General features: G+C 66.6%; 42 protein-coding genes and 1 riboswitch (1 of these 43 running past the window's edge). Of the genes, 21 read left to right on the top strand and 21 right to left on the bottom strand.

All coding sequences use genetic code 11. From position 1 onward, the window contains the following. Positions 1–533, bottom strand: the 5' portion of a protein-coding gene (locus AC30PD_RS05865) for a LysR family transcriptional regulator (RefSeq protein WP_489534716.1). 478 nt of this gene lie to the left of the window's left edge; only the first 533 of its 1,011 coding nucleotides appear in the window; it begins with the start codon at positions 531–533; its stop codon lies beyond the left edge, outside the window. Between the two features lie 185 nt (positions 534–718). Between AC30PD_RS05865 and AC30PD_RS05860 the strand changes: the two genes are divergently transcribed. The 3 genes from AC30PD_RS05860 (at position 719) to AC30PD_RS05850 (ending at position 4,961) form a co-directional block, all read left to right on the top strand. Then, complete coding sequence (locus AC30PD_RS05860) at positions 719–1,210, top strand: DUF4148 domain-containing protein (RefSeq protein ID WP_489534715.1); 492 nt, start codon at positions 719–721, stop codon at positions 1,208–1,210. A 110-nt stretch (positions 1,211–1,320) separates the two neighbouring features. Then, complete coding sequence (locus AC30PD_RS05855) at positions 1,321–3,282, top strand: ABC transporter ATP-binding protein (protein ID WP_489534714.1); 1,962 nt, start codon at positions 1,321–1,323, stop codon at positions 3,280–3,282. 20 nt (positions 3,283–3,302) lie between these two features. Next, a complete protein-coding gene (locus AC30PD_RS05850; RefSeq protein ID WP_489534713.1) occupies positions 3,303–4,961 on the top strand; it encodes an NAD(P)/FAD-dependent oxidoreductase in 1,659 nt (552 codons plus the stop codon). Here the strand turns inward: AC30PD_RS05850 and ygiD are convergent, their stop codons facing one another. Both ygiD and AC30PD_RS05840 read right to left on the bottom strand, forming a co-directional pair. After that, complete coding sequence (ygiD, locus tag AC30PD_RS05845; RefSeq protein WP_489534712.1) at positions 4,962–5,825, bottom strand: 4,5-DOPA-extradiol-dioxygenase; 864 nt, start codon at positions 5,823–5,825, stop codon at positions 4,962–4,964. A gap of 16 nt (positions 5,826–5,841) precedes the next feature. Beyond that, positions 5,842–7,317 (bottom strand): M20 family metallopeptidase, encoded by a 1,476-nt coding sequence (locus AC30PD_RS05840; protein WP_489534711.1) that lies wholly within the window; start codon positions 7,315–7,317, stop codon positions 5,842–5,844. A 151-nt stretch (positions 7,318–7,468) separates the two neighbouring features. Between AC30PD_RS05840 and AC30PD_RS05835 the strand changes: the two genes are divergently transcribed. Continuing rightward, positions 7,469–8,623 carry an ABC transporter substrate-binding protein gene (locus AC30PD_RS05835; protein WP_489534710.1) on the top strand — a complete coding sequence of 385 codons (1,155 nt, stop codon included), beginning with the start codon at positions 7,469–7,471 and terminating at the stop codon, positions 8,621–8,623. 9 nt (positions 8,624–8,632) lie between these two features. Here AC30PD_RS05835 and AC30PD_RS05830 read toward each other — a convergent pair whose 3' ends face one another. Further along, entirely contained in the window at positions 8,633–9,478 is an 846-nt protein-coding gene (locus AC30PD_RS05830) for an alpha/beta hydrolase (protein ID WP_489534709.1), read from the bottom strand. 118 nt (positions 9,479–9,596) lie between these two features. Between AC30PD_RS05830 and AC30PD_RS05825 the strand changes: the two genes are divergently transcribed. Further along, positions 9,597–10,424 (top strand): enoyl-CoA hydratase-related protein, encoded by an 828-nt coding sequence (locus tag AC30PD_RS05825; RefSeq protein WP_489534708.1) that lies wholly within the window; start codon positions 9,597–9,599, stop codon positions 10,422–10,424. 21 nt (positions 10,425–10,445) lie between these two features. On the opposite strand, the gene AC30PD_RS05820 is transcribed toward AC30PD_RS05825, so the two are convergent. The 3 genes from AC30PD_RS05820 to AC30PD_RS05810 are packed head-to-tail and all read right to left on the bottom strand — an operon-like array spanning position 10,446 to position 16,285. Beyond that, positions 10,446–11,879 (bottom strand): efflux transporter outer membrane subunit, encoded by a 1,434-nt coding sequence (locus tag AC30PD_RS05820; RefSeq protein WP_489534707.1) that lies wholly within the window; start codon positions 11,877–11,879, stop codon positions 10,446–10,448. Beyond that, positions 11,879–15,040 carry an efflux RND transporter permease subunit gene (locus tag AC30PD_RS05815; protein WP_489534706.1) on the bottom strand — a complete coding sequence of 1,054 codons (3,162 nt, stop codon included), beginning with the start codon at positions 15,038–15,040 and terminating at the stop codon, positions 11,879–11,881. Before AC30PD_RS05815 ends, AC30PD_RS05820 begins: the two co-directional genes overlap by 1 nt. Before the next feature lie 15 nt (positions 15,041–15,055). Then, the gene (locus AC30PD_RS05810; protein ID WP_489534705.1) at positions 15,056–16,285 is read right to left on the bottom strand and encodes an efflux RND transporter periplasmic adaptor subunit; all 1,230 of its coding nucleotides are present in this window, start codon (positions 16,283–16,285) and stop codon (positions 15,056–15,058) included. A gap of 165 nt (positions 16,286–16,450) precedes the next feature. Between AC30PD_RS05810 and AC30PD_RS05805 the strand changes: the two genes are divergently transcribed. Next, the gene (locus AC30PD_RS05805) at positions 16,451–17,077 is read left to right on the top strand and encodes a TetR family transcriptional regulator (protein ID WP_489534704.1); all 627 of its coding nucleotides are present in this window, start codon (positions 16,451–16,453) and stop codon (positions 17,075–17,077) included. Between the two features lies 1 nt (position 17,078). On the opposite strand, the gene AC30PD_RS05800 is transcribed toward AC30PD_RS05805, so the two are convergent. Continuing rightward, positions 17,079–17,984 carry an MBL fold metallo-hydrolase gene (locus tag AC30PD_RS05800; RefSeq protein WP_489534963.1) on the bottom strand — a complete coding sequence of 302 codons (906 nt, stop codon included), beginning with the start codon at positions 17,982–17,984 and terminating at the stop codon, positions 17,079–17,081. 203 nt (positions 17,985–18,187) lie between these two features. Between AC30PD_RS05800 and AC30PD_RS05795 the strand changes: the two genes are divergently transcribed. Beyond that, positions 18,188–18,781 (top strand): chalcone isomerase family protein, encoded by a 594-nt coding sequence (locus tag AC30PD_RS05795; protein WP_489534703.1) that lies wholly within the window; start codon positions 18,188–18,190, stop codon positions 18,779–18,781. A 15-nt stretch (positions 18,782–18,796) separates the two neighbouring features. On the opposite strand, the gene metW is transcribed toward AC30PD_RS05795, so the two are convergent. Beyond that, positions 18,797–19,381 carry a methionine biosynthesis protein MetW gene (gene metW / locus AC30PD_RS05790; protein WP_489534702.1) on the bottom strand — a complete coding sequence of 195 codons (585 nt, stop codon included), beginning with the start codon at positions 19,379–19,381 and terminating at the stop codon, positions 18,797–18,799. Beyond that, the gene (metX, locus tag AC30PD_RS05785; RefSeq protein WP_489534701.1) at positions 19,378–20,523 is read right to left on the bottom strand and encodes a homoserine O-succinyltransferase MetX; all 1,146 of its coding nucleotides are present in this window, start codon (positions 20,521–20,523) and stop codon (positions 19,378–19,380) included. Before metX ends, metW begins: the two co-directional genes overlap by 4 nt. A 39-nt stretch (positions 20,524–20,562) precedes the next feature. Further along, positions 20,563–20,639: riboswitch (SAM riboswitch) on the bottom strand. Positions 20,640–20,756: 117 nt separating this feature from the next. Here metX and AC30PD_RS05780 point away from each other — a divergent pair. After that, the gene (locus AC30PD_RS05780) at positions 20,757–22,028 is read left to right on the top strand and encodes a glycerophosphodiester phosphodiesterase family protein (protein WP_489534700.1); all 1,272 of its coding nucleotides are present in this window, start codon (positions 20,757–20,759) and stop codon (positions 22,026–22,028) included. Between the two features lie 10 nt (positions 22,029–22,038). Here the strand turns inward: AC30PD_RS05780 and AC30PD_RS05775 are convergent, their stop codons facing one another. Next, a complete protein-coding gene (locus AC30PD_RS05775; RefSeq protein WP_489534699.1) occupies positions 22,039–22,236 on the bottom strand; it encodes a hypothetical protein in 198 nt (65 codons plus the stop codon). A 236-nt stretch (positions 22,237–22,472) separates the two neighbouring features. On the opposite strand from AC30PD_RS05775, the gene AC30PD_RS05770 reads away from it, so the two are divergent. After that, positions 22,473–22,634 carry a hypothetical protein gene (locus tag AC30PD_RS05770; RefSeq protein WP_489534698.1) on the top strand — a complete coding sequence of 54 codons (162 nt, stop codon included), beginning with the start codon at positions 22,473–22,475 and terminating at the stop codon, positions 22,632–22,634. 181 nt (positions 22,635–22,815) lie between these two features. Continuing rightward, the gene (locus tag AC30PD_RS05765) at positions 22,816–24,447 is read left to right on the top strand and encodes an FMN-binding glutamate synthase family protein (RefSeq protein WP_489534697.1); all 1,632 of its coding nucleotides are present in this window, start codon (positions 22,816–22,818) and stop codon (positions 24,445–24,447) included. 7 nt (positions 24,448–24,454) lie between these two features. Here the strand turns inward: AC30PD_RS05765 and AC30PD_RS05760 are convergent, their stop codons facing one another. After that, positions 24,455–25,072: a glutathione S-transferase family protein gene (locus AC30PD_RS05760; RefSeq protein ID WP_489534696.1), complete on the bottom strand. Its 618-nt coding sequence runs from the start codon at positions 25,070–25,072 to the stop codon at positions 24,455–24,457. Positions 25,073–25,156: 84 nt separating this feature from the next. Beyond that, positions 25,157–26,428 (bottom strand): amidohydrolase family protein, encoded by a 1,272-nt coding sequence (locus AC30PD_RS05755; RefSeq protein ID WP_489534695.1) that lies wholly within the window; start codon positions 26,426–26,428, stop codon positions 25,157–25,159. 114 nt (positions 26,429–26,542) lie between these two features. Here AC30PD_RS05755 and atpE point away from each other — a divergent pair, with 114 nt between their 5' ends. Beyond that, positions 26,543–26,782, top strand: a complete 240-nt coding sequence (atpE, locus tag AC30PD_RS05750; protein WP_489534694.1) for a F0F1 ATP synthase subunit C — start codon at positions 26,543–26,545, stop codon at positions 26,780–26,782. 16 nt (positions 26,783–26,798) lie between these two features. Here atpE and AC30PD_RS05745 read toward each other — a convergent pair whose 3' ends face one another. The 4 genes from AC30PD_RS05745 to AC30PD_RS05730 are packed head-to-tail and all read right to left on the bottom strand — an operon-like array spanning position 26,799 to position 31,386. Next, a complete protein-coding gene (locus AC30PD_RS05745) occupies positions 26,799–27,740 on the bottom strand; it encodes an ABC transporter permease (RefSeq protein ID WP_489534693.1) in 942 nt (313 codons plus the stop codon). After that, positions 27,730–28,809, bottom strand: coding sequence for an ABC transporter permease (locus AC30PD_RS05740; RefSeq protein WP_489534692.1), 1,080 nt, complete (start codon positions 28,807–28,809; stop codon positions 27,730–27,732). The genes AC30PD_RS05745 and AC30PD_RS05740 overlap by 11 nt, the downstream gene beginning before the upstream one ends. Beyond that, a complete protein-coding gene (locus tag AC30PD_RS05735) occupies positions 28,799–30,388 on the bottom strand; it encodes an ABC transporter ATP-binding protein (protein WP_489534691.1) in 1,590 nt (529 codons plus the stop codon). The genes AC30PD_RS05740 and AC30PD_RS05735 overlap by 11 nt, the downstream gene beginning before the upstream one ends. Further along, positions 30,388–31,386, bottom strand: coding sequence for a BMP family protein (locus AC30PD_RS05730; protein WP_489534690.1), 999 nt, complete (start codon positions 31,384–31,386; stop codon positions 30,388–30,390). Before AC30PD_RS05730 ends, AC30PD_RS05735 begins: the two co-directional genes overlap by 1 nt. Before the next feature lie 150 nt (positions 31,387–31,536). On the opposite strand from AC30PD_RS05730, the gene AC30PD_RS05725 reads away from it, so the two are divergent. The 10 genes from AC30PD_RS05725 (at position 31,537) to AC30PD_RS05680 (ending at position 53,676) form a co-directional block, all read left to right on the top strand. Next, positions 31,537–32,763, top strand: a complete 1,227-nt coding sequence (locus AC30PD_RS05725; protein WP_489534689.1) for a YjgN family protein — start codon at positions 31,537–31,539, stop codon at positions 32,761–32,763. Continuing rightward, a complete protein-coding gene (locus AC30PD_RS05720; protein WP_489534688.1) occupies positions 32,760–33,842 on the top strand; it encodes a M48 family metallopeptidase in 1,083 nt (360 codons plus the stop codon). Before AC30PD_RS05725 ends, AC30PD_RS05720 begins: the two co-directional genes overlap by 4 nt. A 69-nt stretch (positions 33,843–33,911) precedes the next feature. Next, positions 33,912–35,297, top strand: coding sequence for an adenylosuccinate lyase (gene purB / locus AC30PD_RS05715; protein WP_489534687.1), 1,386 nt, complete (start codon positions 33,912–33,914; stop codon positions 35,295–35,297). A 5-nt stretch (positions 35,298–35,302) separates the two neighbouring features. Continuing rightward, on the top strand, positions 35,303–36,154 hold the full coding sequence (pyrF, locus tag AC30PD_RS05710) for an orotidine-5'-phosphate decarboxylase (protein ID WP_489534686.1): 852 nt from the start codon (positions 35,303–35,305) through the stop codon (positions 36,152–36,154). A 20-nt stretch (positions 36,155–36,174) separates the two neighbouring features. Beyond that, a complete protein-coding gene (locus tag AC30PD_RS05705; RefSeq protein WP_489534685.1) occupies positions 36,175–39,417 on the top strand; it encodes a PAS domain S-box protein in 3,243 nt (1,080 codons plus the stop codon). 495 nt (positions 39,418–39,912) lie between these two features. Next, the gene (locus tag AC30PD_RS05700; protein WP_489534684.1) at positions 39,913–44,271 is read left to right on the top strand and encodes an NACHT domain-containing protein; all 4,359 of its coding nucleotides are present in this window, start codon (positions 39,913–39,915) and stop codon (positions 44,269–44,271) included. Continuing rightward, positions 44,268–45,701 carry a hypothetical protein gene (locus AC30PD_RS05695; protein WP_489534683.1) on the top strand — a complete coding sequence of 478 codons (1,434 nt, stop codon included), beginning with the start codon at positions 44,268–44,270 and terminating at the stop codon, positions 45,699–45,701. The genes AC30PD_RS05700 and AC30PD_RS05695 overlap by 4 nt, the downstream gene beginning before the upstream one ends. Before the next feature lie 479 nt (positions 45,702–46,180). Next, positions 46,181–50,539 carry an NACHT domain-containing antiphage protein HyoA gene (gene hyoA / locus AC30PD_RS05690; protein ID WP_489534682.1) on the top strand — a complete coding sequence of 1,453 codons (4,359 nt, stop codon included), beginning with the start codon at positions 46,181–46,183 and terminating at the stop codon, positions 50,537–50,539. A 390-nt stretch (positions 50,540–50,929) separates the two neighbouring features. Beyond that, positions 50,930–52,696 (top strand): hypothetical protein, encoded by a 1,767-nt coding sequence (locus AC30PD_RS05685; RefSeq protein WP_489534681.1) that lies wholly within the window; start codon positions 50,930–50,932, stop codon positions 52,694–52,696. Positions 52,697–52,806: 110 nt separating this feature from the next. Then, entirely contained in the window at positions 52,807–53,676 is an 870-nt protein-coding gene (locus AC30PD_RS05680; protein WP_489534680.1) for a hypothetical protein, read from the top strand. 107 nt (positions 53,677–53,783) lie between these two features. On the opposite strand, the gene AC30PD_RS05675 is transcribed toward AC30PD_RS05680, so the two are convergent. The 4 genes from AC30PD_RS05675 to AC30PD_RS05660 form a co-directional block, all read right to left on the bottom strand. Next, positions 53,784–54,758 carry a hypothetical protein gene (locus AC30PD_RS05675; RefSeq protein WP_489534679.1) on the bottom strand — a complete coding sequence of 325 codons (975 nt, stop codon included), beginning with the start codon at positions 54,756–54,758 and terminating at the stop codon, positions 53,784–53,786. Positions 54,759–54,986: 228 nt separating this feature from the next. Continuing rightward, positions 54,987–55,946 (bottom strand): galactofuranose ABC transporter, permease protein YjfF, encoded by a 960-nt coding sequence (yjfF, locus tag AC30PD_RS05670; protein ID WP_489534678.1) that lies wholly within the window; start codon positions 55,944–55,946, stop codon positions 54,987–54,989. Positions 55,947–55,954: 8 nt separating this feature from the next. After that, positions 55,955–57,001, bottom strand: a complete 1,047-nt coding sequence (locus tag AC30PD_RS05665; protein ID WP_489534677.1) for an ABC transporter permease — start codon at positions 56,999–57,001, stop codon at positions 55,955–55,957. Then, the coding region (locus AC30PD_RS05660) for an ATP-binding cassette domain-containing protein (protein WP_489534676.1) at positions 56,998–57,671 on the bottom strand (674 nt) is incomplete at its 5' end. The genes AC30PD_RS05665 and AC30PD_RS05660, both read right to left, overlap by 4 nt.

Genomic DNA, 57,671 nt, shown 5'->3' with positions numbered 1-57,671 from the left:
CGGCCGTGTTTTTCAAGGTATTCGGGCGAAGCGCAGGCGATCACTTCCGAACGCGCCAGGCGCCGCGCCACGAAGCTGCCGTCGAGCGGGCGCCGGCCTTCGGTGAGGATGCTCACGTCGAAGTTCTCGTCCACCGTTTCCACCGGGCCAGGCACCGACAGTTCGAGCGTCACGCGTGGGTAGAGCGCCCGGAACTTCGGCAGGATCTTGGCGATCTGGTGCACGGCGAACGCCGGTGAGCACAACACGCGCAAGTGACCGCGCGGCTCCGAGGTGGCGGCCGTGGCCAGGGCCTCGGCTTCGTCCACTTCGGTCAGGATGTGGCGCACCCGGTCGAGGTAGTTCTCGCCGACGTCGGTGAGCGAGAGCCGGCGCGTGGTGCGGTTGATCAGGCGCGCGCCGAGGTGCTCTTCCAGGTCGGCCACCAGGCGCGTCACGACGGCCGGCGACAGGTTCAGCTCGCGCGCCGCGCCGGCAAAGCTGCCCTGCTCGATCACCCGGGAAAACACGCGCATGGAGTGGAGACGGTCCATCTTCAAGCCCTCGTTTGTTTCTATTTCAGCAATACGCAATTGAAACACAGGTGGTTTATTGATGCATCGGCAATGTCTACAGTTCATCCCATCGATGAGGAAGTCCTCACCGAGGCTGGACAAGACGGTGTTTGAACGCCGCCGGGCCCGGACAAACCGAAACCCTTTCATCGAAAGAAATCACCATGAACGCCAAGCTCCTCTTCGCCGCCACCGTCGCGGTTTCCGCCCTCGCCACCTTTGCCAGCACCACCGTGCTGGCCGACGAGGTCAATGCCCCGCTGACCCGCGCGCAAGTGACTGCTCAGTTCGAGCAAGCTCGCGCCGCCGGCACGCTGCAAACCACGGACTACGACTTCGCCAACGCCAGCCGTGCCCAGGGCACCGCGCTGAGCCGCAGCGACGTGGTGGCCACGCTCGCCACGAAGCCGAGCGCCTTGCTGGCCAACAGCAGCGCCCGCAGCCGCAGCTACAACCCGTTCGGCACCGAACTGCTTCAGGCGTCGACCGTGACGCGCGCCGCGGTGAAGACCGAAACCCGCGAAGCGGTCGCCAACGGCACGCTGCCGCGCACCGACTACGAGTACGACCAGAACCTGGTCGCTCGCCGTGCGGTCGACAAGAACGCCAAGCCGATCCTGGCGCGCCTGTTCCGCAGCAACAACACCGGCTCCTGAGTCTTCGCTGCCGCTTCGAAAGCCGCCTTCGGGCGGCTTTTTTATTCCACCGACGGGTGGATGAGGGTGGATGACGCGGGGTTTGGCGCGGCCGGCGAGAATGCCCGGCTATGTTTGCATTCTTCGAAAGCCTGATCCGCCCGACCCAGTTGCCCACCGGCTCGCCACCGCCGGGTTTGATCGGCTTCTACTGGCACTTCGTGCGCCAGGCGCGCGGGCTGTACGCCGCGATGTTCGTGACCGGCCTGGCCGTGGCCGGCATCGACACGCTGATCCCGGTGTTCATCGGCAAGCTCGTCACGCTGATGGAAGCCACCGACCGCGCCGCCGCTTTCCATGCCGCACTGCCGCTTCTGATCGGCATGGCCGCCGTGGTGCTGATCGGCCGCCCGCTCACGCTCTTGGCCGACAGCCTGGTGCGCAACAACGCCGTGGTGCCGGGGGTGACGAGCCTGATCCGCTGGCAGAGCCACTGGCACGTGGTGCGGCAGAGCTGGCCGTTCTTCCAGAACGATTTCGCCGGCCGCATCGCCAACCGCGTGATGCAGACCAGCAACGCGCTGCGCGAATCGGTCGTGAGCACGATCCGCGCGATCTGGTACATCGGCATCTACGGCCTGAGTGCGCTGCTGCTGATGGCCGCGGCCGACTGGCGCCTGGCGGTGCCCACGCTGTTGTGGTTCTGCGGTTACTGGTTCTTTCTGCGTTACTTCGTGCCGCGCATGCGCGACCTGGCCAAGACCAGCTCGGAGCTGCGCTCGCTGGTGATGGGGCGCGTGGTCGACAGCTACACCAACATCCTGACCGTGAAGCTCTTCGCCCGCGCGCGCGACGAAGATGCCTACGTGCGCGAAGTGATCGACGACCACACCGTGGCCATCGCCGCGCACATGCGGCTGATCACACGCTTCATGGGCACGCTCGCGGTGATGAACGCGCTGCTGCTCGTGGCCACCGCCGGCATCGGCATCACGCTGTGGGGGCAGGGCCAGGTGAGCGCAGGGCTCGTTGCGACGGCGCTGCCGCTGGCCTGGCAGATCGCCAACATGGCCGGCTGGGTGAGCTGGGAAGTCACCGGCATCTTCGAGAACGTGGGCGTGGTGCAGGAAGGCATGGAGACCATCGCCGTGCCGCACACGCTGACCGACGCGCCCGGCGCGCGCGAACTCGAGGTGCCGCACGGCGAGATCCGCTTCGAGAAGCTGACCTTCACCTACGGCCGCAGCGACGGCAAGCGCGTGCTCGACGGGTTGAACCTCGTCATCAAACCCGGCGAGCGCGTCGGCCTGGTCGGCCGCTCGGGCGCCGGCAAGTCGACGCTCGTGAACCTGCTGCTGCGCTTTCACGAAGTCGAACAAGGCAGCATCCGCATCGACGGGCAAGACATCGGCCATGTCACGCAAGAAAGCCTGCGCGCCGCCATCGGCATGGTCACGCAGGACACCTCGCTCTTGCACCGCTCGATCGCCGCCAACATCGGCTACGGCCACCCCGACGCCACGCGCGCGCAGATCGAAGCGGCGGCGCGCAAGGCGCAGGCGCACGATTTCATTCTGGAGCTGCACGACTGGAAAGCGCGCACCGGCTACGAAGCGCACGTGGGTGAGCGTGGCGTCAAGCTCTCGGGCGGCCAGCGCCAGCGCATCGCGATCGCGCGCGTGGTGCTGAAAGACGCGCCGATCCTGGTGCTCGACGAAGCCACGTCGGCGCTCGACAGCGAAGTCGAACTCGCGATCCAGGACCAGCTGCTCGGCCTGATGGAAGGCAAGACGGTGATCGCGATCGCGCACCGGCTCTCGACCATCGCGCGCATGGACCGGCTGATCGTGCTCGAACAAGGCCGCATCATCGAGCAGGGCACGCACGATGAGTTGCTGCTTTTGCAAGGCCACTACGCGCTGCTGTGGAAGCACCAGTCGGGCGGTTTCCTGCCGCAGGACGCACCCAGTGTGGCGGCCTTGCGCGCGGCCGATGAAGAGGAGCCGGTGGGTGCCGAGCCCCTCGACGAGATGCTGCACACCGAAGCGCCCGAGACGCCCGACGACAAACTGCCGCCGCCGCTGCGGGCCTGACAACGTCGAAGCCTCTTGCCATGCTGCGCATCACCGAACTTCGACTCCCGCTGAACCACGCCGAGGGCGCGCTGCGTGCGGCCATCGTCACGCGCCTGGGCATCGCCGACGCCGCGCTGAAAAGTTTCGGCATCTTCAAGCGCAGCTACGACGCCCGCAAGAAGAGCGCGATCGTGTTGATCTACACCGTCGACTGCGAACTGGCCGACGAAGCCGGCGTGCTGAAGCGGCTCGAAGGCCAGCCGCACATTCGGGCCACGCCCGACACCGGCTACCACTTCGTCGGCCATGCGCCCGCGCACGGCCTGAACGGGCCGCGCCCGCTGGTCGTGGGTTTCGGGCCGTGCGGCATCTTCGCGGCGCTCGTCCTCGCCCAGATGGGCCTGCGGCCGATCGTGCTCGAGCGTGGCAAGGAGGTGCGCGAACGCACCAAGGACACCTGGGGCCTGTGGCGCAAGAACGTGCTGAACCCGGAATCGAACGTGCAGTTCGGCGAAGGCGGCGCCGGCACGTTTTCAGACGGCAAGCTCTGGAGCCAGATCAGCGACCCGCGGCACCTGACGCGCAAGGTGCTCTCTGAATTCGTGAAAGCCGGTGCGCCGGAAGAGATCCTCTTCGTCGCCAAGCCGCACATCGGCACCTTCCGGCTCGTGGGCGTGGTCGAGAAGATGCGCGCCGAGATCATCGCGCTCGGCGGCGAGGTGCGTTTCGAACAGCGCGTGACCGACGTGCTGATCGAAGCCGGGCATGTTCGCGGCGTGACCGTGAACGGCGGTGAGCAGATCGCCGCCGACCACGTGGTGCTGGCGCTCGGCCACAGCGCGCGCGACACCTTCGCGGTGCTGCACGAGCGCGGCGTGTTCATGGAGGCCAAGCCGTTCTCGGTCGGCTTTCGCATCGAGCACCCGCAGAGCCTCATCGACGCCGCGCGCTTCGGGCCGAACGCCGGCAACCCCATCCTCGGTGCGGCCGACTACAAGCTCGTGCACCACGCGAAGAACGGGCGCTCGGTCTACAGCTTCTGCATGTGCCCGGGTGGCACGGTGGTGGCGGCCACCTCCGAGCCCGGCCGTGTGGTCACGAACGGCATGAGCCAGTACTCGCGCAACGAGCGCAACGCGAACGCCGGCATCGTCGTCGGCATCACGCCACAAGACTACCGGCAGGACGGCCGGGCCGACGGCGCGGTGAACCCGCTCGACGGCATCGCGTTCCAGCGTCACTGGGAATCGCGCGCCTTCGAACTCGGTGGCGGGAACTACGAAGCGCCCGGGCAACTCGTCGGCGACTTCATCAAGGGGCAGACGTCGACGGCCTTCGGCAACGTGCTGCCGTCGTACAAGCCGGGCGTGAAGCTCACCCATCTGGGCGAGCCCGGCAACATGAGCCTGCCCGAGTACGCGATCACCGCCTTGCGCGAAGCGCTGCCCGCGTTCGAGCGCCAGATCAGGGGCTTCGCGATGCCCGACGCGGTACTCACCGGCGTGGAGACACGCACCTCCTCACCCTTGCGCATCACGCGCGGGCGCGACTTCCAGAGCCTGAACGTGAAAGGTCTGTACCCGGCCGGCGAAGGCGCGGGTTATGCGGGCGGGATCATGTCGGCCGGTGTCGACGGCATCGAAGTCGCCGAAGCCCTGGCGCGCTCGGTGCTCGGCCTCGAAGCCGAAGCACGCTGATCAGCCGAACTGCAGGCAGCGCATGCTCAGCGTGCCGGAGTGAAAAGCCTCGAAGGTCGTCTTCGCCACTTCGTTCGGCGCCGCGGCACCGAGCGCGTAGAGCACCGGGTAGTAGTGGTCGGGCGTGGCCACCGCCATTTCGGCGCCGGGCAGCCTGGCGTAGTTCATCAGCGCCTTGTCGTCGCGCTGACTCAGCGCGCTCTTGAATGCGTCGTCGAAAGCCTGCGCCCACGGGCGTGACGCGGTCAGGCCCACCGGCGCGTTGCGGTCGGTCGCGCGCAGGTTGTGCACCACGTTGCCGCTGCCCATGATCAGCACGCCCTTGTCGCGCAGCGCGCCGAGGTCACGCCCGACGGCATGGTGAAACGCCCCCGGCCGGTCGTAGTCGATCGAGAGCTGGAACACCGGGATGTCGGCCTTCGGGAACAGGTGGTGCAGCACGCTCCAGGTGCCGTGGTCGAGGCCCCACTGCTCGCTGCCCTGCGTGACGCTCTGCTTCACGCGCAGCGCGGCCTCGCGCGCGATCGCCGGTGCGCCCGGCGCCGGGTACTGCATCTCGTGCAACTCGCGCGGGAAACCACCGAAGTCGTGGATGGTCTTCGGCCGCTCGTCGATCGTGACGAGCGTCTGCCCCGGCGTGAGCCAGTGCGCCGAGACCGACAGGATCGCGGTCGGCCGCGGCAACGCCGCGCCCCAGGCCTGCAGCGCGCGCGTGAACGTGTTGTCGCTGATCGCGTTCATCGGGCTGCCGTGGCCGACGAAGATCACCGGCATGCGCCGCACCGGCGACTGGGCGCTGGCGATGTCGGCCATGGCAGCGAGCGAAGCGAGCAGCAGCGGGCGGCGGCCGTGCACCAGGCTCATCGTGCGGTGGCGGCCGTCAGGCGCACGCCGCCATCACCTGCGCCACCGCGGCGGTCAGCTTCTTGCCGTAGGGCACGTGCAGGAACTCGTTCGGCCCGTGCGCGTTGCTCTTCGGCCCGAGCACACCGCAGACCATCATCTGCGCCGCCGGGAAGCTCTTCTGCAGCAGGCTCATCAGCGGGATCGTGCCGCCTTGCCCGATGTAGCCGCAGGGTGCGCCAAAGTGCGCTTGCGAGGCGCTGTTGAGCGCGCTCTCGAGCCACGGCGACAGGGTCGGTGCGTTCCAGCCCGTGGCACCAAAAGCGCCGGCCCGGCCGTCGGGCTCGAACGTGACCTTGGCGTTGTAGGGTGCGTTGTCTTCGAGCAAAGCCTTCAGTTTCAGCGCGGCTTCGTTGCCTTCGACCAGCGGCGGCAGACGCAAACTGAGCTTGAACGCGGTGTAGGGGCGCAGCACGTTGCCGGCGTTCTTCAATTCGGGGAAACCGTCGGCGCCGGTCACGCTCAGCGTCGGCTTCCAGGTGCGGTTGAGCAGCGCCTGCAGCGGGTCGGTGGTGGTCGGCAACGTGGCGCCACCGTCGGCGCCACAGGCCCACGGGAAACGCTTCCAGACTTCGTTGCCCAGGATCTGCGCGGTGGCGCGTGTCTGCTCGATGCGGTCGCCGGGAATGTCGCAGTGAAAACTCTGCGGCAACAACTCGCCGGTCTTGCTGTCTTCGAGGCGGTCGAGCACCTGGCGCAGGATGCGAAAGCTCGACGGCACGAGGCCGCTCGAATCGCCGGAGTGAATGCCTTCGGTCAGGATCTCGACCTTCAGCACGCCGCTGACCATGCCGCGCAGGCTGGTGGTGAGCCACAGTTGCTCGTAGTTGCCGGCACCGCTGTCCAGGCACACGACGAGGCTCACGTTGCCCAGGCGCGGTTTGAGCGCGTCGATGTAGGCGGGCAGGTCGAACGAACCGCTCTCTTCGCAGCTTTCGATGATGCCCACGCAGCGCGGGCGCGGAATGCCGAGCTTGTCGAGCGCCATGATCGCGGTCAAAGACGCGTAGACGGCATAACCGTCGTCGGCGCCGCCGCGGCCGTAGAGCAGGCCGTCCACATACTTCGGCGTCCACGGGCCGAGGTCGTTGCGCCAGCCGTTGAACTCGGGTTGTTTGTCGAGGTGGCCGTACAGGCAGATCGTGTCGGTGCTGCCCGCCTTCGTGGCCGGCACCTCGAAGAAGATCACCGGCGTGCGGCCTTCGATGCGCACCACCTCGAGCTTCAGGCCCGCAACCTTCTTGCTCTCGACCCAGGCCGCCGCATCACGAATCACTTTTTCGATGTGGCCGTTGGCGGCCCAGTCGGCATCGAACATCGGGCTCTTGGCGGGGATGGTGATGTAGCTTGTGACCAGCGGCACGATCTCGTCGTCCCAGGTCTGCGCAGCGAAGGCGGCCAGTGCGCTGGCCTCGTCGGGTTGCACGGGTTGCAGCGGGTCGCGGGCGTTCATGGATTTCTCCTCGGCATGTGAGATTGGTTTTCGAGTGTATGACTTCATCCCCGTCGCAGGGCATTTCACACAGTTGTTCACTACAGCAAACACGCCCTCGCCAAGGCAAAGGGTAGGCTTGCCATGCCATCGACCGGGAGACACAAGAATGATGAAAGAGACAACCCGCCGCACGCTGCCGGCCGGCCTGCGCTGCTTGTGCGCGGCGCTCGGCTTGCTGGCCGGGGTGGCCAGCGCCGAACCGGGCGTGAGCGCCACCGAGATCGTGCTCGGCCAGAACATCACGCTGCAGGGCGGAAAGAACAAGTACGGCGTGGAAGTGCTGGCCGGCATCACCGTGCTGCTGGACGACGTGAACCGCGCCGGTGGTGTCAACGGTCGCCGCCTCGTGTTGCGAACCCTGGATGACGAAAACCAGGGCGCGAAGGCCGAGGCCAATGCGCGCCAGCTCGTCGATGCGGGCGCCTTCATCCTGTTCGGCCCGATCGAAGGCGGGCCCTCCACGGCCATGATGAAGGTCGCGGCCGAAAAGCAGGTGCCACTTTTCGGGCCGATGGCCGGGTCGCCGGAGTTGCGCCGACCACATCAGTCGATGGTCTACCCGGTTCGCGCCGAACACCGCGAGGAATTCCGCGCGCTCGTCAACTACGGCGCCAGCACCGGGCTGAAGCGGGTTGGCTTTTTTCACGCCGACTCCGACACCGGGCGCAAGCATCTCGAGAACGTGAAGCTGGCCGCCGCCGCCGCGAAGACCGAGGTCGTCCTCGCGGTGCCGTTCAAGTCGGACATCGGCGACGCGCAACTCGAAGCGGCCGTCAAACAGATGGCAGAGCAGCGTGTCGAGATGATGCTCAACCACGGCTCGGTGTCTGTCTACGAGCGGCTGATTCGCAAGGCCCGCACAGCGGACCTTCGGACAACTTTTCTTGCCGTGAACTCCGGCTCGACCCAGCTCGCCGGCGCGCTCGGGCCGCTGGCGCAAGGCATGGTGTTTTCGCAGGTCGTTCCCAACCCTTGGGCACGCAAGACAGCCATCACGCGGGAATACCAGGACGCGTTCCGGAAGGCCATGCCGGACCACGAGTTCTCCTACGGCAGCCTGGAGGGTTACCTGACAGCCAAGGCGCTCGTGGCTTCGTTGCGTCTGGCTGGCGCGCAACCCACGCGGGCCGGCCTGAGCAAGGCGCTCGACGGTTCGACCATCGATCTGGGCGGCGTCAAGATCACATTCCGCGCTGGCGACCACCTCGGGTCGACCTTCGTCGACCTGGCCATGGTCACGCGCGAGGGCAAGTTCCTGCAGTAGCCGGCAAGCTCATGCGCGCCCGAGCCGCGCCAGCCAGCCGCCGAGCACCGCGAACACTTCGGCCTGCTCGGGTTCGTTGAAGATCTCGTGGTACAGCGGCTTGAACTCCTGCACGGTCAGCATCGTCTTGGGTGCGGTGGCAGCGAGCGCGCGGCTGCCTGCGGGCGCCACGCAGCGGTCACCGCCCGCGAAGAGCAGCAACGTGGGCACCGCCGGCCAGGCCACCGCGTTCGCGAGCACCGACTCACCCGCATCGACGATGAAGCGCGCCAGCCGCGGCGTGATGCGGTCGTGCACGAGCGGGTCGGCCATGTAGGCGCCGACCACCGCGGCGTCGCGCGAGATCCAGGCCGGCTTCAGGCCGTTGCTCACCGCGAGGTTCGGCGCCAGCGGGCCCAGCACCGAGAGCAGGAGCTTTTGCCATGCCGTGGTGCCGGCATCGAGCGCGGGTGACGACAACACCAGCGCGTCGATGGTCCGCGCCCACGCCGCTGCGCCGGGTGCCGAAGCGCCGGCCACGAACCGGGCCGCCACCAGCCCGCCCATGCTGTGGCCCAGCAAGACCAGCGGGCCGGGGTGTTTCGCACGCACCGCGTCGATCACCCGCGCCAGATCGTTCAGCAGGTCGTCGCTGTGGTGCAGCGCGCCGCGCGCGCCTTCGCTGTCACCGTGACCGCGGTGGTCGTAACCTACCGCCGACCAGCCCCAGGCGTTGAGCTGGGCCGCGACGTGCACATAGCGGCCGATGTGTTCGCCCAGGCCGTGCACGATCAGCACGGTACCGCGCGGGTTGTTGGCAGGCCATTCGCGAACGTGCAGTTGCAGGCCATCGGCGGTGGTGAGGGTCGGGTGCATCGCCGCGAGTGTAGGGACAGGCCGGTGACACTGCGTGACAAGGGCTTGCCCGCTGGTCGGCTGCGGGCCGTGTGCGGCACAGTACTGCACACAAATCCCCACGGCCTTCTTCTCCACCATGAACGACTTCTTCACGCTGAGCACCGCCGCCGGCGTCGCCCACCTGCAGCTCAACCGGCCCGAGCGCCTGAACACGATGGCGCCGCCCTTCTTCCCGGCCCTGCGCGACGCGGTGCGCGCGTTGCACGACGCCGGCGAAGCGCGCGCGCTGGTCATCTCGTCGACCGGCAAACACTTCTGCGCCGGCATGGCGCTCGATGTGTTCGGTGGCGACGACGCGCTGCTCGTCACGGGCTCGGCGCGCGCGCGGCTGAACTTCCAGGACACGCTGCGCAAGCTGATCGACTGCTTCACCGCCCTCGACGAAGCGCGTTTCCCGGTGATCTGCGCGATCCAGGGCGGCTGCATCGGCGGCGCACTCGACCTGGCGACCGCCTGCGACATCCGCCTGTGCACGGCCGATGCGTTCTTCACCGTGCAGGAGATCCACATCGGCATGATGGCCGACCTGGGTGTGCTGCAGCGCCTGATGAAGATCGTGCCGCAGGGCGTGGCCCGCGAGATGGCCTACACGGGCGACCGCATGAACGCAGAGCGTGCGCTCGCGGTCGGCCTGGTCAACGCCGTCTTGCCAGACGCCGAGGCCCTGCTCGCCCACGCGATGCAACTGGCGAAGAACATCGCTGCCAAGTCGCCGCTGGCGATCGCCGGCAGCAAGCTCGCGCTCAACCACGCGCGCGATCACGGCACCGCGGCGGCCTTGCAGCAGATGACGCTGCTGCAGAGCGCGATCTTCGACACCGCCGAGATGGCCACGGCCATCGATGCGTGGAAGAAAAAGGCCGCGGCCGACTTCCCCGCGCTGCTGCCGGTGTCGAAAGTCTGAGCCGCGCGCGAAAAGCGCGGGTCAGTTGCTGCTGCGCGCCGGCTCGGTCCAGCCGCCGCCCAGCACCTTGTAGAGCGTGACCAGGTTCTGCGCCTGCAGCGCCTGCACCTGCACGGTGGCCTGTTGCGCCGCGAACAGGTTGCGCTGCGCATCGAGCACGTCGAGGTAACTCGACGCGCCGTTGCGGTAGCGCAGGTCGGCCAGCTTGTAGCTCACCTGCGCGGCGTTGGCTTGCGCCGTTTGCGCGCGCAGTTGTTCGCCCAGCGTGGCACGGCCGGCGAGGGAATCCGAGACTTCGCGGAACGCGGTCTGGATCGCCTTTTCGTACTGCGCGATCGCAATGTCCTTGTTGACCTTGGCGACCGCGAGGTTGGCCTGGTTGCGGCCCGCGTCGAAGATCGGCTGCAGCAGCGTGGCCGTGCCGGTGAGCGCGAAGGTGCCGCTCTTGAACAGGCCCGAGAGTTCGGTGCTCGCCGTGCCCGCGTTCGCCGTGAGCCCGATGCGCGGAAAGAACGCCGCGCGCGCTGCGCCGATGTTGGCGTTGGCCGCGAGCAGTTGCTGCTCAGCGGCCAGCACGTCGGGCCGGCGCGTCAACAGGTCCGACGGCAGCCCGGCAGGCAGCTCGGCCAGAGCCTGCTGCGCCGCCAGCGGCTGGGCGGCGGGCAGGTCGGCCGGCAGCGCCTGGCCGAGCAGCAAGACCAGCGCGTTCTCGTCGAGCGCACGCTGGCGCTGCGTGGCCGCAAGCGTCGCCCGCGCGCCTTCGAGCAACTGCTCGGACTGGCGGAAGTCGAGCTCCGACGTGGCGCCGTTGTCGAACTTGAGCTTGGTGAGTGCGAAAGAGTCTTCGCGCGTCTTCAGCGTCTCGCGTGTCACGCGCAGCAGCTCTTCGTCGGCGAGCAGGCCGATGTAGGTGTTCGCGACCGAGGCGATCAACACGATCTGCACGGTCTTGCGCGAGGCTTCGGTCGCCAGGTATTGGGACAGCGCGGCCTGGCTCAGCGAGCGCACGCGGCCGAAGAAGTCGAGCTCGTAGCCGCTCACTTGCAGACCCACCGCATAGGTGTTCACCAGGTTGCCGTTGGCGCCTGCGCTGCGCTGTGCGGTGAGGCCGGCGCCGAGCGTCGGCAACTCGTCGGCCCGCTTGACCTGGTAGGCCGCGCGCGCCTGCTCGATGTTGAGCACCGCGACACGCATGTCGCGGTTGTTGGCGAGCGCGATCTCGATCAGGCGCTTCAGGCGCGCGTCGGTGAAATAGCGCTGCCATTCGATGTCGGCGGCGGCCGTGCTGCCCGCGCCGCCACTGGCGGGCGTGAGCTCAGGCGCGTAGGCGGCGGGCACGGGCGCAGCGGGCCGCTCGTAGGCCGGGATGAAGCTCATGCAGCCGCCCAGCATCAGTGCGGCAGAGAGCGCCGACAAAGTGCCGGCTCGTTTCACGAGGTTTGCGTTGGTCATCATCAGCCTTCCTGCGCCGGAGCGGGTGGCGTGTCGTGGGTGAGCGACGGGCCGTGGTGCGGCTTGACCTTGCTCTTCTTGAACACCGCGCGCACGACGACGAAGAACGCCGGCACGAACAGCACCGCGAGCGCCACCGCCGTGAGCATGCCGCCGATCACCGCGGTGCCGATCGCACGCTGGCTCGCCGAGCCGGCGCCGCTGGCGATCGCCAGCGGCAAGGTGCCGAGGATGAACGCGAGCGAGGTCATGATGATCGGCCGGAAGCGCAGGTGCGCCGCCGCGAGCGCCGCCTCGACCGGGCTCTTGCCCTCGGCCTCGAGGTCTTTGGCGAACTCGATGATCAGGATCGCATTCTTCGCCGACAAGCCGATGATGGTGATCAGCCCGACCTGGAAGTACACGTCGTTCGCGAGGCCGCGGAACATCGTTGCAAGCACCACGCCGAGCACACCGAGCGGCACCACCAGAATCACCGCGAGCGGGATCGTCCAGCTTTCGTACAGCGCAGCCAGGCACAAGAACACCGCCAGGATCGCGAAGCCGTACAGGATGTAGGCCTGCGAACCCGCGAGCCGCTCTTCGCGCGACTGGCCGGTCCATTCGAAGCCGAAGCCGGCCGGCAACTTCTTGGCGAGCGATTCCATCTCGATCATGGCCTGGCCGGTGGACTGGCCCGGCGCGGCGTCGCCCGAGATGCGCATGGTCGGGTAGCCGTTGTAGCGCACCGTCTGCACCGGGCCGGTGATCCAGCGTGTGGTGGCAAAGGCCGAGAGCGGCACCGGCTGGCCCTTGCTGTTGAGCGCGTTGATGCGCAACAGGTCGTCGGGCTGCATGCGCTCGGGCGCATCGGCCTGAACCACCACCCGTTGCAGGCGGCCAGCGTTCGGGAAGTCGTTGATGTAGGCCGAGCCGAGCGAGGCCGACAGCGCCGTGTTGACCGCGCTGAAGTCGACGCCCAGCGCCTGCGCCTTGTCACGGTCGACGTCGAGCTGCAGCTGCGGCGCGTCTTCCAGGCCGTCGGGGCGCACGCCCGCGAGGATCTTGCTTTGCGAGGCCATGCCGAGCAGCTGGTTGCGTGCCGCGACGAGTGCCTCGCGGCCGTTGCCACCGCGGTCTTGCAGGCGGAAGGTGAAGCCGGTCGCGTTGCCGAGCTCGGGGATCGGCGGCGGGCTGAGCGCGAAGATGAACGCGTCGCGCACGCCCATGAGTGCGCCGAACGCGCGGCCGGCGAGCGACTGCGCCGAGTGCGCCGGGCCTTCGCGTTCGCTCCAGTCTTTCAGCGGCACGAAAGCGAGCGCGGCGTTCTGGCCGGTGCCCGAGAAGCTGAAACCGAGCACGCTGACCATGTTGGCCACTTCGGGCTGCTTGAGGAAGAAGGCTTCGGCCTGTTTCATCGCCTCGAGCGTGCGCGACTGGGTGGCACCCGGTGGCAACTGCACGTTGGCGATGATGTAGCCCTGGTCTTCGTTCGGCAGGAACGACGTGGGCAGGCGCACGAACAGCAGCCCGACCGCCACGCCAATCGCGACGTAGATGATCATGAAGCGGCCGGCACGCTTCAGGATGCGCGCGACCCAGCTTTCGTAGCCCTTGGCGGTCGACTTGAAGCCGCGGTTGAACCAGCCGAAGAAGCCTTTCTTCTCGAGGTGAGACCCGGCTTCGACCGGCTTGAGCAAGGTGGCGCACAGGGCCGGCGTGAGCGACAGCGCCATGAAGGCCGAGAACGCGATCGAAGCGACCATCACCGCCGAGAACTGGCGGTAGATGTTGCCGACCGAGCCGCTGAAGAACGCGAGCGGCACGAACACCGAGATCAGCACCACGGTCACGCCGATGATGGCGCCGTAGATCTGGCCCATCGCCTTCTTGGTGGCCTCTTTCGGTGGCAGGCCTTCTTCGCTCATGATGCGTTCGACGTTCTCGACCACCACGATGGCGTCGTCGACCACGATGCCGATCACGAGCACCATGCCGAACATGGTCAGCACGTTGATCGAGAAACCGAGCGCGAGCAGCACGCCAAAGGTGCCGAGCAGCGCGACCGGCACCACGATGGTCGGGATGATGGTGTAGCGGAAGTTCTGCAGGAACAGGTACATCACCAGGAACACCAGGATCACGGCCTCGATCAGCGTTTCGGCCACCTGGCGGATCGAGATGCTCACGAAGCGCGAAGCGTCGTACGGGATCGTGTACTTCACGCCAGCCGGAAAGTAGGCTTGCAGTTCTTCCATGCGCGCCTTCACCGCCTTGGCGGTGGCCAGCGCATTGCCGGTCGGCGAGAGCTGCACGCCGATGCCGGTGGAGGGCTTGCCGTTCAGCCGTGCCGAGGTCGAATAACTCTGGCCGCCGAGCTCGATGCGGGCCACGTCTTTCAGGCGCACGGTGGAGCCGTCGGCGTTGGCGCGCAGCACCACGTTGCCGAACTGCTCGGTGGTGCTGAGCTGGCCCTTCACGACCACGGTCGCGAAGATCGACTGGCCCGGCACGTTGGGCAGGTCACCGATCGTGCCCGACGAGACCTGCGCGTTCTGCGCCTGGATGGCCGCGGCCACGTTGGCGGCCGAGAGGTTGAAGCCGACGAGCTTTTGCGGGTCGATCCAGATGCGCATCGCACGTTCGGTACCGAACAGCTGCGCCGTGCCCACGCCCGGCAGCCGCTGGATCTCGGGCAACACGTTGCGCGAGGCGTAGTCGCCGAGCGCGACCGGGTCGAGCGCCGGGTCGTCACTCGACAGGATCGTGAACAGCAGGAAGTTCGAACGCGACTTGTCCACCCGCACGCCCTGCTGCGTCACCGCCGACGGCAGGCGCGGCGTGGCGCGCGACAGGCGGTTCTGCACGTCGACCTGGGCCAGGTCGGGGCTGGTGCCGGTCTGGAAACTCAGCGTGATGGAACCGGTGCCGTCGGCCTGCGCCACCGACTCGGTGTAGAGCAGGCCGGGCGAGCCGTTCATCTCGCGCTCGATGACACTGATCACGCTGTCTTCGAGCGTCGAGGCCGATGCGCCGGGGTAGCCGACGTTGATGACGATGGCGGGCGGCGCGACCGACGGGTACTGCGCGACCGGCAGCTGCGTGATCGCCGTGCCGCCGAGCACGATGATGAAGAGTGCGATCACCCACGCGAAGATCGGGCGATCGATGAAGAACTGGGCCATGGACTGTGCCCCTTCTTACTTCGACGCGGCAGAAGCGGGTGCGGCGGCGCCCGATGCGGCGGGCGCCGCGCCCGCCGGCGCCGCCTTGGCGCCGGAAGCGGCTGGCTGCCACGGCACCGGCTTCACCGGCGCGTTGCCACGCAGCTTCTGGAAGCCGTCGACCATCACCTGCTCACCGGCCTTCAGGCCGTCGAGCACGACCCACTGGCCGTTCACGGAGGTGCCGATCTTCACCGGCCGCGGCGCGACCTTGCCGTCGGCGCCGACGACCATCACCGTGTCGCCACTGGTGCCACGCGTGACCGCCTGCTGCGGCACCACGATGCCGGCCTCTGCCTGCGCCTGCTCGAGCCGCACCCGCACGTACATGCCGGGCAGCAGCAGACCGCCGGGGTTGGGCAGCTCGGCGCGCAAGGTGATCTGGCCGGAGGTGGTGTCGACCGTCAGGTCGCTGAACAGCAGCTTGCCCGGCTGCGCGTAGACGCTGCCGTCTTCGAGCACGACGCGCACCTGCGCGCCGTCGCCGCCGGCACGCTTGAACTGGCCGCTCTCGACCGCCTTGCGCAGGCGCAGCACGTCGGTCGTCGACTGCGTGAAGTTCACGTACATCGGGTTGATCTGCTGCACCACCGCGAGCTGGGTCGCTTCGCCCTGCCCGACCAGCGCGCCTTCGGTGACGAGTGCACGGCCGATACGACCGGCGATCGGCGAGGTGACGGCCGCATAGCCGAGGTTGATCTGCGCCGTCTGCACCGAGGCCTTGGCCGACGCCACATCGGCCTCGGCCGTCTTCTGCGCCGCCACCGCGTTGATGTAGTCCTGCTTGCTGATGGCGTTGGCTTCCATCAGCGGCTTGTAGCGCTCGGCCTGGGCCGTGGCTTGTGTCAGGTTGGCCTCGGCCCGCGCCAGCACGGCGCGCGCGCTGGCGGCGCTGGCCTGGTAGGGCGCGGAATCGATCTGGAACAGCGGCTGGCCGGCCTTGACTTCGCTGCCTTCGGTGAACAGGCGCTTTTGCAGGATGCCCGCCGCGCGGGCCCGCACCTGCGCCACACGCGAGGCTTCGAGCCGGCCCGGCAACTCGGTGGCCAGGCCCACTGCGGCAGGCGCCACCGTGACCACGCCGACCTCGGCTGGCGGCGGCGCGCCCCCACCGCCACCTTCGGCCGCTTTTTGCCCGCAGGCCGCAAGCAGGCAGACGGCCAGTACAACGGCGGAACCCGCCAAACCGTTTTTCAACGCTGACATGCGAAACCCTTCGGAGCGTGGGGCGCCATCGGCGCCGGGAAGATGGGGGAGACAACAGGCAGTGACGGGATGGAACACCACAGTCGAATGTTGCCCGGTCACGATGCGGTACAGTATACATACACTCTTGAATGTATGTAGAACTCGCTGCACTGCAGCAGACCCATGGTCCGCAGAACGAAACAAGAAGCCCAGGCGACCCGCAGCCACATTCTCGACACCGCCGAGCTGGTGTTCGAGCAGCGTGGCGTGTCGGGCACCTCGCTGCACGAGATTGCCAAGGCGGCCGGCGTCACGCGCGGGGCGATCTACTGGCATTTCGAAGACAAGGCCGACCTCTTCAACGCGATGATGGAGCGTGCGACCATGCCGCTCGAAGAAGGCGGCGTGTGCGGCTTCGATGCGAACGAGTTGTCGCTGGCGCAGATGCGTGACGGCATGGTCGCCGTGTTGCGCCAGATCGTGGCCGACCCGCAGATGAAACGCGTGTTCGGCATCGCCACGCACAAGGTCGAGTACATCGGCGAGATGGACGCGGTGCGCGAGCGCCACCTGAACATCCGCAATGGCTGCCTCGCCGACGTGGAGCGCACGCTCAAGCAGGCCATCAAGAACGGCGAGCTCTCGCGCCGCATGCCGGCCCGCGCCGCCGCCGTGGGCCTGCACGCGCTGCTCGACGGCCTGCTGCAGAACTGGATGCTCGACCCCACTGGTTTCAAGCTCGTGAAGGTCGGCACCCAGGTGATCGACGCCTACCTCGCCGGCCTGGCCGCCGAGGCGGCGCCGGCCTGATTCACTTCAGCCCGCTGTAGTTCAGCGGCACCCATTCGTAGCCCTTGCCCTGCGCGCGCAGGTGGCCGAGGCCGGGGAACGAGAGGTGGGCCGAGCCGACCAGGTAACCCTGCTTCGCAGCTTCGGCGTAGGCACGCTTGCGCTGCACGGCGGCGTTCTTGCTGTCGCTGTCGAACTGGATCGTCACACCGGGCTCGGGGAACTGCACCGCGGCCACGTGCATCAGGTCGCCCCACAGCACCAGCGTCTGGCCTTTGCTCTCGACCCTGTAGACGGCGTGGCCGGGCGTGTGGCCGTAGGTGGCGACCGCCTTGACGCCGGGCACGAGTTCGGTGTCGCCGTCGAAGGTCTTGAACTTGCCTGCCGTCACGTAGGGGTTGAGCGATGCCTGCGCGCCCTGGAAGAAGCCTTTCATCTCGGCCGGCGCCTTGTCGAGGTTGGCCTGGCTGAGCCAGAAGTCGGCGTCGTGCTTGTCGGCCCGCACGGTCGCGTTCGGGAACGCGAGCTTGTCGGCGGCCATCAGCCCGCCCACGTGGTCGGCATGCATGTGGGTGATGTAGATCTCGTCGACCTGCTCGGGCTGGTAGCCGGCGGCCTTCAGGTTCGCGACCAGGTTGCCGAGCGTCGGGCCGAACAGGCTGGCCGCGCCGGTGTCGATCAACACGAGCTTGGTGCCGGTGTTGACGAGGTAGCCGTTGACCGAGGTTTCCAGCGGCGCTTTCAGGAAGCTGCGCGCCAGCGTCTTCTGCGTCTTGGCGGCGGTGGTTCCGGTGAGCAGCTTGTCGACCGGCAAGGCCACGGTGCCGTCGGACAGCGCCGTCACTTCGAAGTCGCCCAGCATCACACGGTAGTAGCCGGGTGCCTGGGTCTTGACTTGCGGCGCCGCGGCGTGGGCGCTGCCGATCATCACGAACGCGCTCGTGGCAGCAACGGCGGCGTGCTGCAGCCAGCATGAAAGTCGGGGCATGAAAACTCCTGAGTTCGCCAAGGAGCCGGGAGCATACGGGGAACCGGCATTCGTTGCTGGCGGGCGTGACAAACGCACGTGCCCGGGCTGCGGGCGTATGGCAAATTTCAGGAACACATCAACAAGAAACTCAGGGAGACTGCATGGATTCATCGACACGTCACGCATTGCTGGCCGCGCTTCTGGCCGCCGCCGCCCTCGGCCACGAGGCCCGCGCCGCGAGCAGCACCCGCTTCGAGCCCGCCGCGCAGGTTGCCGCCACGAAGCTCCAGCTCAACGGCTCGGGCACACGCTTCAAGGCGATCTTCAAGGTCTACGACATGGCCTTGTACACACCGCGCAAGGTCGGCACCGTGGAAGAGCTGATGGCGCTGCCAGGCCCGAAGCGCCTGCAGTTCACGGCCTTGCGTGAACTGCCCGGCACCGACCTCGGCCGGCTCTTCCTGAAAGGCATGTCCGAAAACGCTTCGAAAGACACTTACCAGAAGCACACGGTCTCGGCCACACGGCTGATCGAGATCTTCTCGGGCCGCTCGAAACTCGCGCCGGGCGATTCTTTCGCGATGGACTACCTGCCCGGCAAGGGCACGCAGTTCTTCATCGCCGGCCAGGCCCAGGGCGAGCCGGTGGGCGACGCCGAGTTCTTCGGGCTGGTGCTGGGCATCTGGTTCGGCCCGTCACCGGCCGACCGCACGCTGAAAGACGCGTTGCTCGGGCACGAAAAAGAAACGCAGTGACCAGCGGACGGCCGCTCAGCCCCGCTCGAACTTGAACACCGCCACGCTGGCCATCAGGTTTGGCCAGCGCCGCACCGCGGCCCCGGCCTGGATGCCGAAAGCGTCGAGGATGCGCAGGCCGTCCTTGCGCGCCAGCACCTCGAAGTCGGCATAGGTCGCGACGCGGATGTTCGGCGTGTCGTACCACTGGTAGGGCAGCACCTTGGTGACCGGCATGCGCCCGCTCACCACGTGCAGGCGGTTCGGCCAGTGCGCAAAATTCGGGAAGCTGACGATGCCGATGCGGCCCACACGCGCGGTCTCGCGCAGCATCTTCTCGGTGTTGCGCAGGTGTTGCAGCGTGTCGAGCTGCAGCACCACGTCGAAGCTCTGGTCTTCGAACAAGGCCAGGCCTTCTTCGAGATTGAGCTGAATCACGTTCACGCCGCGCTGCGTGCAGGCGAGCACGTTGGCGTCGGCTATCTCGATGCCGTAGCCGCTGCACTGGCGGTGGTCGCGCAGGTGCGCCAGGAACTCGCCGTTGCCGCAGCCGAGGTCGAGCACGCGCGAGCCCGCGGGCACGAGCTCGGCGATCAGCTCCATGTCTTTTCTGTCGCTCATCGCATTTCCTTCGCGATGATGTCGAACCGCGCCCGCAGCACGCCGTGATAACGCGCGTCGTCGAGCAGAAAGGCGTCGTGCCCGTGCGGCGCGTCGATCTCGGCATAACTCACGTCGCGCTTGTGGTCGACCAGGGCCTTCACGATCTCGCGCGAGCGTGCCGGCGCAAAACGCCAGTCGGTCGTGAAGCTGACGATCTGGAACTTGCACACCGCCGCGGCGAACGCGGCCGTGAGGTCGCCGCCGAACTCGCGCGCCGGGTCGAAGTAGTCGAGCGCGCGGGTGATCAGCAGGTAGGTGTTGGCGTCGAAGTACTCGCTGAACTTGTCGCCCTGGTGGCGCAGGTAGCTCTCGATCTCGAACTCGATGTCCTGCGTGGTGTAACCCGGCGCGCCGTTCTTGAGGCTGCGGCCGAACTTGGCTTCCATCGCGTCGTCGGACAAATAGGTGATGTGCCCGATCATGCGCGCCACGCGCAGGCCGCGCCGCGGCACCGTGTTGAAGCGGTAGAAGTGGCCGCCGTGGAATTCGGGGTCGGTGACGATGGCGCGCCGCGCCACTTCGTTGAAGGCGATGTTCTGGGCCGACAGGTTCGGCGCCGTGGCCACGGCGATGCAATGGCGCAGGCGTGTCGGGTAACGCAGCGACCACGACAGCGCCTGCATGCCGCCCAAGCTGCCGCCGATCACCGCAGCGAGTTGCGTGATGCCCATCGCGTCGAGCAAGCGCGCCTGCGCGTCGACCCAGTCTTCGACGGTCACGACGGGAAAGTCGGCGCCGTACGGCAGGCCGGTGTCGGGGTTCGTCTGCATCGGCCCGGTCGAACCGAAACACGAACCGGGGTTGTTCACGCCGATGACGAAGAAGCGGTTCGTGTCGAGCGGTTTGCCGGGGCCGATGAGGTTGTCCCACCAGCCTTCGCTGCCCTTGCGCGTGGCCCCGTCGTCGCCCGCATAGGTGCCGGCGACATGGTGGCTCGCGTTCAACGCGTGGCACACCAGCACCGAGTTGCTCTTGTCGGCGTTGAGCGTGCCGTAGGTTTCGAATGCCAGCGTGTAGTCGCGCAACTGCGCACCGCTGCGCAAGGGCAGCGGCTGTGCGAAGAACTTGGACTGCGGCTGAACGTCGCCGATCGAACTCATGACACCCCAATGAAAAAACCCGGCTCCGCTGCAAGGGCGGACACCGGGCCGGCGTCCCTCTTTAGCGGCATTTTTTAAGCGCCCGCAATTCGGAACAAATCGGCGCTGGCGCAAGTATAACGAGCCGCATGGCGCGCCGTCATCGGTGCGTCACGGCGCGGCCCCAACATCTTGTGTCGCCCGGGCAAGCACCCGATCATGGGTGGCCCGCCCCTACACACCGAGGAGACAGCATGCAACGCACCCTGCTCACCCTGACCCTGGCCGCCTGCACCGGCCTGCTTCCCGGCCTGGCGCTGGCCGACCGCGACGACGACGATGACCATCGCGACGGCCGCGAGCGGCCGAGCGTGCAGATCGGCGTGCGCCCCTACTTCCTCGTCAACGACATGACCCCGAGCCCGCTCAAGCAGAAGCTGCTGGCGTGCACGAACAAGGAAAGCTTCAAGCGCACTGCGTTCTCGATCGGCCACCGCGGTGCGTCATTGCAATTCCCGGAACACACCCAGCAGTCGTACGAGGCGGCGGCGCGCATGGGCGCGGGCATCGTCGAGTGCGACGTGACGTTCACGAAAGACAAGGAACTGGTCTGCCGCCATGCGCAGAACGACCTGCACACGACCACCAACATCCTGGCCACGCCGCTGGCGCAGAAGTGCATCAAGCCCTTCGTTCCGGCGACCTTCGACGCCAATGGCACCCGCCTGACCGCGGCGAGCGCCGAGTGCCGCACCAGCGAGATCACGTTGGCCGAGTTCAAGACCCTGCGCGGCAAGATGGACGCGTCGAACCCGAACGCGCGTACCGTGGCCGAGTATCTCGGCGGCACCGCCAACTTCCGCACCGACCTCTACGCCGGCCCGAGCAGCGGCACGCTGCTCACGCACAAGGAGAGCATCGAACTCTTCAAGCGCCTCGGCGTGAAGATGACGCCCGAGCTGAAGAGCCCGAGCGTGGCGATGCCCTTCGACGGCTTCACGCAGCAAGCCTACGCGCAGAAGATGATCGACGAGTACAAGGCGGCCCAGGTGCCGGCACGCAACGTCTGGCCACAGTCGTTCGACAAGAACGACGTGTTGTATTGGGTGCAGAACGAACCGGCCTTCGGCCGCCAGGCGGTCTACCTCGACGACGCCAACACCGTGGCCGACCTGCCCGACGCCGCCGAACTGGCAGGCTACCGCGCCGCAGGCATCCGCATCGTGGCGCCGCCGATCTTCGCGCTGCTGACGGCCGACGCGAGCGGCAACATCCTGCCGTCGCGGTACGCCACTGACGCCAAGCGGGCGGGCCTGGACATCATCACCTGGTCACTGGAACGCTCGGGCATCCTGGCCGACGGCGCCAACGGCTTCTACTACCAGACCTTCGACTCGGCCATTTCGCGCGAAGGCGACGTGATGCGGGTGCTCGACGTGCTGGCCAAAGACGTGGGCATCATCGGCATCTTCTCCGACTGGCCCGCCACGGTCACGTTCTACGCCAACTGCATGGGGCTGAAGTAGGCCCCGAAAGTCAGCCGTAACGCAGGTTCACCAGCTCGTGCGGCGGCTGGGTGTCTTCGAAGCCCGACGAATGGAACACGGTGCCGGCAGCGCCCTGCTCTCGCCATGCCGACGGGCCCCGGTGCTGGCGCTCCCTGTGCCACATGAGCAACTGGTCGACCAGCACCCAGACCACGATGGCACCCACAAGCAGCGCGACAGCCAGCATATCGACCTCCGTTCGGCTTGGGCGGTGCGCCTGATCGCGCCACCCGAGCAGTCAATCTACGCCCCTCGCCGGCGCGCATCAAGCTGCCGAACCCCCGCGAATGCGGGCAGGGGAACCGCCGTGTCGCGCGGTGCGGCCCTGTTCCGCCGTGAGCTGTTGCCGCCGCTGTGGCGGCGCGCTCACACCCCCCAATAAGCGGGGTCGACGCCGGCTGGTACGAGCGATTCAATAGCCCCATGCGTCTCGTACCCCCCATCACCTACGCTCACGCGATGCCAGCGACCCGGCAGCCGAAGAAGCCACGGAAGATGCGGGCGCCCTCGCGCCTGCCCACGGTCTACCCGACCCAGTCTTCCTACCTTCGTCGCCTGCTCTGGGCGCTCGGCTTCGGCCGCTGATCCGCCCGCAGGCGGTCTGACGCGGGCTCGCCAAGAGCCTGCGGCGATCGACGCACGGCGCGCAGCCGCCATCCCACACCCCGCCGCAGAGCTCGAACTGAGCGGCAATCGGGGCATTCCCGCGCCCATTGCCGTCATCGTGCCGGTCTACCATCGCGCCAAACTCGATGGGAGACAACCCATGTTCGACTGGCTCAAGAAACTGGACCAGCACTTCCCGGTGCGCTACACGGCCTGGTTGCTGTGTGCCGTCGCCATGATGCTCAGCGCCTTCAGCTGGGTCGCTTTCGACACCGGCGGCGTGCTCGTTCTGGTGTTCATGCTGCTCACCGCGCTCGGCTTTCGCGACACCCAGCAGACCCGCCATTCGGTGCTGCGCAACTACCCGGTCATCGGCCACCTGCGCTTTCTGCTCGAATTCATCCGGCCGGAGATGCGCCAGTACTTCATCGAAGGCGACAACGAAGCCGCGCCCTTTTCGCGCCAGCAGCGCTCGCTCGTTTACCAGCGCGCCAAGGGTGATTCCGACAAGCGCCCGTTCGGCACGCAGATGGACGTGGGCGCGGTCGGCTACGAATGGATCAACCACTCGCTGATGCCGACCGAGCTCAAGCGCCACGACTTTCGTGTGCTGATCGGAGAAGGCCGCGCCCAGCCCTACAGCGCCAGCATCTTCAACATCTCGGCGATGAGCTTCGGCGCGCTCAGTGCCAACGCGATCCTCTCGCTCAACGCCGGCGCCAAACAGGGCAACTTCGCGCACGACACCGGCGAAGGCTCGATCAGCCGTTATCACCGCGAAAACGGCGGCGACCTGATCTGGGAGATCGGCTCCGGCTACTTCGGCTGCCGCAACGCCGACGGTTCGTTCAGCGAAGAGCGTTTCACCGAGAACGCGCTGCAGCCGCAGGTCAAGATGATCGAGCTCAAGCTGAGCCAGGGTGCCAAGCCCGGCCACGGCGGCGTGCTGCCGGGGCCGAAGGTCACGCTCGAGATCGCCGCCGCGCGTGGTGTCGAACCTGGCGTCGACTGCGTTTCACCGGCCAGCCACAGCGCCTTCAACACACCGATCGAGATGATGCATTTCATCGAGCGGCTGCGCACGCTCTCGGGCGGCAAGCCGGTCGGCTTCAAGCTCTGCATCGGCCACCCGTGGGAATGGTTCGCGATCGCCAAGGCCATGCTTGCCACCGGCATCACGCCCGACTTCATCGTGGTCGACGGTGCCGAGGGTGGCACCGGGGCGGCGCCAGTCGAATTCACCGACCACGTCGGCGCGCCGCTGCAGGAAGGGCTGCTGCTGGTGCACAACACCCTGGTCGGCTTGAACCTGCGCAAGCAGATCAAGCTCGGTTGCGCCGGCAAGGTGATCACCGCATTCGACATCGCCCGCATGCTCGCGCTCGGTGCCGACTGGTGCAACGCGGCGCGCGGTTTCATGTTCGCGCTCGGCTGCATCCAGGCCCAGGCCTGCCACACCGGCCACTGCCCCACGGGCGTGACCACGCAAGACCCGCAGCGCCAGCGCGCACTGGTGGTGCCGACCAAGGCGGAGCGGGTCTTCCACTTCCACATGAACACGCTGATGGCGCTGAAAGAGCTGGTGCAGGCGGCCGGGCTCAACGACCCGAGCGAGATCACGGCGGCCCACATCGTTCGGCGCAGCGCCGAGCACAGTGTGAAGCTGCTGGTGAACCTGTTGCCCTTCGTGAAACCCGGCGAGCTGCTGCGCGGCGAGATGACGCAGCAGGTGTTCAGCACCTACTGGCCGATGGCGCAGGCGGAAAGCTTCAGCGTCGTGATCGACGCCTGAAAAAAGATCAGCCGGTGGGCGGCAAGGTGTCGATGAAGCTCTGCCGCGCGTAGAGCTTGTCGGCCAGCCTGGCCAGGTTCGCGTGCGACTCGCGCCACTTGACCGCCGGGAAGCGGAAGTCGAGGTAACCGAGCGCACACCCGACCGCGATGTCGGCCAGCGACAGGTGAATGCCGGAACACCAGGGCTTGTCGGCCAGGCCGGTGCTGATGGCGCCCAGGCAGGCGTCGATCTTGCCCATCTGCCGGTCGACCCAGGCCTGGCTGCGCTGCTCGGCGCTGCGGCCGGGCCAGGTTTGCTCCAGGCGCGCGAGGATCGCGGCGTCGAGCAGGCCGTCGGCCAGCGCTTCCCAGGTGCGCACTTCGGTGCGCTCGCGGCTGCCTTCGGGGATCAGGCGGCTCACTGGCGAGCGGGTGTCGAGGTACTCGACGATCACGCGCGAGTCGAACACCGCTTCGCCACCCGAGAGCACGAGGCACGGCACCTTGCCGAGCGGGTTCGACTTGAGGATCTTGTCGTTGCCCCACACGTCTTCGAGTTCGAGCTGGAAGTCGAGCTTCTTCTCGGCCATCACGATGCGCACTTTGCGCACGTAGGGGCTGGTGAGTGAACCGATGAGTTTCATTGTGGTGGCCGCCCCTGTTGCCTTCTCTTGCTCGATCTTGTCTTGCTTGAATTCATTCTAGCGGCGCGGCCCTGGCGCCACCGGTCAGCGGCGTAGCGCCCAGTCCACAGTGTCGGGGCGGCCGGGCAGGCTCAGGCTGGCGGTGGCGGCCGGCGTTCGCGCCACGATCTGGCCGCGCCGCACCACCATGAGGCGGTTCGCCCGCAAACGGATCGCATCGGCCGGGTCGCGGGCCTGCAACAGCACAAGATCGGCGTACTGGCCGGGCGCGATGCCGTAATCGGCCAGGCCGAGGATCTGCGCCGCGTTCACGGTCACCGCATCGAAACACGCCCGCATCTGCGCCTGCGAGGTCATCTGCGCCACGTGCAGGCCCATCTGCGCCACTTCGAGCATGTCGCCCGAGCCGAGCGAATACCACGGGTCCATCACGCAGTCGTGGCCGAACGCGACCGTGATGCCAGCGGCCATCAGCTCGGGCACACGGGTCATGCCGCGGCGCTTCGGATAAGTATCGTGGCGGCCTTGCAGCGTGATGTTGATCAGCGGGTTGGCGATGGCGTTGACCTGCGCTTCGCGCATCAGCGGCAACAGCTTGCTCACGTAGTAGTTGTCCATCGAATGCATCGACGTAAGGTGCGAGCCGGTCACGCGGCCGTGCAGGCCGAGGCGCTGGGTGTGAAAGGCCAGCGTCTCGATGTGGCGCGACATCGGGTCGTCGCTCTCGTCGCAATGCATGTCGACACGCAGGCCGCGCTCGGCGGCCAGTTCGCACAGCACACGAACCGACTCGGCGCCATCGGCCATCGTGCGTTCGAAGTGCGGGATACCACCGACCACGTCCACGCCCATGTCGAGCGAACGTTTCAGGTTGGCCATTGCGCTGGGCGAACGCAGCACGCCGTCTTGCGGGAACGCCACGAGCTGCAGATCGAGATACGGCTTCACGCGCTCCTTCACGTGCAGCAGCGCCTCGACCGCGAGCAACCGGTCGTCGCACACGTCCACGTGCGTGCGGATCGCGAGCAGGCCTTTGGCCACCGCCCAGTCGCAGTACTGCAGGGCACGTTCGACGAGCGCTTCCTGCGTCAGATGCGGCTTCAGCTCGCCCCACAGCGCGATGCCTTCGAGCAGCGTACCGCTCTGGTTCACGCGTGGCAGGCCGTAGCTCAGCGTCGCGTCCATGTGAAAGTGCGCGTCGACGAAGGGCGGGCTCAGCAACAGCCCGCCGGCTTCGATCACCGGCACGCCTTCGGGCGGTGGCAGGTTCGGGCCGACGGCGGCGATGCGGTCGGCCTCGACGAGCACGTCGATGCCGGTGCGGCCGTCGGGCAGGGTGGCGTTGCGGATCAGCATGGTGGTGTGAAGGCGTGAACGGGTAGGAAAGTCGGGCGATGACCTCTCAGGTAATGGCCTCGCGGCGCCATCGGCGCGAGCATACGGTCAACCGCAACGAAGAAGGAGCAGTGGATGAGCAGCGAATACCTCCCCCTGGCCGTGGGCCACATGATCGGCCTGGGCGCCATCGGCTCATGCCTGGGCGTCGGCCTCTTGGGCTCGAAGTATCTCGAAGCCTCGGCGCGCCAGCCCGAGCTGATGGAGCCGTTGCAGAACAAGGTGTTCTTGCTGGTGGGCGTGCTCGACGGCGCGTTCATCATCGCGACCGGCATCGGCCTGTGGTTCGCCACCGCCAACCCATTCGGCAAGTGAGCTGCGGCGGGCGCCTTCACGAGCGCTCGCCCTTGCGGTAGGGCTTCATCAGCGCCTGCGGGTAAGCCGCACGGCGGGCCACCAGCACCAGCGCGATGATCGACAGCAGGTAGGGCAGCATCAGGTAGACCTGATAGGGCACCGAGAAGCCGAACAGGCCGGTGCCCGACTGCTGCAGCCGCAACTGCAGCGCGTCGAACAGCGCGAACAGCACCGCACCGAGCAGCGCCTTGCCCGGCCGCCACGACGCGAACACCACCAGCGCCACGCAGACCCAGCCGCGGCCGTTGACCATGTTGAAGTAGAAGGCGTTGAACGCGGCCAGCGTGAGAAAGGCCCCCGCCACACCCATCAGCGCCGAGCCGGCCATGATGGCGCCGATGCGCAAACGCGCCACATCGATGCCCTGCCCTTCGGCGGCGGCCGGGTTCTCGCCGACCATGCGCAGCGCCAGGCCGAGCGGGGTGCGGTACAGCACGTAGCCGATCAGCGGCACGAGCACGAGCGCCAGCAGCGTCAGCGGCGTCTGCCCCGAAAGAACCGGCACCGGCAGCCAGCTCATCTCGGCGAACGGCTGGATCGTCGGCGGGCTGTCGACCTTCGGAAAGCTCACGCGGTAGGCGTAACTTGCCACGCTGGTCGCGAACAGCGTGATGCCCAGGCCCGAGACGTGTTGCGACAAGGACAGCGTGACCGTGAGCACGCCGTGCAACAAACCGAACGCGGTGCCGACGAGCGCCGCCACCAGCACGCCGAGCCACAAGCCGCCGCCCTGGTACACGGTGAGCCAGCCCGCGAACGCACCCGCGACCATGATGCCTTCGATGCCCAGGTTCAACACGCCGGCGCGCTCACACAACAACACGCCCAGCGTGCCCAGGATCAGCGGCGTCGCGATGCGCAGCACCGCCACCCAGAACGGCAGGCTGAACAAGAGGTCGACGGTTTCAGCGAGCAAGGCGCGGCCCTCCGAACACGAAGCGGTACTGCGCGCACATCGTCGCGACCAGCATGCTGAGCAAGGAGACCGCCACGATCACGTCGGCGATGTAGGTCGGCACGTTCACCGCGCGGCTCATGCTGTCGGCACCGACCAGTACGCCAGCCACGAACACCGACGCCGCCACCACGCCGAGCGGGTTCAGTGCCGCCAGCATCGCGATCACGATGCCGCTGTAGCCGTAGCCGGGCGACATGTCGAGCGTGAGGTAGCTCGTGCGCCCGGCCACCTCGATGGCACCGGCCAGCCCGGCAAGAGCGCCCGACAGCAAGGCCACCTTCACGTTGACCCACGCGACCGGCATGCCGGCGAAGGCCGCGGCGCGCGCGTTGGCGCCGACCGCGCGGATCGCGAACCCGGTCGTCGTGTACTTCAGCAAGGCCCACAAGGCCACGGCCAGCGACAGTGCCCACAACAAGCCGGTGTGCACACGCGTGCGCTCGACGAGCCTGCCGAGTTGCAGGCTGTCCTGCAGCGCCACGCTCTGCGGCCAGCCCATTGCGCTCGGGTCTTTCATCGCACCGTCGAGCATCATCGAGACGAACAGCAGCACGATGAAGTTCAGCAGCAGGGTCGTCACGACTTCGTCGACACCGAGCCGGCTTTTCATCAAGGCGGGCCCCAGCAACAGCAGCGCGCCCGCGGCGGCCGCCGCCAGCATCATCAGCGGGAACAGCAGCCACGGGCTCAACTCGAAGCCGTTGCCGCCGTGCAGGCCACCCACCGCCACGGCCGCCAGCGCGCCGGCATACAGCTGGCCTTCGGCGCCGATGTTGAAGAGGCGCGCCTTGAACGCCACCGCCGCTGCCAGGCCGGTCAGGATGAGCGGCGTGGCACGCGTGAGTGTTTCGCTCCACGCGAAGCGCGAGCCGAAGCCGCCTTCGAGCAGCAGCGCATAGGCCTTGCCGACGGGTGCGCCGGCCCAGGCCACCAGCACCGAGCTGACCAGCAAGGTGAACGCGACGGCGATGAACGGCGCGCCGAACTGCATCGCGCGCGACACCTGGGCGCGGCGCTCAATGCGCATGCTGCACACCCGCGTCGGAGGTGCCGGCCATCGCCAGGCCGATGCTGGCGGGCGTCCAGTCGGCAACCGGTTTCGCGGCGGTGAGCCGGCCGTGGTGGATCACCGCGATGCGGTCGGCAATCGCGAAGATCTCGTCCAGGTCTTCGGAGATGAGCAGCACCGCCGCGCCCTGCGCACAGGCGTCGAGCAGTTGCTGGTGCACGTAGGCGACAGCGCCGACGTCCAACCCCCAGGTCGGCTGGTCGGCCACGATCAGCACCGGCGGCTTCGGGTCATGCGGGTCGCCGGTCAAGGCGCGGCCGAGGATCAGCTTCTGCATGTTGCCGCCCGAGAGCGCGGCGGTCGGTGTGGCCACACCCTGCGCCTGCGTGCCGCGCACGTCGAAGCGTTCGATCAGCGTGCGCGCGTGCGCTTGCGCCGTGGCGCGCCGCAACCAGCCAGCGCGCGAAAAGGTCGGCGTGTCGAAGCGTTCGAGCACGGCGTTTTCCCAGACGGCCAGCTCGCTCACGACACCGACCGCATGCCGGTCTTCCGGGATGCGCGCCACACCGGCGCGCACCCAGTCGCCGGGCCGCGCGGCCATCGGCTGCCCTTGCAGTTCGAGCCGGCCGCTGCTCGCGGCGTGCAGGCCGAACAGCAACTCGGCAAGCGCTTGCTGGCCGTTGCCGGCAACGCCGGCGATCGCGACCACTTCACCGTCGTGCAGGTCGAGGTCGATGCCTTCGAGCCGGCTCGCCGCAGCGGCCACGCCGACACCCCGCAGGCTGCAGGTCAGCGCGCCCGGCGCCCGCGCGCGCCGCTGCGCCGGCTCGACTTCGCGCCCCACCATCAACGCCGCCAGTTCGGCCTTGCTGGCGCCCGCCGCAGGCAGTGCCGCCACCAGCTTGCCACCGCGCAGCACGGCGATGCGGTGCGACACCCGCAGCACCTCGTCGAGCTTGTGGCTGATGAAGATCACGCTCAAGCCTTGGGCGATCAGCTGCTGCAAGGTGCCGAACAGCGACTCGGCCTCGGCCGGCGTGAGCACCGCCGTCGGCTCGTCGAGGATCAGGATGCGGGCGCCCTGTCTCTTGTCACTGCCCACGAGCGCTTTGAGAATCTCGACCCGTTGGCGCTCGCCGACCGACAACTGTTCGATCAAGGCGTCGGGGTTCACCTGCAGCCCGAAGCGCTGCGCCGTGTCCACCAGCCGCTGCCGCGCCGCGCTGCGCCGCGAGAACGGCTGCCACAGTGGCTCGGTGCCGAGCATCACGTTGTCGAGCACCGAAAGGTTGTCGGCCAGCGTGAAGTGCTGGTGCACCATGCCGATGCCGGCCGCGAGCGCCGCTTTCGGGTTGCCCGGCGGCAGCCGCTCGCCGAAGGCTTCGATGTGGCCTTCGTCGGCCAGGTAGTGCCCGAACAGGATCGACACCAGCGTGCTCTTGCCGGCGCCGTTCTCGCCGAGCAGCGCGAGCACCTCGCCCGCGCCCAGCTCGAGCGAGATCGCGTCGTTCGCCACCAGGCTGCCGAAGCGCTTGGTGATGCCCGAGAGCCGCAGCACCGGCGCCGCAGCGGAAGGTGCCGCGGCGCTGGCCGCCATCACTTGGCCGTCGGTTTGGGCTGGTTGTCGTCGACCTTCACGCTGAAGCTGCCTGCGAGGATCGCTTTCTCTTTCGCCTGCACCTTGGCCACGATGTCGGCCGGCACTTTCTTCTCGAACGTGCCGAGCGGGCTGAGCGCGCTGCCCTTGTGTTTCATCATCGAGTACTCGCCGTATTCCTTGGCCTCGAACTTGCCGGCTTTCACCGACTTGATCGCCAGGTCGATCGTGGGCTCCATGTTCCACAGCGCCGAAGAGACCACGGTGTCGGGGTACTTGTCCTGCGTGTTGATCACGTTGCCGATCGCGAGCTTGCCCTTTTCCTTGGCCGCATCAGACACACCGAAGCGCTCGGCATACATCACGTCGGCCCCCTTGTCGATCATTGCGAAGGCGGCTTCCTTGGCTTTCGGCGGGTCGAACCAGCTGTTGATGAAGCTGACCATGAACTCGACCTTGGGGTTGGTCTCTTTGGCGCCGGCCATGAAGGCGTTCATCAGCCGGTTGACTTCGGGGATCGGGTAACCGCCGACCATGCCGATCTTGTTGGTCTTGCTCATGCCGCCGGCGATCATGCCGCTCAGGTAGGCCGGTTCCTGGATGTAGTTGTCGAACACGCCGAAGTTCGGCGCCTGCGGCTTCAGGCTCGAACCGAGCAGGAAGCTGATCTTCGGGTAGTCCTTCGCCACCTTGCGCGCGGCCGCCTCGACCGCGAACGCTTCGCCCACGATCAGCGTGTTGCCGGCTTCGGCATAACCGCGCATCACACGTTCGTAGTCGGCGTTGGTCACGTTCTCGCTGAACACGTACTCGATCTCGCCGCGTGCCACGGCTGCCTTGAGCGCCTTGTCGATGCGGCTGACCCACTGCTGCTCGACCGGCACGGTGTAGATCGCGGCGACCTTGAGCTTGGCCTGCGCAAAAGCGCTCGGGCTGAGACCGGCGAGCAGCCCGGCGGCCGCGAAGGCAGCCAGGGCATGGCGGCGAAAACTCTGCATGAATCATCTCCTCGAAGGGGTTGGAAAGAGCGCTCGTCGGCGCAGGTGCCGATTAAGCAAGAGGCGTTCCTCGCGCGCAACGGGGTCTGCCCTGCTCCCTGAGCGGTGCTAGATTGCGCCCCACTACAAACAAGACAGGGAGCAACTCCAATGGCCGACACGATTCCGGCACCGATCGACGCGCTGCGACCCGCGGCCCCTGCGAGCCGCCCCTTCGGCCGTGCGGAGCCCGTGCGGCACCGCTTGCCGATCACCTTCAGCGGCTCGGGCAGCGAGTACTTCAGGATCTGGATCGTCAACCTGCTGCTCACGCTCGTCACGCTCGGCCTGTACTTTCCCTGGGCCAAGGTGCGGCGCCTGCGCTACTTCTACGGCAACACTTCGGTGGGCGAACACGCGTTCGACTTCCACGGCGAGCCCGGCCGCATGCTGCGCGGCTTTCTGCTGGTGGGCGCGATGGCGCTGCTGTACGGGCTGGCGAGCAAGGTCTCGCCGATCTCGGGGCTGATCGCGCTGCTGATCGTGGCGGCGATGTGGCCGGCGCTGTTTCGCGCGTCGCAACAGTTCCGCATGGCCAACACGAGCTGGCGCGGCCTGCGGTTCCGTTTCAGCGGCGACCTGCCCGGTGCCTACAAGGCGATGCTGCCGCTGTTCATTCCCGGCCTGCTGACGCTGGGCGCGGCGCTGTTCGCCGGGGCCCCTGAAGCCACCGACGCGCCCGACGTCGTGGGCTCGCTGGTTTTTCTGGGCGTGGGGCTGGCCGCGATGCTGCTCGTCCCCCTGTTCCTGTGGCTGCTCAAGAGGTACCAGCACGGCCACTACGCGCTCGGCCAGTTGCAGACCGAGCTGCGCACCAGCGCCGGCTCGTTCTATGTGATCGCGCTGAAGACGCTGGGCGTGAGCGTGCTGGCCGCGCTGGCAGGCGCCGCGGTCGCGTTGGTCTTCGGCGGCGGCAGCATCCTGGCGCTGATGTCGGGCGGCGGCAAAGGCGCGGCCAGCACGGCATTCCTGGTCACGTTCCTGATATTCGTCTTCGCGTTCTACGGCGGCATCATCGTCGTGGTGCAGCCCTACGTGGTGTCGCGCCTGCAGAACCTGGTGTGGGGCCGCACCGGCAGCAGTCAGGTGCGTTTCGAAAGCGATCTGCGCTTCTGGCCCTTCTTCCGACTCACGCTGAAGAACCTGCTGCTGATGATCGTGACACTGGGCCTGTACTGGCCTTTCGCCAAGGTCGCGGTGGCCCGCATGCGGTTGCAGGCCGTGACCGTCGTCACCCGGCTGGCGCCCGACGAGCTGGTGGGCTCGCTGCGCGAGCGTGCCGATGACGCCGCGGGCGATGCGGCCGGTGACCTGTTCGGCATCGACATCGGCCTGTGACAGACGCAGCCGCCACGCTGGCCGCTGACCATTTCGATGGTGTGTCGGCCCGTGCCCGGCGGGTGCAGTTGCGCATCACGCAGCAAACACTGCACATCGAAGGCGACGGCGTGAACCTGCAGTGGCCACTGGCGGAGTTGCGCCTGCCCGAACGCACACGCCACGGCGGGCGTGTGGCGCACTTCGCCGGCGGCGGCTCGGTGCAGGCGCTGAACGCGGCCGACTGGGACGCCTGGCTGCGCGCCGCCGGCATTGGCGACTCGGCGGTCGTGAAGGCGCAGCAGAGCTGGCGCAGCACACTCGTCGCGGTGTTGCTCCTGCTGGTGCTGGCCGCGGCCGGTTACCAGTGGGGCGTGCCGTGGCTCACGCGCGGCGTGCTGGCCGCCCTGCCCGTGGCCGCCGACCGCGCCATTGGCGACGCGGTACTGAATTCGTTCGACGGCGCGCTGCTGCTGCCGAGCAACGTGCCCGCCGCCCGGCAGCAGGCGCTGCGCGAGGCGCTGGCGAGCGCAGCGGCACGCGACCCGCACCCCTCGCCGCACGAGTTGCGCTTCCACACCAGCCCGAAGACCGGCACAGCGGCCGACGCCCCCACCCGGCTCGGCGCCAACGCCTTCGCGCTGCCGGGCGGCACCGTGGTGGTCACCGACGAGATGCTGCAGATGCTGCAAGGGCGTGACGACGTGCTGATCGGCGTGCTCGGGCACGAACTCGGCCACGTGCGGCGGCGCCACGGGATGCGCATGCTGATCCAGGCCTCGCTCATCGGCGCAGCCGCCAGCATCGCCTGGGGAGACTTCAGCACCGTGCTCGCCACAGCGCCGGTGCTGCTCGGCCAGAACGCCTATTCACGCGACTTCGAGCGCGAGGCCGACGCCGATGCGATCGTGTTCCTGCGCGCCAACGGCCTCTCGCCGGCGGTGATGCTGGAGCTGTTCGAACGCCTGAAGGCACGGCAAGCCACGAAACAAGCCGAGCCGCCTGCGGAACGCCAGGGTTTCGACCTCGGCATCGCGCTGGCCAGCCACCCGGCCGACGCCGAGCGCATCCAGCGGTTCCGCGACGCCGCGGCGCGCTGACAGCCCGACGGCAAAACCTACAATCAGCGGTTGCCTGCCGCTTTTTGCCGCGCCCTGCGCGAACCCGCCATGAACCTCTCTGCCCTGTCCGCTCTCTCGCCGCTGGACGGCCGCTACGCCGCGAAGGTGGCGGCCCTGCGCCCGCTGCTTTCCGAGTTCGGGTTGATGCACCGGCGTGTGCAGGTCGAGGTCGAGTGGTTCATTGCGCTGTCCGACGCCGGGTTCGCAGAATTCAAGCCGCTCAGCGAAGCCGCCCGCGGCCTGCTGCGCGGGCTGGTGTTGCGCTTCTCAGAAGCCGACGCGCAGGCCATCAAGGACATCGAGCGCACCACCAACCACGACGTGAAGGCGGTCGAGTACTGGCTCAAGAGCCGCTTCGAGGCCACCGCCGAGCTCAAAGCCGCCGGCGAGTTCGTGCACTTCGCCTGCACCAGCGAAGACATCAACAACACCAGCCACGGCCTGATGCTGCGGGCCGCGCGCGCCGAGGTGCTGCTGCCGGCGATCGACCAGCTGGTCGACAAGCTGCGCTCGATGGCCCACGCCCTGGCCGAGGTGCCGATGCTGGCGCGCACCCACGGCCAGACCGCGAGCCCGACCACCGTGGGCAAGGAAGTGGCCAACGTGGTGGCGCGCCTGGCCCGTGCGCGCGAACGCATCGCCGCGGTGCCGCTCACGGCCAAGATGAACGGCGCGGTCGGCAACTACAACGCCCACCTCTCGGCCTACCCCGGATTCGACTGGGAGGCGTTCTCGCGCCGCGTGGTCGAAGGCGACGGCAAGAGCGGCGGCCTGGGCCTCACGTTCAACCCCTACACCACGCAGATCGAGCCGCACGACTGCATGGCCGAGCTGTTCGACGCCGTGACGCGCACCAACACGATCCTGATCGACTGGTCGCGCGACGTCTGGTCTTACGTGAGCCTGGGTTACTTCAAGCAGCGCACGAAAGAAGGCGAGATCGGTTCGAGCACGATGCCGCACAAGGTCAACCCGATCGACTTCGAGAACGCCGAAGGCAACTTCGGCCTGGCCAACGCGCTGCTCACGCACCTGAGCCAGAAGCTGCCGATCAGCCGCATGCAGCGTGACCTGACCGACAGCACCGTGCTGCGCAACATGGGTGTGGCGCTCGGTTATGCGCTGCTCGGCTACGACTCGCTGCTGCGCGGCCTGGGCAAGCTCGAAGTGAACGAAGAAGCGCTCGCCGCCGACCTCGACGCCGCCTGGGAAGTGCTGGCCGAGCCCATCCAGACCGTGATGCGCCGCTACCAGCTGCCCAACCCCTACGAGCGCCTGAAAGAGCTGACGCGTGGCAAGGTGATCACGCGTGAAGCGATCGCGGCGTTCATCCACACGCTCGAGATTCCACCCGCCGAGCGCGAACGCCTGCTGGCCATGACACCCGGCAGCTACACCGGCCATGCCGCCGAGCTGGCCAAACGCAGCGCCTGAACCACATGAACTTCACCGCCCAACTCGCCCGGGCCGAGGCCCTCAACGACTCGCTTCTGTGCGTGGGCCTCGACCCCGACCCGTCCCGGTTCCCGGGCTCGTGGAAAGACGACCCGGCGCGCATCTTCGACTTCTGCGCGAGCATCGTCGACGCCACGCGCGACCTGGTGATCTCGTTCAAGCCGCAGATTGCCTACTTCGCCGCGCACCGCGCCGAAGAACAGCTCGAACGCCTGATCGCGCACATCCACGCCGTGGCACCCGAGGTGCCGGTGATCCTCGACGCCAAGCGTGGCGACATCGGCAGCACGGCCGAGCAATACGCGCACGAAGTGTTCGAACGCTACCGCGCCGACGCGGTGACGCTCTCGCCCTTCATGGGCTTCGACTCGGTCGAGCCCTATCTCAAGTACGAAGGCAAGGGTGTGATCCTGCTGTGCCGCACCTCGAACCCCGGCAGCGCCGACCTGCAGGCGCAAACGCTGCAGTCGGGTGACCAGGTCTTCGAGCACATCGCACGGCTGGCCAGCGGCGAATGGAACCAAAGCGGCCAGCTCGGCCTGGTGGTGGGCGCCACCTACCCGGCCGAGATTGCCCGGGTGCGCGAACTCGCCCCCACGCTGCCGCTGTTGATCCCCGGCGTGGGCGCACAAGGGGGCGACGCGGTCGCCACCGTGCGTGCCGGCTGGCACGGTGACGCTGAAGGCCGAACGCGGGCGCCGATCATCGTCAACTCGTCGCGTGCGGTGCTCTATGCGAGCCGGGGCGACCACTTCGCCGAGGCGGCCCGCCAGGCCGCTTTCACCACCCGTGACGAGCTGAACCGGGCGCGCCGCCCCGCGGTCGCCCCCGCCTGAGCTCGACGCCACAGCGCACCATGGCCACGCCGCTCCAGCCGGCCAACGAAGCCGACATGCACGGCATGGTCACGCGCCTGATCGGCCGCTATTACCTGGCCACCACGGGCGTGGCGACGCTGGCTTCCGCGCTCATTCTCGGCACGCTGCAGGGCACGCCCGGCGCCGACTTGCGCACCGCCGTCGTGCTCGGCATGGTGCTCTTCGCGGGCGCCTGCCTGCTGGCGGCGCGGCGCAGCGGGGCGGCGTCGTTTCCGATGGTGGCGGTCTTGTGCCTGGTGGGGCTCGTCTCGGTCGGTTTTGTGGGTTCGGTCGGCCTGCTGATGAACAACGGCATCCGCAACCCGGCGCTGGGCTTTCTGGCGCTGGTCGTCTGCGTGCTGAGTGCCGTGACGGGCTGGCGCTGGGGCCTGCTGGTGTGCCTGACGGCGTTGGGCGCGATCGCCGGGCTCGCGTTCACAGAAGTGTCGGGGCTGATCCCCGCGCTGCCTGGTTCCGCGCCCTGGTTGCCGATCCTGCTGTTCCAGAGTGTCGTGGTGGCGTGCGGCTGGGTTGGTGGCAGCCTGATCTCGCGCGTGATCACGCATTACCTGCGCACCGCTGCGCTGCGCGAACAGCGCTTTCGCGGCCTGCTGCGCATCGCGGCCGACCGCTACTGGGAACAGGACCAGAAGTTCCGTTTCACCTACGTGGCACAAACCCGCGACGTCGAACCGGGCAGCGAGCAAGACAGCAGCGCCGGCTGGGACATCGCCCGCATGGGCCTGAACGAAGACCAGCTCGACGCGCACCGCGCCGACCTGGAAGCCCGCCGCCCCTTCAACGGCCTGCTGGTGCGGCGCCGCAACGAACAAGGGCGCAACCGCATCCACAGCATCAGCGGCGAACCCAAGTACGACGAAGCCGGCGTGTTCACCGGCTACTGGGGCGTGACGCGCGACGTGACCGACGAGCTGCGCGCGCAGCGTGCCGTGAAGGCCACCGAAACCCGCTACCGCGAGCTCTTCACTCGCTCGCCTTCGCCGCTGTTCCTGCACCGGCGCGGCGTGGTGTTCGACGCCAACGAAGCGGCAGCGCGGCTGTTCGGCTTCGAGCATGCGGCGGCGATGAACGGCGCCGACGTGCTCACGCTGTTCCCTTCGGCCGACACGCGCCGGCGTGTCGTCGAGCGCATGGCCCAGCTCGACGCGCTGCCGGTCGGCGAAGGCCTGCCGGTCATCGACCTGCAGACACGCTCGGTCGACGGCCGCTTTCTCAGCCTGCAGGCCACCGGCGTGCGCGTGGACACGGCAGGCGGCCCGGCCACGCTGTCGATCTTCTTCGACGTGACAGCGCGCCAGGCCGCCGAGGCCGCGCTGCGGCGCTCGGAAGCGATGCTTTCGCACCTTTTCGAGACCAGCCCCGACTGCATCACGCTGACCGAGTCTTCCACCGGCCGCTACGCCATGGTGAACCCGGCCTTTTCTCGCCTGCTGGGCTACCGCACCGAAGAGGTGGTCGGCCGCACTTCGCTCGAACTCGGCATCTGGCACGACCTGGCCGACCGCGACCGGCTCATCGAGGCGGTGCAGAACGACGGCAGGGTGACCGACCTGCAAGCCACCTTCGTGTCCAAGACCGGTGGCCGGGTGTCGATGCTGGTGGCCGCCGATCGCTTCGAGATGAACGAACGCGAGTACCTGGTACTGAATGCCCGCGACGTGACCGAGAGCGAACGCACGCGCCTGCAGCACACGGCGATTCTGGAGCGCGCCTCGATCGGCATTGCGTTCACCCGTGACCGCCGGTTCGTGCAGGCCAACCCGTTCTTCGAGCAGATGTTCGGCTGGGGCCCGGGCGAGCTGATCGATCAATCGGGGCTGGTCGTCTGGCCGAGCGAGGCAGACTATGCCGAGATCGGCCGCCTCACTGCGCCGCTGCTCTCTGCCGGCCAGCCGTTCGACATCGAACGCCCGATGCGCCGCCACGACGGCAGCACCTTCTGGTGCCGCCTGCTCGCCCAGGCCGTGGACCGCAACGACCCGAGCCGCGGCGGCACGATCTGGATCGCCGAAGACATCACCGAGCGGCGCCGGCTCGACCAGGCGCTGGCTTCGGCGCGTGATGCCGCCGAGGCGGCGAGCCGCGCCAAGTCGGCCTTTCTGGCCAACACCAGCCACGAGATCCGCACGCCGCTGAACGGCCTGCTCGGCCTGGCCCGGCTGGCCATGCAGGAAGACCTGCCCGACAACCGCCGCCAGCAGTACCTGAACCAGATCTTCGACAGCGCGCAGAGCCTGTCGGGCATCATCTCCGACATCCTCGACGTGTCGAAGATCGAAGCCGGCAAGATCACGCTCGAAGACGTGCCCTTCGGCCTGCGCGACACGCTGCGCGCGGTGCACCACGCCTACCAGTCGCTCGCCGACGTGAAGGGCCTGGCGCTCACCTTGAGCGTGGCCGACGACGTGCCCGCCACCGTGCGCGGCGACCCGGTGCGGGTGCGGCAGATCCTCTCGAACTTCATCACCAACGGCCTGAAGTTCACCGACCGTGGCGAGGTGCGCATCGAAGCGTCGACCACCGCGCAGGGCTGGCTGCGGCTGGCCGTGGCCGACACCGGCCCGGGCGTGGAGCCCGACACGCAGGCGCGCCTGTTCATGCCCTTCTCGCAAGGCGACTCGTCGACGACGCGGCGTTTTGGCGGCACCGGCCTGGGCCTGTCGATCTGCCGCGAGCTGGCACGGTTGATGGGCGGCGAAGTCGGCCTGCGCAGCACGCCGGGCGAAGGCAGCACCTTCTGGGCCGAGCTGCCGCTGCAGGCCGCCGAACCGGCGCAGGCCCCGGCGAGCACCGAAGCCAGCGACATCGACCGCCTGTTCGGCGCGCGCGTGCTGATGGTGGAAGACAACCCCGTCAACATGATGATCGTGGTGGCCATGCTCGAACACTGGGGCGTGCGCGTGGCGCAGGCGCTCGACGGCAAGATGGCCGTCGAGGCGGTGCATGCCGCGCACAGCCAGGGCGACCCGTTCGACGCGGTGCTGATGGACGTGCAGATGCCGGTGATGAGCGGCCACGAAGCGGCGCGCGAACTGCGCCGCCACTACGCCGCGCACCGCCTGCCGATCTTGGCGCTGACCGCCGCCGCACTCGTCTCGGAGCGAGAAGACGCGATGCGCGCCGGCATGAACGACTTTCTCACCAAGCCGATCGACGCGCCGAAGCTGCGGCAGTCACTGGCGCGACATGTGCGGGCGCGGGTGGTGGAGTCGTTGGGTTAAGGCTGCGCCGAAGGGCAGGAACAGACTGATTACTGCCGGTCGACGAACGCCTCTTGAATGTCGGCGCACACCCTAAGCCGACCTTCGCGACCATCGGCTCGAGACTGTTTGCCGATCGGTCGCGACTGGGACAGCGACGACCGGTCCAAGCGGGAGCAGTCGGCGAGGAAGTGGCCGTAGCCCGAGCCCGAGCTCTCGATCCATAGGCGACCGGTGGACGTCATGGCTGCGAGGACGATCAATTACGCGTTCATGGAACTTGGCTTCGCCTCGGCAACTGTGACCGCAGGCTCAGGCTAGGCGGCCGCCGCAGCTGGTGGGGTTCAACGAGAGGTCTCCTCGACTGCCGCATCGCGGCACCTGGTCGATTGAGGTAGGAGGCCGGCGCCGCTCGATCAACGTCCGCCTGCGAAAATGCAATCGCCTACTGAGATCCCGTCCGCGTCGCACTGGCCGCTCCGCTCCTGAACCTACTGGGGAGCGGAGAATGCAAGGGTGGCAGGCGACATCAAACGCACAGCGATACCAGCGAGCGGCTATCTCTACCAGACGCTCGTGGGCATTCGCCTGCTGTGCGATTGGCTGGATGACCCAGGGCTCTACGAATGGGTTCAGTTCGAAGCAGACGACCAGCCGGATGCGCGGGGCCTGGACGATATCGTCGCGCAAAGGCCCGATCGACTGATCGACCTGATCCAGGTCAAATTCACGGTTGACCCGTTCGATCCTGCCAATGCACTGTCGTGGGCCTGGCTCCTTGAGCGCAAAGGCGCGAGGGGCAGGTCGCTGCTCGAGAAGTGGTCAAGCGCAGCGTTCAACGTCGGGCTCGACCGGGTGGGCCGGCTTGCATTGACGACGAACCGGCGCCCCGACGCCGAGTTTGCGTTGCAGCCTGGAGGCGACAGGGTTGACCTGGTGTCGCTTGGCAACGAGCTCCGCCAACAGGTGGCAGATCACGTCGGAGGAGCCGAGAAGGCGGAGCTGTTCTTCAAGCGATTCGAGGTTGCGCACAGCTTCGCGGGCTACGAGGCACTCGACAGGACCGTGAGCGCAAGACTCGAGGCACGCCACACTGATCACCAGGGTTGGCTCACGCTCTATCGGCGCGCGATCGACTGGAGCGTCCGCAAGGAATCTCCTGCACCGAATGGCCGGATAACGCTGGATGTGCTGCGCAGCACGCTCTCGGAGAAGCAGCCTCGACCGCTTGACCAGGAGTTTCGTGTTCCGGCTGGCTACGTCCCGCCTGATGCTGAGTTCGCCGATGCGTTCCTGGACGACGCAGCAACTGGTGCGTGGAGTACCCGCGTCCTGTGGGGATCACCGGGCCAAGGAAAGAGCACTTTCTTGAGCCACCTGTGCGGCCGCCTTCGTGAGCGGGGTCTCCCGTTCGTGCGCCACCACTACTTCCTAGACTTGCAGGATTCGTCCGACCGGTTCACCCTCAAGAACGTCGCCCGATCACTGATCACGCAGATGCAGGCGAGCGGTGCGAACGTGCTGCCACCTGCAAGTGACGAGGCGGAGAATCTGCGATCGTGGATCTCTGCCTACAGCGAGGCCTTTGCGGCAGAGGGCAGGCGGTTCTTTGTGGTTGTCGACGGGCTAGATCATGTCTGGCGCGAGAACGATGCAGAGATTGCACCGATGGAGGCGTTGTTCGCCCAGTTGCTTCCGATCCACCTGAACGCGACACTGATCCTGGGTACGCAGCGCGTGGATCCAGCGCAGATGCCGAAGCGGCTGACCCGCTACCTTGAGCCAGAGCACTGGATCGAATTGCCGCGTATGCGCCTGAGTTCGATCCGCGGTTGGTTGGACACGCTGCACGAAGCTGGCGCATACACGTTCGAGGGCGCCGAGCTTGAGAAGGTGGAGTTGGCCAAGGCATTCGATCGAGCCTGTGAAGGGCACCCGCTTGTGCTCACGTACACCTTCCTTGCCTTGGCGCGCGGCTCCATCGCGTTGACGCCGCAGCTCGTTGACGAGTACGCACCCGAACCATTCGGGGACGCTCGCGCCTACTACCGTGGGTTATGGGAGCGTTTGTCCTGGCAGGCGAAGGACGCCCTGCATCTCATGGCTGAGGACACGTTCATCTGGCCCCCAGGCGCACTGGAACGTTGCCTTGGCACCACCAACTCCACGCTGGAAAGCGAGATTGGCCATCTGCTCGCGACCGTGGATGCAGGCGTGGTTGCGTTCCACGGAAGTCTCTACGTCTTCATCGTCGCTCAGGGCGATCATGCATCGCGCGCAAAGGCGCTTCTCCCAAACGTGGCACAGTGGCTTGCAGACGATGCCCCTGGCTATCTTCGATGGGCGTGGCTCTGGTTGTATGAGTCGCGCCTCGGCAGGCACGCTGCATTGCTCGCGGGGACGACCAGATCCTGGGCGATCGATGCGCTGACGCGCGCTTACCCAGCTGGGCAGGTTGTCCGGATGCTCACGGCCGCAGAGGAAGTAGCGTTCGACTCAGGCGACTACGAGCAGGCCATTCGCAAACGCTGGCTGAAGAAGCGAATCGACAGCGGACTGTCGTACCAGCTTGACGATGCAGGCGCCTTGCAGGATCTCGCGCTGCGGCTCACGTCGGATCCGTACCCAGCTCTCCTGCTGGCTTCAGAGGTGAACCAGTCAAGCATCGGCGGCCTTCATCAGCTGGCGATGCTGTGCATCTCGGTTGGCCAACTCGATCGGGCTGCAGAGGTGCAGGAGCGCATGCGGCTGGGATTCAACGACCGGATCCGGTCGGGCGCCATGAGATCGAGCGATCGTGACCATGCCCTGGAAGAGTACCTAGAGGTCGCGGCCGGTACTGGTCGCTACGACCCAGGCAAGGTCCTAGGCTTCGTGCGCCGCCATGCCCGCCCGGCCGAGATCTTCGAGAGCTTCCTCCGCGGTGCTGGTCGAGGGACGGAACTGGAAGCGATCCTGTGTTTTGCCGGCCTTGCGATGCCAGTACGCCTTCGTCGAATCCTGGAGCTCGAAGCGCTGCGGGCCGCCGCTTGGGCGCGAGCCAGGATCCAGGATTGGGGCGAGTTCGCAAGGTTTAGGAAGCATCCGCTCTCGGCTTGCTGGCGGATGTTGTATGAACCTGGGGGACGCGAGCACCAACACATTCCCACCGCGCCCCGACACGCTGCCCTCGATGGGAAACAGGGTAGCGACGACGAGTCCGAGCTCGCCGAGTATCTCCACTTCATCTACTTCGCCCACGTCGGCCGCGTGCTGGGGCTGGCCGGAGCAAACGCTCCGGGCGGCATCGGAGTGCGTAGCGAACGCGGCTGGCTTGACTCTGCGCTTGACCGCCTAGGCGCGGCGGCCGCCGCTTGCGGAGCGCTGCTCGCACGCGGCGAGTTCCCGGCATTCTCCTTGGTCTATCGGCTCGTCGACCTCAAGCGCCCCGCTGTCAATGACTCTGAAAGCTGGTCCGACCTGCGAGCGTTGACCAAGGCTCTCGCTGTCATCACCGCGGATCTCTTCTTCCTTGGAAGACCACGCTCCCAACTCGATCGAGTGCCGGGTGGCGAGTGGACCCGTTGCGAGGACTTCGAGCTCTTCGCACTGCATCATTGGCGAGAGCTATTTCTTACTCGGCACTACCGCCTGTTGCCGGAGGAGATAGTTTGCTCGGACATCGCTGCCAGGGAGCGCGCAGCGCTCAGCACGGTGGGACCGTTCAACGAGAAGTCAGCCGAGATGTCCGACTTGTGCGGCTGGGCCGTCGCATACGAGTTGCCTGATCTCGCCGAGCGCCTCTTGTCGGCGACCTACCGGTACGGCACTGGATATGGCTGGCGCAAGGACTGGCGGCTGCCCTCCATCCTGGACGCAGTGGAGCTGGTTTCCCAGCACGACATCGATGCCGCAACGAGCGCCATCCGGAAGCTGGCGCCGATCTACACCGAGATCGACGAGATGACGGAGAAGTCCGGGGCGGAGACCTCGGACCTGGCGGATCTCCTGCTCAAGCTACTGCCGGACTCCTACACGCGCTTCTACCGGTTCCTTCTGGACCGAAGCGAGTGGTACGCGGCCGAACGGACGTTCGCGGCCTTCGTAGGGTCGATTGATCAACAGACACCGGCAGCCGCCTTGGCGGCTGCATTCCTTTGGGACTCCGCCTCACAGGCCTATGTTCGCGAAGGCGCGAATTCCGAGATTGACGCGCTGCGTGTTGCGTGGAGCCGTGGCGCCCTCGAATCTCATTCGTCTACTGAAGCGGCAAGCGGCCCAGGCCCCAGGGAACAGGCCGTTGATGAGTCGGTGATGCCGGCATTTGATGTCTTTCCGCCGGAAGCACTGGCTGAGTTCATTGTTGCGACCAACGCTTCAAAGCAATACAGCCTGGCCAGGGCATGGCTCGTGCGCTGGTTCAAGCACTGGGTGGCCTGCGAGCGCGGCCCGGACCTCCTGAAAGCCCTGTCAGGCGCAATGTCGCAAAAGGGCTTCGCGACTCCAACGGATCTCCTGGACCCCGCGTTCCACCTGGCTCTGCGACTGCATGGCCCCAAGAGTGCCTTCCGCTGGCTTGTCGAAGCGCACCGTCACCGCCGTGGATGGACAGGCCACTTTCACGGCCAGGACGAGTCAGCGGCCCGCGTTGCCCTGGTGGCCAAGCACTACCGATCAAGGTGGCGTGAGTTCGTCGCACAGACATCGATGCCTGCATCCGACATCTTCGGTCCGGAACGTGACCTGCCAGATGTAGGGCTGGTCAGCCTGCTTCTCCAGGTGGGCGAGGTTCCGCGCGCCGCGAGCGTGCTGCACGCCATCGTCGACGCCACAGTAGAGGAGTTCGAGTCCCAGCCGCTTGAGAAACCGTGCTGGCTTGACGGGCGTGCCGCATGAAACTCAATCAAGTAGCCAAGCTTGCAGTGTCACGCCTCGGGCTGCCAGTGCCGATGGCCAAGCTTACGACCATCCATGCCATTGCCAGGGCGCTCGACGACGAGGCGACGGCTGCGCCGTTTGAGGAAGCGCTGGCCGAGTGGGTGTCTTCACGGGAACTCGAGTCAGAGTGCCTCGAAGGCATCTGTCCGCTTGTCGTCGCAACGCGAGGCCGCGATGTCGCTGACCGCATTCGCCACGCAATTGCGCGCCCGTCGATAGCGTCTGATCTCCTGCTGTCAGTTTCTACTGGCAGCCCGATCCTGGTTTCTGCCTGGTCAGGGTGCCACTCGAATCCGGTGCCGAAGTTCTTGAACGTACACGAAGAGGAACGCGAACTGCGCTCCGGCGCCTTCGTCCCGCCGCTCTTCGCGCACCGGCTCGAGGAGTTGGAGCGACGACTCGGTCGCCCTTTCGTGCGGCAATGGGCCTTCGAGTACAGCATCCTGGCCAGTCGATGCGGCGAGCACGGGGACGGCCACCTCGACTACTTCTTTGGCTCGGATCGCGAGTTGGTTGGACAGTTGGTCGCACGCCGCGGTCACATCGCCAGGTCCGCCTACCTCCGTACGCTCGCCTGTGCCGTCGAGCATTGGGATCTGCCCGAGCCTGTCGCGCGCCGGTATTCGACCGCGGCGGCTCCAGCCGAGCCGATCTTCCTGCAGCTTGCGCCGCAGCCGGCACCGATATGGGCGGACGTCGTTCAGCAACGCACGGCCGAGGAGGCCGCGGACGGTCCCAGGCTTGCGCAGACAGTGATCCACGTCCTCGAACATGAGCTGCGGCGAAAGCTGATGCACTGCTCGCTTGCTGTAATAGATGAGCCGGGGTGCCACGTCCAACTAGAGGTGTTCTCGGTCGCAGCGCCTGCGGCGCATCTCGACATTCCTGGCGCCGTCAACTTCCATGCCTACCTGCTTGGCAAGGCTTTCCCCGATCGAGACGGCATCCGCGCGTTCGTGTCACAGGACATGGGACACGACCGCTGGGACGCCCTGGGCTTCGTGCCCGTCCTGCTCCCGCTGATTGGGAGCATGGTGGGTTACCTCCAGGCCGACTTGCTTGGGATCGTCCCCTACGTGCCTGCGGCTACCGAGAGCTTCGCGGATCTCGAGACGGTTCCCTCGACTTCGGGAGCAGTCCTGAGGTCGCAGGGACGTGATGTAGGCGCATGGGACTGGTGGCTCTGGAACTGGAAGCCAGGTCATCCGCGCGATTGGCATCCCCCCAATGCCTGCTGCACATCACTGGTCCATGACGCAGCGGAGCAGATGGCTCACGATCTAGGTGGTGCGTTGGCGCACGTGTGGAGACTAACGACTTGGCGGCGCGAGCTGAGCTACGGGGAATGGACAGAGTCGAGCGAGCTTGGTCTTCACTCGAATCTCTAGTGGCGGCCGCCTCCGCTTCGGAGCAGGTCGCCCGCACCCCAGTCATCCGGCAGCCCTCGATTGGGTCACACGCTGCGGCGGGCGTCTCGTCGTGAATCTGCGGGTGTCATCACAGCAGCATCGGCGGCACCTGCTTTACCGCCACTGAGAGATCATGCTCGAGCAGCGGTGCGGCGCAAGAGGTGGGGCGCTCACCCGACGGCGCTTGAGTCCCCGCCTGGCTTCACGAAGTCGAAGACGATCCGCGGCCCTGTCGTACCTGACGGCCGTCGCGGGGCTGCCGAGCCCTGGCCTCGTCGATCGCTTCCGATCGTGGCTTCTATGATGGTCTCGTCGCACCGTCCTGCACCGCAAACGTGGTGGCGGGCGCGGGTGCCTCGAACAATCGCGTGTCCTAGGCACGCATCGAGTGAAGACGCCTCTGGACGGGCCTGCGTTGAGAGATCAAGCGCCCGACAGAGCGCCACGGGAGCAGTTGGATGCAGCGCACATTTCGTGAGATGACCCATCGGGAGGGGACGGATCCGGACGAACTGGAGTCCGAGTCTCGCTACTGGGTCGGTGACCGCCGCGGCGACCTGATCTGGGACACGGTGCTGGCGTCGCGCCGCGTCCTGCTGATCGCCGCAGCGGGCGCGGGCAAGACCTACGAGTGCGAGCGCCAGGCAGTGTCGATGTTCGCCCGCGGCGAGCCAGCATTCTGTCTGAGACTGGAGAACCTCCCTGCTCGCGGTGTTGCGGGATCACTGCGACGAAAACAGTTGCAGCGCTTCAGGGCATGGCTGGCGTCCTCCTCGCAACAAGGCTACTTCTTCCTGGATTCGGTCGACGAACTGCAGCTGGTCCACGGTTCGTTCAGGGAGGCACTGGAGCGCGTTGCCGAAGAGCTGGAAGGTGCGTTGGGAAGGGCGGTGATCGTTGTCACGTCGCGCCCGGTCCCGATCGATCGGCAAGCCTTCATCGACATCTTGCCCGTCCCTGCACGCCCGATCACGGTGGCGAGGGGCGAAGAGTTTGTGAGCGTCGCCATGCGCGCCAGTGATGCCAATGAGGAGGACGAATCGGCGGAGCCCTTCAAGGAGTATTCACTCCTGCCCTTGGGAGACCGGCAGATCGTCGAACTGGCAAGCGAGCATCGCGTGGCGTCGCCCGACAAGCTGCTGCAGGAAATCGAGGCCCGCAACGCACGAGACTTCGCTCGGTGGCCTCAGGAGTTGATCGAACTGTGCGACGACTGGCGCTCGCATGGACAGATCCGCGCGCACCGCAAGCAGGTCGAGAGCCACGTGAACACTCGGCTCAAGGCGCGGGTCGAGCGTCGAGAGAAGGCCGACCTGTCGCTCGACCGGGCGCGGCAGGGCGCACAGCGGCTCGCCATGGCGGTCATGTTCTGCCGGCGCTGGACCTTTCGCTACAGCGCAGGTGCCGACGTGCCGGGGTCTGGCGACGAGCCGATCGAGCCCGCCGACTTGGTGAAGGAGTGGACGGCCCAAGAGATCGCAGCCCTGCTCGAGCGGCCCCTCTTCGGTGATGGCGGCTATGGCCGGGTGCGCTTTCGCCATCGCTCGGTACTGGAGTACCTGGCCGCATGCCAGATGGAACAGCAGATCGCGAGTGGGACGCTCTCCGAGTCAGCGGCCAAACGCATGCTGTTCGCCCTGACGGACACCAACGAGAAGGTGTCGAAGCCGAGCATGAGGCCGATTGCGGGTTGGCTGTCGCTGCTTCGCCCCGCCATCTTCAAGGCTGTCCTTGAGGTCGACCCGGGCACGCTGCTCATGCACGGCGACCCTGAATCACTGGAACCCGGCCAGTGTGAGTCGGTGCTGCGCGCCTTTGTCGAGGTTCACGGCAAAGGGCAGTGGCGTGGCCTGGAGTTGCCGAGCGTCCAGGTCTCCAGATTGGCGAGGCAACCCCTTGGGCCCGTCGTCCTCGGCGTGTGGCGTGGCATCGAGAACCCCGAGATCCGCCAACTGCTGTTGCAGCTCGTGGCGGGCGGCAGATACCGGGACTGCGCTGACCTCGCGGCATCCGTCGCGGCCGATCCGAACGCGCGCAGCGTCGAGCGGTACGAAGCCCTGGTGGCCCTGTCCAGGCTGTCGGACGATCGACTCCCAGGGCTCATCGAATCGGCGATGTCGGTTTCCAAGCGATGGCCCGAAACGCTCGGTCGATGGATCGGCACGAACCTGTACCCGGCATACGTCACCGACAAGCAGCTGTTGACGTTCCTGGGCAAGGTCACCCGCGAGTCCAGGCGAGACACCGACTACGCGGGTACCGTCGCGCGCGTCCTCGAAAGATCGGACGTGGGGACGGTCCGACTCAGGGCGCTGCTGCCCGGCCTGATGGATCTGACCCGAAGGCTTGTGAAGTTCGACGAGGACGAAGTTGCCGAACCCGCGGGGCGGCTGAAGGCTTCCGCCATCCTGAGGTCTGTGTGCGTCCGTCTGCTGACCGACGGGGTGGTCGCGGACGACGTGCTGCTCGCCTCCGTCATGGCCATCCGGGCCGCGGCGGCGCTTCATGAGCATCGCGGTTCCAACGCCGAACTGCTGAAACTCGTCGGCCAACTTCCCGCGCAGCATCGAATGCGTGTCTTCGACCTGGACTACGCATGGATCACCGAGCGGTACCCCGAGCGGGCGCCGAGGGATGTTTTCCTGCGCCTGGCCTTCCGCGATGGCCCGTTGATCTACTCCTTCAAGACGGACCGGCGCTGGGTCCACGACGCTCTTGGCGATGCCTCCCGACCGCTGGCGTGCCGTGCAGTGCTTCTGCACCTGGCGGTTTATCTAGCACCGCTGGTGGAGGGCAAGCTGGTCGGTGCAAAGGCCGCTAGGCGTGCAGTCAAGGACTCCCCCGCACTCGCAGATCAACTTGAAGAGGCCCTGACCGCAGCCACGCGACCAAATCCCGCGCACGCCAAGATGCTGAAGGACGACGCGAAGCGGAAGAAGAAGACCCAGCGCGAGAACGCAAGACAGAAGAAGCAGTGGCTTGAGGTCTGGCGGCAGCTGTCCAAGACGCCGGCCGCCGCGCTGGCGCCTGCGCGTCGAGACAACACGATCTGGAACATCTGCCTGGCGCTGCGCAACAAGCCAAAGAATCAGAACGAAGCCCGATGGGACCGCGCGTTCCTGCAAAGGCACTTCGGTCAGCCCGCGACCGACCACCTGCGGCAGGCCCTGATGCTGTACTGGCGCAGCCGTCGGCCCACCATCCGCCGCGAGCGCAAGACCGACGAAAAGAACACCTATCTGGTCGTCTGGACGAACGCCTTGATGGGCCTGTACGCCGAGGCGGAGGATCCATCCTGGGCCTCTACGCTCAGCAGCGACGAGGCCGAACTAGCTGCTCGCTACGCGCTACTGGAACTCAATGGTCTGCCAAGTTGGCTCGTAGGGCTGGCAGCCACCCACCCTGCTGTCGTCGAACGCGTGATCGGCGAGGAGATTGACGAAGAACTCTCGGAGAGTGCGGGCTCGCAAAGTTGGACCTCCATGCACCTGCAGGCCGTTCGGCACGGCCGCCATGAGATTGCAGCGCTTCTTGAGCCGCGCTTGATAGCCTGGTTGAAGAGCGTCCAGCCGCTGTTGCGCAAGCGCTCCCACTCTCCGGAGCTGGAAAGCAAGCTGGATCAGGTGATCCGGACCCTGCTCGTGGGTGACTCGGAAAAGGCCCGCCGCTGGCTGGCAGAACTTGCCAGCCGTCAGATCCGCGCAGCGGGCCACGGCCCATTCCTGACCTTCTGGCTGCCCGTGCTTTGCAACACCCATCCGAAGTGCGGGCTCGCCTCGATCCTTGCAGCGCTCGCCGGCCTGCCCGTTGAAAAGGACGGCTTGGCGGTGCGCGTGATTGGCCGTCTCTTCGAGGACCGAATGAACGCGGGCCCGACGACTTGGCGGACAAACCTATCGCCGCAGGACCTGCTCCAGTTGGTGAAGGTGATCTATCACCACGTCAGGCCTTCGGACGACATCGTCCACGACGGCGTGTACTCGCCGGGCAGTCGCGACCACGCCGAATACGGGCGACGCATTGTGTTCAACGAGCTGATTGCCACGACGGGGCCCGGATCGATGGAGGCAAAGCTTGCGCTCGCGAGGGAACCCACCCTCGCCTCCTCTCGCGATCACATCAAGATGCTGGCCTATGAGCGCCTTGCCAACGAGATTGATGCCAGCGTGTTCTCGCCAGAGGAGATGGCCGACTTGTTCCGCGGCAGCGAACTCACGCCCCAGACCGGCACTGATATGGCTCACCTGCTGACCGACCGGCTCGACGATCTTCGGGAGCTGATGCTCAGGGACACGAGTCCACGTTCGGCATGGGCGCTGGTGGACGATGAGAACGCCCTACGCCCGGCCATCGCGCGGGAGTTCGAGGTCGCGGCACGCGGCGCCTACACAGTTGACCAGGAAGCTGTCACCGCAGACGGCAAGGAGACCGACATCAGGATGCGAGCCGTGAGCGGGCATCAGGCCACCATTGAGCTGAAAGTTGGCGAGAAGCGGCGGTCAGGCCGAGAGCTGCGCGACACGATCGAAGAGCAGTTGGTCCGAAAGTACATGGCGCACGCGAAGGCCCGAACCGGCTGCCTGATGGTGACGGTGCAGAACCCGGCGAAGCGCTGGGACCATCCGGACACCGGTGTTCGCATGGACCGATTCCAGCTTCAGGAGATGCTGAACCAGGCGGCGCTGGATGCGCAGCAGCGCCTCGGTGGCGAAGCGCGCGTGCTGGCGCGCGTTCTTGATCTCACGCCTGCGCTGCCAACGGAAGCCAAGGCTCGCCCACCCGAAAGGTCTCGGAAGAGGCGATCGCGCGCGACCTAGGCTTTTTGGATGCCAACAAAGGATATCCGCCACGATATGGCGCTTCAACTTGGCATCCCATGTCTAGTGAGTCGCCAGGACTCGGGGGCAGCTATCCGACTGCTACCGTACGCTCGGACCTCGAACGCAAGTGACTGGAAGCGCTGCGGGTCTTCAGCGATGCCAGTACGTCGAGCCCTCGGGATGACCCTTCCCCAACCTTGATGAGAGGCGCAGGTCGGTGAAAGGCTGGCGCTCGTCCGTCAGCGCTCGCGGGTAGCCGCTACCCGCCCGACTTACCCTGATGAGCGCCAATCCACCTCCTCCGATCAGCGAACCGGCCTACATTATTTGGGCGCGGGCCGCTCAATGCGAGTACCGGCTGTCAACAGTACTTGGAGTACTCAATTCATGAACGAAGCCTGGATTCGTCAAGGGCCTGAAATCCGGCGCCTGTTTTCGCGGGCGACCTGGGTTCCCCTCCGCGCGTCGCGCAACGACGAGAAGGGCAACGTGACGGAAGTGGGGTATGTCGGAGACACATTTGCGTGCGGCTCCGTCGCCTTTCCAAAACAACATCTCGAGTTCGCCGAGCGGTTGAGTTGGAGCGACATTGGGATCGGGCACACCGTGGCGCCGTATGCCTACTCGGATGGGCACTACTCGCCGATCGATGAGTACCAGTACAACGACAAGGAGGCCATCGGCATCAACCTTGTTTTCGAGCACCCACAGCCGGTGGTCGGTGGCAAGCACTGGATCCTGAATCCTGACCTAGTGGTCGCGCTTCGCCTGATCAAGGAAGGGCAGAACTGGGTCAGGCCGGAAGAGGACTTTGTCGTCGTCGCCAGGGAGGTGGTAGACAGCGATGGCAACCATAGCCTGATCGAGATAAAGCGCGAGTTCCTGCTGGACTACTTGGCTGCGCGCGGCCTGTCCCTTCGTCTGTCCTACTACCGCCAGCGCGTCGAGAACGTGGCCAACCTCAAGGACAGTCCCTATGCCAGCCTGACCGAGATCCGGGAGGAGCGCGAAGGCGGAAGGTACGAACTGCGCATCAAGGAACTGAACGCCGTGTTCGGCGGAAGCTGGGCATCCTTTCGTATGTGGCGCACCGACGTCGACGCGGAAGAAGACGCTCCTGTCATGGGACCTGAGACGAACGACAACACTGCCTCAGAAAGCGCCAAGGGCCATCGAAGTGGCTACCCGGGCGTGCGTGTGGAAGGAGAGTTCTGGCGAGATGAGTGGATCGAACATCAGGGGAAGAGCACACGTGTGCGCGGGGACGAGGATCCGAATCTGCCGCACTTCATTGTCGACACAGACGGGTCGCGCAAGTTCTCGGCCGAGCTCAACAACGAAGACATCGGCAGGTGGCTTTGGTTTCGCCCTCCCGTGGTCATCGAGCTTCTGAACCATCGAGGCTTCTCCTTGAAGTGGTACACGGCTGAAACTGGCGCAATCAATTCCACATCAGGGCATTCAACCCATTTCGGGATCAACGCATCGGATCTCATTACCGTCTACGCCTACGACATCGCGAAGCTCCCCGCTTGGCAGCAGTTCATCTGGGCCGCTAGCAACGTCGCCCCGGAGGGCAAGGTTAGCGCGGAGCTCCTTGCCTCGCAGGTCAAGGCGCAGCCAGCACACACGGATGCCGTAGAGGAGATGCTGTTTGGGTGCATGCGGTTGTTGGAGACCGAGTTTCGTAAGACTTTCGGCGTGTCGCTGTTCTCACATGAGATTGACGATGCCGCGGCGATGCAGCACGTCTCTCGCTTCTCGAGCAAGGACCAAGCCTCGCTGTTGCGGCTGGCCAAGGAACTGGTTCGCGTCTTCTCGGACCGACTCGACGTGCGCTCTCTTCGAAAGCTGTCCAACCACCCCGACAAGGAGAAGCTGGGCTCAAACAAGTTGCTGCAGAACATCTTGGCCCAAAAGGCCGGCGAGGAGCGCGCTCGCGAGGTCTTCGCTGCCATCGCCGGCGCCTACGACATGCGCCTAGGCGACGCCCACCCGACAAGCTCGAAGATCGACGAAGCCCTCAAGCTCGCCGGTATCGACACAGGCGCGCCGTATCTGCGGCAGGGCGAGCAGTTGATCCACAACTTCGGCCACGCCGTTTGGTGCACCGGGAGTCTGCTTTTCGGGGCCCACGAGAAGGGTGGGGGATAGTTGTCCGCCGCGTTGGCCGGCGTGCTGGGCGACTCCGTCTCGCCGGTGTCGGGCGCCAGCCGTTCGAGAGATGTTGCCAGCGATGGTCAGCGTGGTGACCTGACCCGCCGTTGATCGCGCCGGTCCGGATGTCGCCGTGTATCGATCTGCGCTTCGCTCGCAAGCCCACAGAGCTGGCAAGATCGACTACTGACGAAGAGGCTCAAGGAGTGGCTGTGGGGGAGGCAGGCGAGACTGGCGATGCAATGGAACCCGCGGATGCCTTCCGCACCCTTGAGCAGTTGCATCAGCCGGACGCTCGTATGGCGTACTTTGCTGTTCGTGATGGCTCGTCCTTCAGACCCATCGCTCAGAAGGACAGATACGAGAGCGTTGCCGCCCTGGCCCTTGACGCGTCGGTTCCGGACGAGGTCAGGGTCCACTTCGACACTGCTAGGAACGTGTACCTCTATGCCTGGTTCGTCTATCGCTTTCACGTCGTCGCTGAGCATCAGGTCTTAGCTACGCTGGAGCTCGCCCTCCGCACACGGCTGATCTCGGTCGGCGTCCTTGACGCTGACGGCTTGTACAAGACAACACTCCGGCCTAAGGCGCCCGACGGACGGCAACGTGAGAAGGTTGAGCGAGTAGCTCTTCGCCGGCTACTTGAACTCGCTTCGGAGAAGGGCCTTCTGCGAAACGATCGGCTCGCGGATAGAGCGGAGTGGGCCCTGCGTCTGGCCTACCAACGTCAATCACAGGAGCAAATCGAGAGGATGACCGAACTAGGGTTGACTGAAATGGCGGTACCAGATGAAGATCCGGTACCAAACCAAGATGAACTTGACTTCGACTGGATACAGCACTTCGCCGAGCATCTGCCTGGCATCCGCAACAACTATGCGCATGGCAGTTCAAGCGTTCACGCTTCTGTGCTGACGACATTTCAGTTCGTGCGAGCGCTCATTGACCAACTATTTATGACTGCTGAAGCAGGTTGAGTGGACCCTTGAGTAGTCGTCGCACTCATCAGCTGTCTTGTCTGTCCTCACGCTGAGCGCTCCTTGCTCGGCAAGGGCGTCCCGTGGTCCTAGCATCGGTAGCCAAGCTACTGATCCGGCCTTTGCCCCAACATGCCCGCGACGGCGGGCAAGTTGATGAACTTCATTGCCGCGTCCAACGACTCAAGCGCGTACTGAGGCCGGCGGTCGAGCATCACGTCAAGCATCCGGGCGGCCTCGAACTCCATGCTCCATGGCCGGTCACGCGGCCATCGAAGGTCGTCGTCGAATACATCGCCCTTGGTTTGCCGGAGGTGTCGCAACAGCGCGCAGGCGTACAGAGCCGCTTGGCGGTCGCCTTGCGCGAGCATCTGGTGACCGACGCAGTCCACCACCTCCACCAGCGTCTTGATTGATTGGAGCTGCTGGTCTGTCGTCGGCAACTGCATGCCTTGCTCGACGATCGCGCTGTCACTCGGCACAACATTGGTGAAGTACTTTTGAGGCTCGCGCACACGCAGCAATCCCATTCTGCGGAGCATGCAGTTCAACTCGTCATTGCGCACCCAGAAGTCGAAGACCGCGCGCAGGTGCGCGAGCTTCTCAGGTGCCAGGAGGTCTTGGAGGGTGACGCGCAAGATGGGCGCCGACAGATCGAACTGCGTCGGGTCTCGCCACTGAACATGGTCGCCTTCATCAGATCGCGAAGGCTTGAGCGCGAGCTTGCCTTGGTGCGGCCAGAAACCCGCCATGAACCGTGCTGTTGTACGGTATACCGCCATCGCGCCGGCCTTCTTGTCCACCACGGCCAAAAACAGTGGCGTTGGGTAGTCGACTAGCCATCGAATCGCCTCATCGCCCCCGATGACCCAAGGATCGTCGGTGCTCTTGATCTGCACGCTGTAGTAGCCCGTCACGGCGGCACGTTGGCCCACACGCTCGGTCAACGTACAAAACAGGTCGATGCCAAAGTCATCCTGCCGCCGCACCGGGGTAACGGTGCCCCAGCCACTGAACAAGTAGTCAGCCAGAATTTCTGACCGGCTCCCCTCATGCAAGTTGGCTGCAACCGCACCGCTCATGTCTGCCCCAATGGTTCAGAAGGCTCTGATTCTGAGCTACGGGGTATGCCGCTGTTCCAGGGACGGTGCGAACGTCGGCAAGCTGGCGTTGATCGGCCGATCGGCTTGCGAGCGCGAATGACCGCTCGCGCTGCAAAACCGCCAGCGGCGCATTGCCAGCAAAAGCCGTGCAACGCTGGCTGACCAACCAGACGCCGCGGAGTGACAACGCCCGTTTGCCCATCCCCCTCACCCCCGCCGCGCCTCAAACCCCCGCTGCAACAAGCAGAACACGAACAGCAGCGCCCCGATCACGATCCGCGTCCACCAAGAGCTCAAGCTCCCGTCGAACGCGATCAGCGTCTGGATGATGCCCAGGATCAGCACGCCGAACAGCGTGCCGGCCACGTAGCCGAAGCCGCCGCTGAGCAGCGTGCCACCGATCACCACGGCAGCGATCGCGTCGAGCTCCAGGCCCACCGCGTGCAGGCCGTAGCCCGAGAGCATGTAGAACGTGAAGACCACGCCCGCCAGCGCCGAGCAGAAGCCGCTCAGGGTATAGACCAGCACCGTGGTGCGTGCGACCGGCAGGCCCATCAACAACGCCGACGCTTCGCTGCCGCCAACGGCGTACACGGTGCGCCCGAACTCGGTGGCGTGGGCGAGCCAGATGCCGGCCGCCACCGTGCCCAGCGCGAGCAGCGCGCCGATGGTGATCGACGGCCCTTCGCTCCACGGCGCCAGGCGGGTCTGCGAGATGCTGGTGTAGGTGGCGTCGGTGATGCTGATCGAGTCGATGCTGATCAGGTAGCACAGGCCCCGCGCGAGGAACATGCCGGCGAGCGTGACGATGAAGGGCTGCAAGCGAAAGCGCTGGATCAGCCAGCCCATGAACGCGCCGAACAGCGTGCCGAGCGCCAGCACCAGCGGAATGGCCTGCGCCGCGCTCCAGTGGTGCTGCTCGACCAGCGCGGCCGAGACCATGGTGGTGAGCGCGATCACCGAGCCCACCGACAGGTCGATGCCGCCCGACAAGATCACGAAGGTCATGCCCACGCCCACGATCACGAGAAACGCGTTGTCGATCAGCAGGTTCAAGAACACCTGCGCCGAAAAGAAGCCGGTGTACGCGGCCGAGCCATAACCCGCGGTGAGTGCGAACACGGCCATGGTGCCCAGCAGCGGCACGTAGCGCGAGTCGAGCTTCATCGGCTCCTTCATCGGGTGCTGCCCGCGGCCGGCCGCAGCACCCAGCCGCGCACGGCGGCGCGGAATTCGGCCGACTGCAGCAGCATCACCACGAACACCACGGCCGACTTCACGACCATGTTGATCTCGGGCGGCACGCCGATCGAATAGATGGTCGACGTGAGTGTCTGGATGATCAGCGCACCCAGCACGCTGCCGGCCAGGCTGAAGCGCCCGCCGGTGAGCAGCGTGCCACCGAGCGTGACGGCGAGAATGGCGTCGAGCTCCATCAGCATGCCGGCGTTGTTGCCGTCGGCACTCTTCACGTTCGAGCTGATCACGAGCCCGGCCACACCGGCCGCGAGGCCGCAGAAGGTGTACACGCACACCGTGATCAGGCGCTCGCGCAGCCCCGCCAGGCGCGCCGCGGCGGGGTTGATGCCGATGGTCTGGATGAACAGCCCGAGCGCGGTGCGCGTCACCAGCAGGTGCAGTGCGCCCCACACCGCCGCGGCGATGAACACCGCGAACGGCAGGCCGAGCAGAAAGCCGTTGCCCAGGTAGAAGAACGGCGCGTAGTACACGGTGATGATCTGCCCGCCCGTCATCAGCTGCGCCACCCCGCGGCCGGCCACCATCAAGATCAGCGTGGCGATGATGGGCTGCATGCCCACCTTGGCCACCAGCAACCCGTTCCACAAACCGCACAGCGCCGCCACCGCCAGCGCGGCCACGATCGCCAGGCTCATGGGGTAGCGGCTCACGTGCACGGGCACGCCGTCTTTCACGACCAGCTCGCCGCCGATCATCAAGGCGGCCACGGCCGCGGCAATGGCCACCGTGGCGCCCACCGAGATGTCGATGCCGCGCGTGGCGATCACGAGCGTCATGCCGAGCGCCACCAAGGCCAGCGGCGCGGCGCGGTTCAAGATGTCGATCAGGCTGCCGTAGAGGTGGCCGTCGCGCCACTGCAGTTGCCAGAAGCCCGGGTTGAAGGCCGCGTTCACGGCCAGCAGCAGCACGAGCGTGACCACAGGCCACAGCAGGCGGTGCTTGAGCAGCGGCTGCATGCTCATGCCTCGGCCGCGATCAGGTGGTACACGGCCTGCTCCGAGCTGTTGCCCGGCAGCTCGCCCACCTTGCTGCGGTCTCGCATCACCACGATGCGGTCAGACACGCGCACCACCTCGTCCATCTCAGACGAGATGAACAGCACCGCCAGGCCACCGCGCGCGAGCGCGAGGATCTCGTTCATGATCTCCTGCTTGGCCGCCACGTCGATGCCGCGCGTGGGTTCGTCCAGGATCAAGAGGCGCGGCTCGGTGGCAAGCCAGCGCGCGAGCACCACCTTCTGCTGGTTGCCACCCGAGAGCAGCGCGATCGGCGTGTCGATGTCGGGCGTCTTGATGCCGAGCGAGCGCACGAAGCGTTCGGCGATCTCTTTCTGGCGCGCGTTCGACAAATAGGTCCAGATGCCGAGCCGGGCCTGCAGCGCGAGCGCGATGTTCTCGCGCACCGAGAGCTCGGCCACGATGCCGTCATGCTTGCGCTCTTCGGGGCACATGCCCAAGCCCTCGCGGATGGCTTGCGCGGGATGGTCGAAGCGCACCGGTCGGCCGTCGATCTGCAGCTCGCCACTGTCGGCGCGGTCCAGGCCGAACAACAGGCGTGCGAGCTCGGTGCGGCCCGAACCGAGCAGGCCGCCCACACCCACCACCTCGCCACGGCGCAGGCTCAGGTCGACCG

The organism is Rhizobacter sp. (assembly GCF_032229685.1).
In the GTDB taxonomy this organism is placed as follows: Bacteria; Pseudomonadota; Gammaproteobacteria; order Burkholderiales; family Burkholderiaceae_C; genus LMDS01.
Note: the sequence above shows the minus strand (reverse complement) of the source record. Positions and strands in the feature narration are given on the sequence as shown.

Bases quoted from the DNA above. Each gene is read 5' to 3' on its own strand.
- AC30PD_RS05795 (WP_489534703.1), top strand. From the start codon at position 18,188: ATGGATTCATCGACACGTCACGCATTGCTGGCCGCGCTTCTGGCCGCC.
- AC30PD_RS05665 (WP_489534677.1), bottom strand. From the start codon at position 57,001: ATGAGCATGCAGCCGCTGCTCAAGCACCGCCTGCTGTGGCCTGTGGTC.
- AC30PD_RS05850 (WP_489534713.1), top strand. From the start codon at position 3,303: ATGCTGCGCATCACCGAACTTCGACTCCCGCTGAACCACGCCGAGGGC.
- AC30PD_RS05805 (WP_489534704.1), top strand. From the start codon at position 16,451: ATGGTCCGCAGAACGAAACAAGAAGCCCAGGCGACCCGCAGCCACATT.
- AC30PD_RS05775 (WP_489534699.1), bottom strand. From the start codon at position 22,236: ATGCTGGCTGTCGCGCTGCTTGTGGGTGCCATCGTGGTCTGGGTGCTG.
- AC30PD_RS05770 (WP_489534698.1), top strand. From the start codon at position 22,473: ATGCGTCTCGTACCCCCCATCACCTACGCTCACGCGATGCCAGCGACC.
- atpE (WP_489534694.1), top strand. From the start codon at position 26,543: ATGAGCAGCGAATACCTCCCCCTGGCCGTGGGCCACATGATCGGCCTG.
- AC30PD_RS05735 (WP_489534691.1), bottom strand. From the start codon at position 30,388: ATGGCGGCCAGCGCCGCGGCACCTTCCGCTGCGGCGCCGGTGCTGCGG.
- pyrF (WP_489534686.1), top strand. From the start codon at position 35,303: ATGAACTTCACCGCCCAACTCGCCCGGGCCGAGGCCCTCAACGACTCG.
- AC30PD_RS05855 (WP_489534714.1), top strand. From the start codon at position 1,321: ATGTTTGCATTCTTCGAAAGCCTGATCCGCCCGACCCAGTTGCCCACC.
- AC30PD_RS05840 (WP_489534711.1), bottom strand. From the start codon at position 7,317: ATGAACGCCCGCGACCCGCTGCAACCCGTGCAACCCGACGAGGCCAGC.
- AC30PD_RS05695 (WP_489534683.1), top strand. From the start codon at position 44,268: ATGAAACTCAATCAAGTAGCCAAGCTTGCAGTGTCACGCCTCGGGCTG.
- AC30PD_RS05675 (WP_489534679.1), bottom strand. From the start codon at position 54,758: ATGAGCGGTGCGGTTGCAGCCAACTTGCATGAGGGGAGCCGGTCAGAA.
- AC30PD_RS05860 (WP_489534715.1), top strand. From the start codon at position 719: ATGAACGCCAAGCTCCTCTTCGCCGCCACCGTCGCGGTTTCCGCCCTC.
- hyoA (WP_489534682.1), top strand. From the start codon at position 46,181: ATGCAGCGCACATTTCGTGAGATGACCCATCGGGAGGGGACGGATCCG.
- AC30PD_RS05815 (WP_489534706.1), bottom strand. From the start codon at position 15,040: ATGGCCCAGTTCTTCATCGATCGCCCGATCTTCGCGTGGGTGATCGCA.
- metW (WP_489534702.1), bottom strand. From the start codon at position 19,381: ATGAGCGACAGAAAAGACATGGAGCTGATCGCCGAGCTCGTGCCCGCG.
- ygiD (WP_489534712.1), bottom strand. From the start codon at position 5,825: ATGAGCCTGGTGCACGGCCGCCGCCCGCTGCTGCTCGCTTCGCTCGCT.
- AC30PD_RS05765 (WP_489534697.1), top strand. From the start codon at position 22,816: ATGTTCGACTGGCTCAAGAAACTGGACCAGCACTTCCCGGTGCGCTAC.
- AC30PD_RS05800 (WP_489534963.1), bottom strand. From the start codon at position 17,984: ATGATCGGCAGCGCCCACGCCGCGGCGCCGCAAGTCAAGACCCAGGCA.
- metX (WP_489534701.1), bottom strand. From the start codon at position 20,523: ATGAGTTCGATCGGCGACGTTCAGCCGCAGTCCAAGTTCTTCGCACAG.
- purB (WP_489534687.1), top strand. From the start codon at position 33,912: ATGAACCTCTCTGCCCTGTCCGCTCTCTCGCCGCTGGACGGCCGCTAC.
- AC30PD_RS05820 (WP_489534707.1), bottom strand. From the start codon at position 11,879: ATGATGACCAACGCAAACCTCGTGAAACGAGCCGGCACTTTGTCGGCG.
- AC30PD_RS05740 (WP_489534692.1), bottom strand. From the start codon at position 28,809: ATGCGCATTGAGCGCCGCGCCCAGGTGTCGCGCGCGATGCAGTTCGGC.
- AC30PD_RS05705 (WP_489534685.1), top strand. From the start codon at position 36,175: ATGGCCACGCCGCTCCAGCCGGCCAACGAAGCCGACATGCACGGCATG.
- AC30PD_RS05835 (WP_489534710.1), top strand. From the start codon at position 7,469: ATGAAAGAGACAACCCGCCGCACGCTGCCGGCCGGCCTGCGCTGCTTG.
- AC30PD_RS05730 (WP_489534690.1), bottom strand. From the start codon at position 31,386: ATGCAGAGTTTTCGCCGCCATGCCCTGGCTGCCTTCGCGGCCGCCGGG.
- AC30PD_RS05755 (WP_489534695.1), bottom strand. From the start codon at position 26,428: ATGCTGATCCGCAACGCCACCCTGCCCGACGGCCGCACCGGCATCGAC.
- AC30PD_RS05685 (WP_489534681.1), top strand. From the start codon at position 50,930: ATGAACGAAGCCTGGATTCGTCAAGGGCCTGAAATCCGGCGCCTGTTT.
- AC30PD_RS05825 (WP_489534708.1), top strand. From the start codon at position 9,597: ATGAACGACTTCTTCACGCTGAGCACCGCCGCCGGCGTCGCCCACCTG.
- AC30PD_RS05760 (WP_489534696.1), bottom strand. From the start codon at position 25,072: ATGAAACTCATCGGTTCACTCACCAGCCCCTACGTGCGCAAAGTGCGC.
- yjfF (WP_489534678.1), bottom strand. From the start codon at position 55,946: ATGAAGCTCGACTCGCGCTACGTGCCGCTGCTGGGCACCATGGCCGTG.
- AC30PD_RS05725 (WP_489534689.1), top strand. From the start codon at position 31,537: ATGGCCGACACGATTCCGGCACCGATCGACGCGCTGCGACCCGCGGCC.
- AC30PD_RS05830 (WP_489534709.1), bottom strand. From the start codon at position 9,478: ATGCACCCGACCCTCACCACCGCCGATGGCCTGCAACTGCACGTTCGC.
- AC30PD_RS05780 (WP_489534700.1), top strand. From the start codon at position 20,757: ATGCAACGCACCCTGCTCACCCTGACCCTGGCCGCCTGCACCGGCCTG.
- AC30PD_RS05810 (WP_489534705.1), bottom strand. From the start codon at position 16,285: ATGTCAGCGTTGAAAAACGGTTTGGCGGGTTCCGCCGTTGTACTGGCC.